Below are 57671 nucleotides of genomic sequence, written 5' to 3' on the forward strand. Positions count from 1 at the left end.
ATGTTTCCCGAACGCTTCGCTTCCCTTGGCGATGCCAGGGCCTTTATCAGCGAGTTTGTGGATTGGTACAACCATCACCACCAGCATTCCGGAATCGGCTTCCACACGCCCGCGAACGTCCACTACAGGCTCGCCGCCGGCATCGCCAAGGAACGCTCCGCAACCCTCGCCACAGCGAGGGTAAAACACCCCAACCGCTTCACCAAAACCACCGACCCCAAAATCCTGGCTCTGCCCGGGCCCTCATGGATCAACCAACCCAAGGAAAACACCGAACAGTCAGCCGCCTAACTCCCGTTGGTACCGTTCAGCTTGAAAAATTCCGCCTCGTTGGAAATGACACTTCTTCGTATCTTGTATCGGTCATATTTTTACCCCCATTAGTAATTGACTGTCCCGAGTGACTATACCGGCGGGGTGGCAGTGAGCCCATGCAAAATAGTTCCGACGCCGAAAAATGTGATTAGGGCATTCGCTTGTTTTTGGATGGGGCCTCGGTACCACGACGAAGCCAATTAGCTGCTCTGCAGACGGGCGAAGTGCGTTTCGATCAATCGTACGGCGATAATCGATCGACATCAGTAGAGTCCGACGGTGACACAGCCAGGTAAAGACCAGTTGTCCTTCGTACTTCGCGAATAGCGCCGAAGGCCCGGCGCCTACCTCATGGCCTAGAACTTCGACAGCGGGCGATTCCAGCCAAGAAACGTCATGCCACGAAGCTTTATTGATTGGGCGCAGACCTAGTCAAAGGTAGGGCCGTCCAGAACAAAAGACTCCCACCATTAGTCGTCAGCCAGGGATTCTGTGATCCCAAGACGGGAGGGCCGTGGCAAGATGGGGTCCATTATGGACAGGCTGTTGCGGCGCGCTCCTGACGCGGAATGGGTGTTAATGTACCGGCTCGGACTGAGCCGTAAACGCATCGCTGCCCTTGTGCGCGTCCCGCCCGCTGCCATCGGCTACCATCTGGCCATCGCCCGCCGCCAGAATCCGGGACTCGAGGCCGAACACCAGGCTGCCGCCGGCGCCGTGCCCGTTCCTCACCCTTCTCCCACGGACCTTGCCCGTATGGAAGAGGTCATCACTTGGCTCTCGGCCGAAGGCCGGCTCCCAGACGGCCGTTCCGGCGACCGGAACGAAAGGTCCATTGCCCGGTGGTTGGCAGTGCGGCGGCGCGAAGCATCCGAAGGCACCTTGGACGCTACCTACCGCCATAGCCTTGCCCAAGTGCCGGTGTGGGCCGAAAATCGCAGGAAAACTGCAGACGAAACGCGATGGCACGACCGCCTCGCCCAGCTTGTGAGCTTCCGGCAGGAAGGCTACGACTGGCCACGCCACCACGACTATGACTCAGAGCGCGAGCACACCCTTGGGGTGTGGATTCACACGCAGCGGTACAAACGGCGCCGCGGCGAACTCGATTCCATCAAGGTAAAGCTCCTGGACGACGCAACTCCCGGATGGTACAAGGGCAGAACCCGGGGCCGCGCTCCCCGGAGGTAAGGGCCGGGACTCTGCCAGGTCCTTGGCCGACCGTGTCCAGGCATATCCAAGGGTCAACCTCACTGGGCAGCCACTTGCTCATTCGCCTAATGCCGTCGCGAGCGCGCTGGAGCCACCTCCAAGGATCCCCCTAGATGCCCCAGCGGGCACATCAATAAAGATCGGGTCCAGCCAAGAACCCAGCTGCCGTTCAGATTCGGGCGAACTGCTCCTCAACGCCGCTGATGACCAAGCATGGAATCGGCAAGAGCACCGCTGAAGCCACCACCGCCGTTGGACATGCAAAGATATGTGTTCTCTCAGGCGACAACCCGGGCCTTGCGTTGGATGCGAGGGACTAGGACCACACGCAAGCTGCACCTAAATGTCCCTGCGACCTGGTAACTTTGAAAGTCAGCATCACCAGAGGAGACGCACTTGATACCCGTAGTCGATGTATTTGCCGGACCCGGCGGCCTGAACGAGGGTTTCTCGTCTGTACGCGACCGCGAGGGGCGTAGCGCCTTTCGGACGGTGGCTTCCATTGAGATGGAGAAGTCGGCCGTCCAGACGCTCAGATTCAGAAGCGCGGTGCGCGCATTGCGCCGCGGTGGTGCTGCATCCAACGAAGCCGTGCAAGATTTTCTCGCTGGTGACCTTTCGGTTGAAGCTCTGCATGTCGATGCAGACTTCCAAGTAGCCTATAAAGAAGCCGTGGAAGAAGTACACGAGTTCGTCCTGTCTGAAGAGAGCAGGGCTGAGTCTGACGCCATCATTCGAAAGGCCTTGGGCGCCGACGCGGATCGGTGGGTCCTCATCGGCGGACCGCCGTGCCAGGCCTACTCGTTAGCCGGCCGGTCAAGACGGACAAACGACTCGTCATTTCAGGACGACCACAAGCACTTCTTATACCGCGAATATCTCCACATCATCAGAACGCACCGGCCCACGGTCTTCGTGATGGAAAATGTCAAGGGGCTGTTGTCTTCGGTCAATAGAGGCCAGAACATGTTCGATTTGATACGGACAGATCTGCAGCAGCCCTCCGACGGAGTTCAATACGATGTGTTCTCCATGGTTGTGGACCATGAGGGTGACGCTCTAGACGCCGGTGATTTCCTCATACGGTCCGAAGACTACGGCGTGCCTCAGAAGCGCCACCGGCTGATAATCGTGGGCGTGAGTAGGGACAGTGGGCTCGAGCGCCCCTTGGTCCTCGAGCCATCTGGCCCAGTTACGGTGGCAGATGCCATTGGCAACCTCCCGGCACTGCGATCCAGAATTTCACGCTTCAAAGCTGACGACACCGAAGCTTGGTATGACGTTCGTCGTACCGTCAAGAAGTACGTTCCAAGCGCACAGATCGATAGCCGCGGCATGAATTCACTTCCCTACGCTTCGAGGGACCAGCCGAAAGCCCTCGATAGTCTGATGACAGAAAGTGCTCGGCGCTATCACGAATTCATCCGATCGGAAGCGTCCGCCGCCCTCCCCACGTGGAACCACGAAGCCCGGGGCCACATGATCCCGGATCTCCTCCGTTACGGAGCCCTTAGCGCACTGGCGGAACAGCGCTTGAACAGCCCGAAAGTGCGGGAACTTCCTCGCAGTCTCTGGCCACTTCATGCGAACATCGAGGCTGACATCGTCCCCTTCGAAGATAGGTTCCGGGTTCAGGTGGCCGGTTCGCCGTCATCCACCGTGGTCTCCCACATCGCAAAGGATGGCCACTACTTCATCCATCCCGACGCCGCACAAATGCGCAGTCTCACCGTCCGGGAAGCCGCGCGCTTGCAAACTTTTCCAGACGACTACATTTTCTTGGGAAACCGAACGCAGCAGTTCACACAAGTGGGTAATGCAGTCCCACCGCTCTTGGCCAGCCAAATCGGGAAGCGAATAGCAGCTATATTTTAGTCTCCGCGGCCTTCATAGCTTGTTCGCTTTCAAGGAAGACGTCCTCGACCAGATCAGCTATCTGATCTTCCGACATGAGGAAGGCGCTGACGACCACAAGTCGACGCGTGAACCTCTTCATGGCATCACGCAGGAGCATCATTCGCTTACCAGTGGAAAATGTTGACAGATGTCTGTTCGCTATGGCCCGCGCCAATGGCGCATACCCACAGATCAGAGGACGTTCTGTTAGCTGAACCGACTCGTCTTCCTTAAGACGCACCGCAATGTCGGGGCCGAGCAGAAACGCTCTCCACCAGAGTCGCCCAAAAATTGTGCGCGTCATGGCAAAGAGCCTTGCTTCCGTAACTTCCCAACGAGCGCCATCGCCAGATCTGTGACCGTATCGCCAAATGGCAACATCCGGCAGGAGACGGATGTTGATGAAGTTCCACACATCCACACTCGCGGCATCAGCCGGTAAAATATTCATCCGCTCGTAAAGGATCCTAGAGACTGCCTGGTCGAATTCAGTTTTCTGCCTAGCCTGATCCATGTCTGGGAAACCGTGTAGCCGTGCTTCTGCAATTACCGCGGCGCGCAGTTCCGCTAGATCCCCGTCAGTGCATCGTGCTGTAGCTACAGGATAGAACTCGGCCCCCGCAGTTGTGATTGAGGATGTCAGGTGACCAATTTCCTCAAAGGATTGGACCCGCAGATCGTTCCAAATGGCGGCTGCCTGAGCCAGCGGTAGCCTCGGAAAGCATACTGGCGTTGCGTTCAACTTCCACTCCCATTTACGACGCCCTGAAGATCAGCTTCAACTCTGCCGGGATCGTCGCCGTACTTGCTGCGAACTTCCTTCAGGGACGATCCCACCAGTTTTACGACACCCAGCAGCAATGCTCCGAGCGACCCTTCAGGATAATTGCGCGACTCGTCCAAGTCCGCGTGACTTAGCGCCTCACGCAGTAGTTGGCGAATAAAGTCCATTTTCAAGACCTGCATCCACAAGTCTCCCGCCTCAGAGTCGACGTGATCGATAAGCGGCTGTAGCTGAGGGTTGTCGGTGTTGAGCCACATCCACAGCGAGGCTCCTGCCGGATCATGAAGGTCCAGAGACAACACTCGGAGCCACCAGAGCGAGGATTTCGGGTTCGTGATGCCGTGATCTGTGAAGGAGACAGGAAGGATGGGCAACTGGCCGCCGTCGCCCTCAAGGACAATCTTGGAGGCCGCGCGGTAAACAGTGTGACCGACCTGGGACGGAGCGAAGTCGCCGGGCGGGTTTTTCGATGGCGAGAGGACGCCCATTTCGAGTTCGAGTGTGAGAGCACCGCCCAATGTAGAAGCAGGTACGGTTATGGCGACCTCCTGGGCCCCGCTTGTGACCGGGAGGGGCACGCTGGTCGTGATTACGGGGGACGAAGTCGAGCGAGCGATTAGGACCCACGCGAGCACAAGGTCGTCCGGAACCTGCAATGCTTGCCGCAGGTCCGCGAGATTCAACGTCATGTTGCAGGAGACATCGAGATCAGAAAAGTAGTTCCAGTCCGGGAGGATGCCTCCCGTCAGGTTGGCAATCTGTCCGTTGACCGAATACTCCCATTCGGGCGGTTCGATGGTCCCGTCCTCAACAACGAGATGGCCCAGACTGATCCTTCTCATTCCCTAACCAACTCCAAGGCCACAGTCGAGGACACGGCCGTATTTTTCGGCTGGGTGAATATGGCCAGGTAATCGTGTTCGGACGGAACATCCACCTTGATCGACTGCGTGCGCACGATCTCACCGTCCACCTGCCATCCAACGAATTGGGGTCCATCTTCGCCCAGAGGAGCGTCCACTTCGATGGCACCAGTTAGTGTCACCACGTGGCCGCGAACGCTGAGCTCAAAGGACTCGCCCACTTTCCCACCAGTAACGGCGTAAGGGAAGCCAACATGGGGCGATCCATCCATGATCATGAGGCGGGGTGGCGCCGCCAGCTTCGCAGACGCACGACGCCCCCCTGCCTTAGCCGGTCCACCTCCACCCGGCACCTTTTCAGGTTGCGAGTTCGCCCCATGCCCACTGATGCCGCCGATCAGGCCTCCTAGCGCCGTGGCGATCCGTGTCGCGCCAGCCGCTTGCTGAGCTACCGTAGCGGGACCTGACGAACCGTGCATCCGCTTAAAGGTTCCTTCGATCCTGCTCAGCGCGATGCGAACGAAATTAAAGCTCCCACGAGTTATCGCATCCTTGACGATCCAGTCGTCATGAGTAACAGGCTCGGAAGACGCGAAGTCCTCATCAACGCCCTCGTCGGCCAAAAAGACCGAGTAGACGGAGTAGTCGTCGGCCGGAGCAGTGACATCCATGTACTTGACGATTATCCTGGGAGCCCGCATGAGAGCCACAGAGTTCTCCAAGCTTCGATCGTCGGAAATGTGGTTGATCGCCTGTCGCATTGCCAAGATTCCGAGACGACGAATGGGCCTCTGAGACATTATTGTTTCGAGCTTTGTCTGAGAAGTGATGGGGGTCTTCTTCGTCGCCGCGAATCGCTCGCTGTCCGCGTAGGCCTGTGCAAAGTGCCTAACGAGCGGTTCCTTCAGGGGGTCGATGTTCGGCAACTCCACACCGTCCAGGCCGAAGACAAAACGAACGTTCGGCCCGTCGCCAGTGTCCACGGCATGTGGCCAAGCCCATTTAACGGCAGCCGCCCGGATGGCCAAAATTCGATCCGACAAAAGGACGTCTTCTCCTTCGCCTTGGAAATGCTGTGGGGCCAGCACCATGATGCTTGTGCCGGTCTGATCGCTGTCGGGCACCGGCATGCCTACCGATTGGGCTATCAGCCGAGCCGTATCCCCCGTCACGGGATCTACAATTCCGTCAGAAGAAATCGCCCCCCACCAATTTCGACCTGTGAACTTGAAACCCTCATGGACGTAGCCCCCATCGCCACCGGAGACGCCAATCAAGCGGTTCTCGATAGTTTGCCCAACGACCGCCTGCGAGTAGACCAGGCATACGCCCACGCTGCTGGCCTGATACAGCACGCCCTTGCCATAGCCGTAGGTGCCGCCTCTAAGACCTTTGCCATCATCTCGACCGAAGTTGCGAACAAAATCGGCGAAATCCGCGCGTTCGCCCTCCGCAGGTTCGATGTTGGCGCGGACGGGGCCTCCCAGGCCCGTCGTTCCGTAGTCGGAGATTGTTAGTACGCGCAGACGTCCGCTGCTCGCTTTCTGAGGGATTTGCCGAGAGGCGCCGTGGGGCGGAAGCTCACAGAACAAGTCGTGAATAAGAACCCCGGTTTGCTCTTCAGAGAGCAGGGTGTCTGCGACGTGAAACTCGATGTGGCCGCCTTGCCGTGCATCCCAGCTGTTCTGCAGTGATTCCCGCAGCAGCACGCTCCAAAGGTCCAGGCTTGTCTTGCCCATGGCCTTCTGAATGGACTTGGCATCTCCGCTACCCGTGGGCTCCCACGGGTGTCGGAACAGTCGGAACGTCCCGTTCACAGAGACATAGCCTCCTTCAGTTCTTCCAGTGGAATGTCGACAGCAGCTAACGGACCCAGATCGACGGAGTACTGGAGCGCGGAGATCCCGTCGAGCATTCCGGGCATGGGCATGGTTTCGCGCGTTATGCGAGGAAAGTCGCTGCCCACGGCCAGGGTCTTGCTGGAAAGGGCTAGGAAACGATGCGCAGCGTAGTGACCGGAATCCGATTCGAAATAGCCGACTTTCTCCAGCAGCCTCAGCATGTCTAGGCGATCGATACCGGAATCGTATAGGCGTTCAAGAACAGTTGGGATGGAATCGCCTTGAGGCGTGCGCTCGATCTGATAGGCGGCAACGTATAGCGGCAGACCGTCCGTGGCCTCGAGTTGGCGCGCCCCGTGGAAGCCAACGATCATGTTGTTGTTGCTCATGGTGGTCTTCACCTCGAAGGAAGCGTTTTCGAACTCAAAGTCGTGCCTGTTTCCCTGCGGGCCAGTCCATGATCGCAGCGCCCAGGGACCATGGTGAAATGCGAGCTGTTCCAGGAAAAGCAGCTCTCCATAAAGACCGGAAAGTTGCGATTGACCTAGAAGGCGCGGCTTGTCATCCCGTAGCAGCTCCTTCCAACGGTCGACCGTTTGCCTCGTGAGCCGATCCGCCTTGCCGGGGTCCGCCGCCACTGCGTCCATAATGTCGTCGGCCAGCAGGCTGAACTGTGATCGAACCCGTTCCGCAAGGCACTGCAGTGCCAAGAACGCTTGCTGCTTGCCTGCGACAGTGATGGTCCGGTAACCGAAAGTGACGAGTTTGTTCTGCCAGTCGATGCTGTTTTCCGGTTGGGAGGCGACGGGGACAAGCAGGGTCGGATGTCCGTTGCCATCTATGGCATGAACGACCGGCCCATGTTCTGTCAGAACGTCCGTGTTCCTGACGGTCAGCTTGTGCGGAGCAGGCACTTGACCCTGAAGGAATGAAAAAATGGAATTGGAGGATTCCTTAGCGTCCATCATTTTGCGGCAGCCTCTTCTTGTATCGCGTGCTTTTCGTCGAGGTCGTCAGCCGCAGCGAGTTCAGCCTCCACATCTTCAACTTCGTCAGGGTCTACCCGCGCGCTGTAGTAATCGACAGTGTCGGACAGGTCACGCGCCTCGGGGAACATCAGTGATATGCCTATCAAGTGATTCGCCGCTTTCAGCGGGACACGTTCGGACTTCGGTTTCGTGGGATCGCTATGGTCCGCGACACTTATCACCTCCGAGCCAGACTCTTCAGTGATGTCCGAGTCTTTGTTGATGGCATAGATCGCCAAGAGGCCGACCTTGTCTAGTCCCCGCTTTCTCCTGAGGTCTCGCAAATGGTAGTCACGGACTTGAGCTTCACTAGACAGTCCGTGGGAGTCGACGATGGATTTCTTGATGTAGTCAAGATCAGCGAACCGATCCCAACGCGATGAGATGGCTTTGAGATTCGCCACGCCACTCTTACTGCTGGCGACCATCTTGCGGCGCTTCAGAAGCTTCAACGGCTCGTCAAGGCCCAGACTCAGGTCGGATACAGGCGCATTCTGGCGCTCAACGAATACAACATTCCAAGAGTCCAAGGCTCCTTTATCCGCTTGGGTGCGAATATATTCGCGGACTGTATCGGTCTGAATAGTCCGCGCATCTTCGTGAACCTTGTAATCCGTCAAGAAGTCGAGAATCAGGTCATTCGATATGCCAGAAAACCCGCGCATACTCTTACTCGGCAATTCATCTTCTGTGTGCCCTGAGGCACGGGCTGCTGCAACGAGCGCGGCGGTGGCCTCAATGTTTGTGTCGAGCCAACTCTTGTCTTCATCGTTGAAGAGGATGGTCTGGACCTTCGTGCCCGAGTAGCTCACGTTAACTTTGATCGCACTGCGCATCTTTGCCGCTGCGGTAATCGTCATCTGAGGATGGGACCTAATCCGCACAGGCAACTGAGATGGTTTCATTCCTTCTTTGGCGTAAGTATCAATCTCTTCTCGAATCTCGGCCTCGACCGTTGCGAGCGCGACGAACCATTCGCGAAGCTCGGTTGTCATCCAGACGCGAACCAGGTCCTCATAGCCCTTTCGGTAACCGAACCACCGGCCCATCTGGAGCAAAGTGTCATAGGCGGATGCGGCTCGAACAAAGTAGCTGGAAATCAACCCTTCGAGAGTCAGACCCCGCGAGAGCGTATTACCCCCCACCACAATTACAGTCTCAGCCTGGTCTTTGGTGTACTTCAATCGCTCGCCAGACAAGTAATTGTCCATGAGCACCCGTGTGGAATCGAGTGTCTTGGGGAGTTCAGCCATGACCTCAGCGACGGAAACCGGCGCGTTGTTGAATGCGTTGGCGCCTACATGCTGCGTCTCCGAAACCCACAATTCCGAGAGCTCCCCTAGGACCGTGGGGTCCTGCGAGGCAACGCTCTTACGCAGGGCTAACAGCTCCGCCTCGACAGCTGTCTTCGTGGCTTGGTGGGCGACAGCCCGCATTGAGGTGTGCACAAGCATCGAGGAGTGACGAATCTCATTCGAACGGAGTCTGCGCGCCGTAGTGGCGAGGGCAAACCAGAGGACTGCCCGCCGGAGAGAGGGCGGTACCGACGCAGTCCATTGTTCAAGTTTGTCCTTGTTCGTCGGCGGTTTGACGATGGCGGCATCTTCAATAGGGACTTCACGAACGACGTCGAGACCATCATCCGGGTCTACTCCTTCTTCGGCTTCCAGCGTGCCGAAGATTCGCTCAGGACCAAAGTAGGCATCGGACCGTGGCAACGTGACGACGAAATTTCGGGGGTAGAGACCCGATTCGTCGAGTGGATCGATCAACAGGTTGGCAAACGGGGTAGCGGTGTAGGCGATGTAAGCGGATTTTGGATGGGACAGCAGCTCTTGAATGAGCTTATTAATTGTCGATTGGCGACTGCCCCCGACGTCGATTGAGGCCTGATCTGCTTCATCATCGATGATAAGAATCGGGCAGTTGGCCAGGGTCGTTGCGGATGCCTTCTTGATCCAAGCGTTTAGCCGCCGCAGCCTGGCCGGATTTTTCTTGACGATGGCGAGAAGTCTCAGATCGTCCTGACTGAACAGCGCCTCTGACGGCGTAATTTCGGAGAAATCTTGCTCCTGAGTAGTCAGAAGGTGCACTCTTGTCTGGCACGGGTCAACGAGATAGTCGTACAGCCGTTCTTGCGTCTGTTGCCGGAGGTTGTCTGTGATTCCGGATAAAACGATGATCAGTCGATAGCCCACGTCAGCGGCCTTCGCGATGACGGAAATGAAGTTGGTCGTCTTGCCACTTTGCACATATCCCAGCACGAGACCACGAGTATCGATGGTCTCCTCGCCTGGCCGCTCCCCCAGATCGATTACGCGGGATGAAGACCTGTCAACGTCCGCGAAAGCCTCTGGCAACTCAGACTTCAATCGATTGCGAAGTGGTGGCCAAAAGAAGTCCCCTTCCTTAGGTCCCCCATACCAGCCTCCCTCACCCCCACCGTGCAGGACGTCGGTGCCATCTACGTCGTCCCATTCTTGGATGATTTTGCGTCGTCGTTCGTATTCCGCCCGGCCTGCATTCAACAGCGAGTCCTCGACCTTGAAGAAGCCATTGGAGAGGGCTGAGACAGCCGCAGCTATGCTCTTGCCGCCTCGGACCAATCCCTCCAAGTGGTCTGCCACTTCCCGCACGGCAGTTTGGTGCTCGTTCAGCTCTCCATCCAGAGCCTCAACATTTGTGGCAGACACCATCGGCCATCCCCCTTGAAATTCTCAAGCCGCCTCATGACGGTCTAGTCAGTAATCCGATATTACATAGCCGGCAGGCCCATCCTGGCCACGCCTTCCGGGTCCCTCGCGCCCGAAATATCATCACGGCTCGGGCACCATCCGTGCGAGGCGTCAATACCTTGCAAGCCGGGGTGCCCGGGCTGCATGGTCAAAGAGCTACGCGATGGCGGCCATTGATTCCCTATGCTCCCGCCAGTGCTCTCGTATCCAGTCGACTTGTACGTCTCTTACTTTGCCGCGCAGAGAGAGCCCCGCCAGTACGCTGTATGTCGGGTAGTTAGCCAGCGTAGGGCTAACGTCCACGGTAAGGGCTTTCGGGTGAACGGCAAGAAGCCCCAGATCGAAAAGCCGGTGCAGGTCCCGTCGCATGAGGAAGCCGCCGTGTTCGTGGTGTACTCCTAGCTCGGCAAAACTGTATAAGTGCGCCGCCTCCAGCGCCGCCGGGGGACATTGACCGGTGAAGATGCAGACGGGGCCGTTGGCATCGAGTAGCGACTTCCGGAATCCAGACTGCCCGAGCCGCACCCGCACGTGCGCCGTCCGGTGACCGCCGGCTGCCATATTGCTAGCAGCTTCGACAACCGTCAGGAGCTCGGGTCCGCCGGCCGCGGTTGCCGCAGCCTTGAACGCTTCCCACACCAGCGGCCGCAAGCTCAGCTGCGACTTCGGACTCTTGCAGACGCTCCTCAGGATGTCACCGGGGATCAACCCACCCAAATCTACATACGCCTCGCTGTGATGCGAGGTGTACTCCGTGACTTCAATGGTTTTTGCGGCAGGGGTCTCGAAGTTAGTCTGGCACGCGAAGCACTTGTATCGGGGCTCTTTATTCTTCCGGGCCTTGATGTGAGCCTTCCCGCAGGACGGGCAACTGTAGATCGTCTTCACCGCAGTCTCACGGTCGATTGAGGCAATGACAGACATGCCTAGGCTAGATTTCTTGTCCCACAAAACGATATGTTGGCCAGCTTCGAGCCTTGCATGATTAGGAACGGTGCTGTCCCACCTGTAATGACTTTCCGGTTCGTCGCGGTAGCCGTCGTTGCTCCCGAATGCTCGGTTCTCCCCGACGGCCAGCACTAGCCATGCAGGTCGGTGGTCAGCTGAAATCATGGCATCACTATTGCATAGCAGATAGCCCGGACGGCGGACGTCCGCCGTCTTGGCTCGAGTCGCCGAGTTCGAGTGCGGGGGACGCACTTCAACATGCACCACCCACTTGAGGGGCAGTCCCGAGCCTTTCGGCGCAGGGGCGTGGACATGGCGACGCACGCGTGGGTGCTGCGGGACCGCCCGTCAGTTCCTTGGCGAGAAGGTTGCCGCAGAACTGCGGTAAGTCAGGGTTGGCAGTGAAACCGATCCGTATGAAACGTAGGCCGTGGACCGACCCAGATGAATCAGGCTCCACGCCCTCTCGACGCTCGCGCCCAGCCCGACTTCCACATCAGCGGTCCGCTGACTGAATGCCCGAACACAAGAGGACGTAAACGTCTGAGGTCCTACGAGCTACATCAATCACCTCAGTTCTTCTGACGTAGCTCGTCCCGGAAGTCTCTAGCCGCTATCCGCGTAGAAGCATTTACTTGGAGACCTGTCGTCGAAGATTGAGTGCAACGGCAAGTTCGTGCGCTCCAAGCGTGCGTCGACTACGACGTCCTTTGCACCGCGCCAGTTCAGACTGGCGCGCCCAGTCATAGGGCTGAGGGTAACCGGGGCCGCCACGGCATATCCGATTCTGGCAGACCATGAGCGAGCGTCCTGCGGTGTTGAGATCCGTGACAGCGGTCTCTCCCGGGAACGGGTCGAGACCGCGGTCAAGAGCCTTTCCTACGAAACGGACTACCTCGCCCGCGGCCTGAAGACCCGGCAGACCTCCGTGATCGGGCTGCTCGCTCCCATGGTCTCAGACGCCCTCGCCTCCCAGGTGATGCAGGGCGTCGAGGAAGAGGCCCAGGAGCGCAGCTACGCCGTGATGCTGGGCCGCACCGGCGCCAAGTCCGCCTACATCGCCGGCTACCTCCGCACGCTGCGCACCTACCGGGACGCCGGCGTCATCCTCATCTCCGCGGTGATCACCCCGGAGACCCGGCAGCTGCTGGGGCCCAACGTGCCCATCATCTCCGTCGCCATCAGCGACAAGTCCGGCTCCCCCAGCGTGGCCATCGACGACGAGCAGGCAGCCTACGACGCGACCCGTCACCTGCTGAAGCTCGGCCACCGCCGCATCGGCCTCCTCACCGGGGACCCGGCGTCGGTCTTCGTGGCCCAGCCCCGGAAGCGCGGCTACCTCCGCGCCATGGCCGAGGCCAAATGCACCCCCGTCACCGCCACCGGCACCTTCTTCTACGAAAGCGGCGCCCCCGGCGTCGACGAACTGCTCCAGCAGGACCCCGGGCTCACCGCCATCTTCGCCGTCAGTGACGAGATGGGTGCCGCCGTCGTCAATGAACTGCAGCGCCGCGGGCTCCGGGTGCCGGAGGACGTCTCCGTCCTGGGCTTCGACAACACCTCCACCTCCCGGCACGTGAACCCGCCGCTGAGCACCATGGCGCAGCCGTTCGAGGAGATGGGACGGATGGCGGTCAAAAAGCTGCTCCGCTCCCGCGACCTGGGGCCGAAGATCATGCCGCACCGGCTGGTGGAGCGCGGCTCCACCGGGCCGCCCACTTCGACACCGACGAACCCGGTCCCGCCCGGCACCCAAGTCCTAGTCAGCTAACCCACCGAAACCACCCATCACAGGCGGCAGCCGGCACTCCCCTGTGCCACAAACCAGCCAGCCGCCGCAGTTCCGCATGCACCAAATCACTCGCACAAATCAGATAACAAGGAGCAACACATGAGGCAGCGCCGCCGCACCTGGCAGACTCTTCTCGCCACCACCGCAACCCTGACCGTCACCGCCGTCGCCCTCACCGGCTGCGGCGGGACCGCCACGGAAGCGAAGAGCACCCCGAAGGCCGCCGCCGCGTCCTTCGAGGGCAAGGGCCCCATCAACTACGTCTCCAACCGTGACGCCTCCGGTGCCGCGAACAAGAGCATCGAGGAATGGAACGCCGCCCACCCGGAGGAGAAGGTCACGTTCATCGAACTGCCCGACTCCGCGGACCAGCAGCGCCAGCAGCTCATCCAGAACGCGCAGATCAAGTCGGACACCTTCAGCGTGCTGAACCTGGACGTCGTCTGGACCTCCGAGTTCGCCGCCAACAAGTGGATCCTGCCGCTGCCCGCGGACGCCGTCCCCACCGACAAGATGATCCCCGCCACGGTGAACGCCGCGACGTACCGGGACTCCCTGGTCGGCGCCCCGTACTACACCGACGGCGCCCTGTTCTACTTCCGCTCGGACCTGCTCAAGGCCGCCGGCATCGCCGCGCCGCCCAAGACCTGGGATGAGATGAAGACCGCCTGCAAGTCCATCCTGGCGCTCCCGGAAGCGGCGGGCATGTCCTGCTACACCGGTCAGTTCGACAAGAACGAGGCCCTCACGGTCAACTTTTCCGAGGCCGTGGCCTCCGCCGGCGGCTCGATCGTCGACGCCGACGGTAAGCCCACCGTCAACACCCCCGAAGCCAAGGAAGGCCTGAACCTGTTGGTGGACGGCTTCAAGGACGGGCTCTTCCCGTCCGACGCCATCACCTACCTCGAAGAGCAGGGCCGCCGCGCGTTCCAGGACGGCAAGCTGGTCTTCATGCGCAACTGGCCCTTCCTCCACGCCTCCCTGAGCGCCACGGACGGCTCCAGCAAGGTGGCCGGCAAGTTCGACATCACCTCCATCCCCGGCACCGACGGCCCCGGCGTCTCCACCCTGGGCGGGCGCAGCCTGGCCATCTCCCCGTTCACCCCGAACAAGGCCACCGCGCTGGAGTTCGTCAAGTTCTTCACCAGCGAGGAGCAGGCCCAGAAGCGCCTCGCCCTGTCCTCCCGCGCCCCGGTCTACGCGACCCTGTTCGCGGATCCCGCCGTCGTCGCCAAGCGCCCGTTCTTCCCCACCCTGCTGACCTCGCTGAACAACGCCCAGCCGCGGCCCAAGGTGGTCCAGTACAGCGCCACCACCAAGGCCATCCAGGAAGAGGCCTACGCAGCCATCACCGGCGCCAAGGACACGGACACGGCCCTGAACGACATGCAGGCCAAGCTCACCGAGCTGTCCAAGCAGTCCGGCAGTATCCCCGCAGTTCAGACCCCACGCCTGGCCGGCCGGTTCACCCCGGCCGGCCAGGCACGCTGCAACCCCAGTGAGGTATCCCCGCATGACGACGACGACCGCCCCGCCCGCCGGCGCGCAGCCCGGCACGCCCCAACCAGGCAGCCCGCGCAAACGCGGCAACCGTTCCCCCGGTGAAGGCCGCATGGCCGCGATGCTGCTCTCCCCCACTCTCCTGGTGCTGGCCCTGGTGATCGCGTACCCGCTGCTCTCAGCGGTGCACCAGTCCCTCTACCGGGCCGAGTCAGGCCTGGACGCGGACGGCTTCGTCTCCGACGTGGACTCCTTCGTGGGCCTGGCCAACTACGAGGACCTCTTCGTCGGTGAATCCGGCCGGCGTTTCCTGAACGCCTTCGCCAACACCACCTTCTTCACCGTCACCACGGTGTTCCTCGAAACCGTCCTGGGCCTCTGCCTGGCCCTGGCCATGAACCGCGCTTTCCGTGGCCGGTCCTTTCTGCGCGCCAGCATCCTGGTGCCGTGGGCCGTTCCCACCGCCGTCTCCGGCCTGCTGTGGCGCTGGATCTTCCAGTCCGACGGCATCGCCAACACCATGCTCGGCAGCGAGATCCTCTGGACCGCCGAAGGCAACGCCTCCAAGGTCGCCGTCATCATCGCCGAAGTCTGGAAAACCGCCCCGTTCATCGGCCTGCTGGTCCTTGCCGGCATGCAGGTCATTCCCGGCGAAGTGTACGAGGCGGCCCGGATCGACGGTGCCGGCTGGTGGCGCCAGCTCGGCTCCATCACCCTCCCGCTGGTCAAGCCCACCCTGCTGGTGGCCGTGCTGTTCCGCATGCTCGACGCGCTGCGGATGTTCGACCTGCCCTTCGTCCTCATCGGCCCCGGCAAGGAATCCGTGGAAACCCTCTCCATGCTGGCCTGGGACGAATCCAACCAGCTCCGCTACGGCTCCGCGTCCGCGTTCGCCGTCATGCTCTTCCTGTACGTCGCCGTCGTCGCGATCGTGTTCGTGAAGGTGCTCGGCGCCGACGTCACCGGCGCCAAGGAACTGAAGCTGCTCACCAAGAAAAGCGCGAAGAAGTCCCGCTCCCTGGCCAACTCCGAACAGAAGAAGGCCGAGGCCACCCGATGACCATCTCCGACCTCCGCAACGCCGCCGCCGACTCCGGCGCGCCCACGGCGAGCACCGCCGCCGTCGTACCCGGCAAACCCAAAGCCAAGCGCACCTGGCGTTCCTACAGCGTCTACGCCGGACTGGCCTTGATCTTCGCCTACTGCCTGGCGCCGTTCTACTGGATGCTGGTCTCCAGCCTCCGCCGCACCGCGGACATCTTCGACAACACCCTGCTGCCGGCGCCGTTTTCGCTGGAGAACTACACCAAGGTCTTCGACGGCTCCACCATGTTCGGCCAGGCTCTGGTCAACTCCCTGATCGTCGCCGGCACCACGACGGCGTTCGCGCTGGTCCTGGGCATCTTCGCCGCCTATGCGATCTCCCGGCTAAACTTCCGCTTCAAGTCCGTGATCCTCGGCATCATCATTGCCACCTCGATGTTCCCCGGCATCTCCGTGGTGGTGCCGCTGCTGCGGCTCTTCACGGACATCGGCTGGATCAACACCTACCAGGCGATGATCGTGCCCAACCTGTCCTTCGCGATCCCGCTGGCGGTCTGGAACCTCACCACCTTTATGAAGGCCCTGCCGTTCGACCTCGAGGAAGCCGCCATGATCGACGGCTGCACCAAGTGGCAGGCGTTCCGCCGGGTCCTGCTGCCGCTCGCCGCGCCGGGCGTCTTCACCACCGCGATCCTGACGTTCATCCACAGCTGGAACGAGTTCATCATCGCCTTGTCCATGATCAACGACCCCAAGATCCAGACCGCCACGGTGGCCATCTCCAAGTTCACCGGCGCCACCGAATTCCAGGCACCCTTCGGCGAGCAGATGGCCGCCGGCGTGATCGTCACCGTACCGTTGGTCATTATGGTGCTGATCTTCCAGCGGCGCATCGTCGAAGGCCTCACCGCGGGCGCCAGCAAATGAGCGCTCCAGTGGCGTTGGTCGAGGAAACTTCCCTCACGCCCGACGTGCCGTGGTGGCAGTCCGCCGTCATCTACGAAATCTATCCGCGCTCCTTTGCCGACGGCGACGGCGACGGCGTGGGCGACCTCGCGGGCCTCACCGCGCGGCTGCCGTACATCGCATCGCTTGGCATCGACGGCATCTGGATGACCCCGTTCCAGCCCTCCCCGCAGGTGGACCAGGGCTATGACGTCACCGATTACTGCGGCGTGGACCCGCTGTTCGGCACCATGGAACAGTTCGATGCCCTGTTGGAGCAGGCCCACACGCTGGGCCTCAAGATCCTGCTCGACGTCGTACCCAACCACTGCTCCTCGGAGCACCCGCTGTTCCAGGCGGCCCTCGCGGCCGGCCCGGGCTCACCGGGACGGGACATGTTCCACTTTGTCGACGGCGGACTCGCTGCTGGGGCCGACACCGCCTATGACGTGCCGCCGAACAACTGGCAGAGCGTTTTCGGCGGCCGCGCGTGGAGCCGCGCCACCCCCGGTTCTGATACCGACCCCGACTGGTACCTGCACCTCTTCTCGCCGGAACAGCCGGACTGGAACTGGCGCAACCCTGCCGTCGGCGACTACTTCTACGATGTGCTGCGCTTCTGGTTCGACAAGGGCGTGGACGGGCTCCGGATCGACGTCGCGCATGCGCTGTTCAAGGCCGACGGCCTGCCGGACTCCCCCTCAGAGGGCGGAGTGGTGGACGGGCTGCGGTCCAACCCGCAGGTCTCGGACCAGGAGGAAGTCCACGAGGTCTACCGCCGCTGGCGCACTCTGGCCGAGAAGTACGAGCCGCACCGCCTGCTGGTGGGCGAGGTCAACTTGGAACCGGCCCGCGCCGCCCGGTACACCCGCGCCGACGAGATGCAGCAGGCCTTTGCCTTCGCGTTCGTAAAGCTCGGCTGGGACCCCGAGGCCTGGGCAGCTGCCGGCAACGAACTCGAAACCGCCCGGCTGCTCCACGGCGCCACCCCCACGTGGGCCCTGGAAAACCACGACATCGTCCGGTCCGTCACCCGCTTCGGCGGCGGCGAGGTCGGCGCCCTGCGTGCCCGGGCCGCGCTGGTGGCGTTGCTGGGTCTGCCCGGCCCGGCGTATCTGTACCAGGGCCAGGAGCTCGGACTGCCTGAGGTCGATGTCCCGCTCGAATTCCGGGTGGATCCGATGTGGGCCCGCGGCGGCGTCTGCCGCGACGGCGCCCGCGTGCCGCTGCCGTGGACAGCGGATGCTGCGCTGAGCCACGGGTTCTCGATTGGCGAAACTATCGCCGAGCCGTGGCTGCCGCTACCCACCGGCTGGGGCGCGCACGCCGTCGAGCGCCAGGAACAAGATCCGGAGTCGTCGCTGACATTGGCCAGGAAGGCGCTGGCACTGCGCCGGCTGCTGTGGAAGAACGAGGTCTTCGGGCCGGACGACGGCGGCACCTGGCGGGTGGAGCCGGGGAACCTGCTGGTCTGCGAACGCAGCGAACACTTCTTCGTCGCCGTCGCGATGGGGACCGAGCCGGTGCGGCTGCCGGCGGGGACCGTTCTGCTCAGCGCGGCGCCGCTCGCGGAGGAGGGCTGGCTGCAGCAGAACAACGCGGCGTGGGTGCTGAAGGGCTAGGACTCCGGACACGCAAGAAGGGCCGTCCACGTAACGTGGACGGCCCTTCTACTTTGCCTAGCGCGCATTCGAATGCCGAAGTCGAAAAAACTACGCCGCTTCGCTCTGCAGTTTAGAAACTCTTCTCGTTGGGCCGCCAACTGCCCCGTGATTGCCAGCTGGCGGACTGCCCGCGATCGCTGGTGCTCGACAAGGATGACACCGCGTCGGCGGTCGACCTGGTCCGGATCGCCATCCAGCCGGAAGGCGGCGGCGCCTCCTCGCTCGCGTCGGCGTTCATGGAACGCAACGTGCTCAACGGAATACTTGAACACGATGGCACCAAGCCGCTGGACCCCAAAATCGTTTGCTCAAGGCGTCGGCAAGCGCGATCCTCTGAAGGACGGGCGGTGATGGGCCCACGGCATCAGGGCCTCGATGGCCGCGCCGACCCGGAACACGCTGCCCTCGGCGAACGAGTGCCCGACCACCTGCACGCTTGTGGGCACGCCGTCGGACGCGAAGCCGCTGGGCACAGCAAGCACCGGGCACCGGTTGGCCACGTTGAACGGGCTGGTCAGGTGCGCCTCCCAGTAGTGCTCCAAGTGCCGCCCGCCAGCGTCGATCCCGGTGAGATAGTCCCCCGCGGCGTCCAGCGACGCGACGCCGGATGTCGGGCACAACAGCGCGTCGAACCCGGACATCGCCGCGGCGAGCTCTGCTTGGATCCGTGCGTCCATCGCCAGGCCCTCCGCCAGCGTGTTCCGCGCCGCGGCGGCCGCTGCGTCGGCGATGAACCGGGTGGTGTAGGCCGCCACCGGGGCGTCCCCGCCGGCGATCTCCGCGGCCATGGCCGGTCCCAGGATGTGGCCGAAGTGCGTGAAGATGGTCTCCCGGACCTGGTCCGTGGTCCACGGCAGCGCGACCTCGACGACGTCGGCGCCGGCGTCGCGCAGGGCGGCGGCCACGGCGCGGGTGTTGGCCTCCACGGCAGGGTCGATCAGGAAGTTGCCGAGGGTCACACTCAGCGCGATCCGCATCCCTGCGACGGGCGCGTGGGCTGACGGGATCGGCTCCCCCGCCGGGACCGTGGAGTGGTCCCCGGCGTCGGGCCCGGACATGACGTTGGCCAGCAACGCGGCGTCGGCGACGGTGCGCGCCATCGGCCCGTCCCCGCGGTACCAGTCCGCGGACAGCGGCGGCGCGCCGGGCACGCGGCCGTAGGGCGCCTTGTACCCGACCGTGCCGGTGAAGCCAGCGGGGATACGTGTGGAGCCAGCGATGTCGCTGGCGGTGGCCAGCGACGCGAACCCCGCAGCCAGCGCCGCGCCGGCACCGCCGGAGGAGCCGCCGGGCGAGCGGTCCAGGTTCCACGGGTTGCGGGTCACGCCCCACAGCGGGCTGTGCGTGACGGTGGCGCAGCTGAACTCGGGGGACGCGGTGCGCGCGTGCACGATCCCGCCCGCGGCCCGGATCCGCGCGACCACCGGGTGGTCCGCGGCGGCGATCCGGCCGCGGTGGGAGCCCAGGCCCTGCTCGATCGTCCGACCGGCGAGCGAGTGCTTCTCCTTCGTCGCCACCGGCAGGCCCAGCAGCGCAGGCGGGGCGCCGGCGTCGTCCGCTGACCGCGCGTAGCGCGCCTCGGCCAGCCGCGCGGCGGTGAGCGCGTCGTCGAAGAGTGTCTCGGTGAGCGCATTGACCTCGCCGTTGACCTCCTCGGTCCGGGCGATGACCGCGTTCATGAGCTCCACGGGCGAGAGCTCGCGGGCCCGGAAGAGGCGCAGCGCGGTTGCGGCGTCGAGGTAGTGGAGCTCCTCCATTACGCGCCGGCCCCGCCCGCGGCCTCGACAGGCTCGCGGTCGCCCGCGAGCGCGCCGAGGACCATTTCCCAGACGACGCCGGTCAGCGCGTCGACGCCGGCGACCATGTCCGCGTCGGTGGTGAATTCCCGCTCGCAGTGTGAGACGCCGTCCACGGACGGACAGAACAACATGACGGTGGGCACGATCCGGTTCAGGGCCACCGAATCGTGGCCGGCCATGGTGCGGATGCGGCGCGCGCGCAGGCCCAGGTCCGCGGCAACCTTCTCCGCAAGCTCGATGCCCTCCTCCGGGTAGCGCTGGATGCCGCGGACATCGAAGTCCTTGACGTTGATGCGGATCTCGTGCTCCGCCGCGAGCGCCGCGATCTGCTCCATCAGCGTCGCACGGGCCGCCCCGACGGTCTCCGGGCTGGCCGAGCGCAGGTCCGCGACGAGGTGCACGCGGCGCGGGACCACGATCGGGGAGTTAGGCTCCAGGGTCAGCTGGCCCACGGACGAGACCAGGGCCTCCTCCTCGAAGTCCCTCGTGACGTCGTGGACCATGAGAACGATCTTCGACGCGGCGACCAGCGCGTCGTGCCGGTCCGCCATGGCGGTGGCGCCGGTGTGCGACTGCTCGCCGAGCACCTCGATGTCCAGCTTCTGCGTGTGCCAGGAGTAATCGACGGCGCCGATCGCGTAGCCTTCGCGCTCCAGGATCCGGCCCTGTTCGATGTGGATCTCTGCGTAGCCGGCGACGTCGGGGCGCTCGTCCGCGCCGAGGTAGCCGATAGCCTCCAGCGCCTCGCGAACGCTGGTGCCCTTGAGGTCCTGGACCGCGAGCATGCGCTCCTGGTCCATCAGCCCGGCGAAGACCGAGCTGCCCATGATCGAGGGGGCGAAGCGGCCGCCCTCCTCGTTGAACCAGTTGACGACGGCGAGGTTGAACGGCGGGCGGGCGCCCTCCGTCCGCACGCGCTCCGCCACACGCTCCGCGGCGTGCAGCCCGGCGATCACGCCGTACGCGCCGTCGAACCGGCCGCCGAGGGGCTGGGAGTCCAGGTGCGAGCCGATGAGGATGTACGGGGCTCCCGGATGGAATTCGATGAGGGCGAACATGTTGCCGATCCCGTCCACCCGGGTCTCCCAGCCGCGCTGCCCGGCGAAGGCGACGAACCAGTCGCGGCTGATCTTGTCCTCGGCGGTGGCCGCCTGGCGGTCGACGCCGTGGTTCTCGGTAGCTCCGAAAGTGGCCACGTGGTGGAAGTCGGTCAGGAATGCTTGGGCGTTCACGGTGGTGCTCCTTGTGCGTGAGGGTGCGTTCGGAAGGGTTCAGGCTTGCCGCCGCTAGTGCAGGTTGCCGCGCGTCTCGGGGACCTTGGTCAGCGTCAGCAGCAGCAGGACGATCACGGCGGCCACGGCCAGGTAGATGCCGGGGGCGAGGTTGTTGCCGGTGGCGCCGATCAGCGCGGTGCCGATGAACGGCGCGGTGCCGCCGAACAGGGCATAGGCCAGGTTGTAGCTCACGGCCGCGGAGGTGAAGCGGGTGCGGGTCGTGAAGATCTCGACGAAGAAGGTGTAGCAGCCGCCGCCGTAGATGCAGAGCGGGACGACGAACAGCAGCTGGCCCAGGATCGCCAGCGTCAGCGAGCCGCTGGTAACGAGCATGAAGCACGGGACCGCGAAGACGGCGATGGCCGCGGCGCCGGCGATCAGCATTGGCTTGCGGCCCACCTTGTCGCCGATCCTGCCGCAGATCGGCAGCAGGATCGCGTAGAAGAGCAGCGCCGCGGCGTTGGCCATGAGCGACTGCTCGCGAGTGAGGTTGCCGCTGGTCTGCACGAACGGGACGAAGTAGCCCACCAGGAAGTAGAAGCCCATGGCGGTCAGGCCCATGACGAACACGACCTGCACCATGCGCAGGCGGTTCTCGCGGAAGGCCTCGCGGACCGGGCTGTACTCCTTGGCCTGCTCTGCTGCGGCGACCTGCTTGAACGCCTGTGACTCCTCGGTGCGGGAGCGGATCCAGAGGCCGAACACTGCCAGTGGCAGGGCCAGCAGGAACGGTAAGCGCCATCCCCAGCTCATGAAGGCGTCGGCGCTCATCGACTGGCTGAGCATCAGGATCAGTATGCCGGCGAACACAGACGGCAGCGCGGTGGCCGCGAGCGTGATGTTCAGCCAGAAGCCGCGGCGGTCGACGGGTGCGTGCTCGAACACGAACGCCGGGGCGCCGACGGACTCGCCGCCGGCGGAGAATCCCTGCAACAGGCGGCAGAGGACCAGCAGGATAGGGGCGAGCGCGCCGACCTGGTCGAACGTCGGGAGCAGGCCAATGCTCGCGGTGGCGACGCCGATCGTCAGCAGCGTGATGTACAGGACCTTGCGTCGCCCGATCTTGTCGCCGAGGGCGCCGAAGAACAGACCGCCGAGCGGGCGGATGAAGAACGCGACGCCGAACGTCGCGAAGACGGAGAGTAGGGCGACGACGGGGCTCTGGCTGGGGAAGAATAGCTGGGAAAGCACCACGGCGGAGAGTCCGTAGAGCGAGAAGTCGTAGAACTCGATGAACTGCCCGACGCTGCCTCCGGCGAGGACGCGCTTCTGCAGACCGGTGGACTTCCGTCCGGTGTTGAACTCGACGGTGGGCGCGGAGCCTGAGCCGGAGCCGGGGGCTGGCTGCTGTGTGGTTGTCATGGCATCAACCGTACGGAGGCGCGGTTACCGGGGGCGCCCACCGTGTTTCGGGACGGTGAATTCGTCGGTGCGTTGTTGTTTCGCGTGCCGGCACCGTGCCGGGGGGTTCGCGAAACATCGTGGAAACGGTGGTCCTGCTCGGGCATCGTGGTCTCCTGGTGGGGTGGTGGCCCTTCCCGGTGCGGGATCCGCGCCGTTGCGGCGTCCGCGCGGTGTCCGGCTGTGCCGGGTCCGGGAAGGGGAGTCGTCGGTCAGGCCAGTCTGCGTGACCCCGGTCACAGGTGTCTAATTGATTCTCTAGCTGTTTCGCATCGAGGAAATCGATGATTGAGCGGGCTCCAGGTCAACCGCGGGTGGCCCCGTAGAGCCGAAGGCATACCTCCTCGAAGGCGAGTGCGCGGCGGGTGGGACGGACGCCTTCGGGCCGGACCAGCACCACGGCGATCGACGGCAGGTCGTCGGCGAGCGTGAGCGGGACGATCCGGTCACCGACGTAGGTCAGCTGGTGGTGGATGCGCTGGTTGAGCACGGAGTAGCCGTGCCCCTTCCCGACGAACGCCCGCACCGTCTCGTACCCCGTGGCCCGGTGGCGGATCAGCGGCTCGACCCCGGCCAGACGGAAGAGGTGCAGGAAGTACTCGCGGGTGTGCGGCAGGTCCAGCAGGATCAGCGGCTCGGCGGCCAGCTCGGAGAGCCACACCAAGCGGTCCGCGGCGGCAGCCAGCGGATGCCCCGCATGGACGATCACGTGCGGCGGGACGCGCTCGACGACGTGCGTGGTGAACCCCGTCTCCAGTCCAATGTCGTACATCATCGCCACGTCGCAACGCCCCTCGGCGAGGGCCCGCTGGACGAACTCCTGGTCGCCCTCGAGGAAGGAGACGTGGACGCGGGGGTGGCGGCGCTCGAACGCGGAGAGGATCACCGGGGCCCGGAACGGCGCCAGCGGGGCGAACAGGCCCACGCGAAGCTCGCCCTCGAGCGCGTCCGCCTCCCCCGCGACCAGCGCGTTGATCCGGTCGGCCTCTTCGAGGAAAGGACCGAGCTCGCGGGCCAGCCGCCGGCCGGCGTCGGTAAGGCGCAGTCCGCGCCGCGGCACCCTCACGAACAGGGACGCGCCGACCTCGCCCTCGAGCTGCGCAATCGCGGAGGACAGCGTGGACTGGGTGACGTTTAGGCGCACGGCCGCCTCGGTCATGTTCTGCGTCTCGGCGACGGCGGCGAAGTAGCGGAGCTGGACGAGCGTGAAGGGCTTGGTCACTCCCCCATTGTGCCCGTCACCGCGCGCCGGCCTGCGCACCGGGGGGCGAGCTGGGGTGCGAGCCGAGCCGCGACACCAGGACGGCGACGTGCAGGGAGGCGCGGGATTCGGCGTCGTTCAGGGGCACGCCCAGTCGGCGCTCCAGCCGGTCCAGACGCGCGTAGAGCGCCGGGCGGCTGACCAGCTCCCCGCGCGCCAGCGCCGTCTTGTTGCCGCCGGCGGCCAGGAACCGCTCGAGCAGCCCCAGCTCGGCCGGGGTCAGGTCGGCGAGCTCCGATTCCGCGAAGGCGCGCACGCGCGGGTCCTCGCGCAGGACGGCCAGCAGCCCGCGCAGCCGCACGTCCGCGGAGCGGTGGTACGGGCGCTGCGCGCGCTCGGCGGCGGGCAAGGAGGCTGCCCCCTGCGCGATGTGCCCCGCCTCGTCGAGCCCGAGTGCCGCGTCCAGCAGCGACGCCTGGGTGCGCCCGACGCCCACGGTCCACCAATGACCGACGCCGGGACCCTCTCCGGCGCGACCCGCGCCGCCCGCTTGCCCCGCGCCGCTTCCCTGCCCCGAACCACCGCTTCCGTCGAGGTCGGTCCGCGCCAGGCCGGCGCAGACGCGGGCCAGCAGGGGGTCTTCGAGCTGACGGGCCGGCAGAGCCAGCAGCAGCCCGACCTGGTCCGAGTGCAGCCGGGCCACCAGCGCCGAGGCCCGCGCGGCGGACACCACCCGGGCGAGCGCGTCCATGACCAGCCGCCCGCGGCGCTGGGCCTCGAGCGGCCCGCCTCGTCCGGCGTCGAGCGCGAGCACCACAGGGACGTACGCGACGCCAGCGTCCAACCCCATGGCGGCGGCACGGTCCAGGGCCTGCTCCTCCGTCAGCGTCCCGGGCTGGCGCAGCTCGTTGACCAGCACGGCCTCGGCCTGGCGGGCCACCTCGCGCTGGTCCCGCTCGGCCATGTGGTGGATGGCCAGGGCTTGGGCGGCGCGCTGGAGGACCATGGCCGCGGCGGCGTCGTCCGGCGGGGTTCCGGGGGCGGTGAGGCGGCCCCAGTCCTGCCCGGCCCCCGCGACCGGGGCGGTCAGCATGTCCTCCGTGGCGGCCCCGGCGCGGTGGCGCGCCCGGTCCGCGGCGAACACGCCGGCGCCCTCCCCCGCGTGCAGCACGGTCCCGTCCGGGGATTCAAACAGCACGGGGCGCCCGGCCAGCTCGGCCGCGGCGGCCACTATCTCCCCGGCCCCGGCGTTCTCCACGCTGAGGGCGGTGAACGCCTCGTGCACGCGGCGCGAGGCCTCCAGCTGCCGCACCTGATCCGCGACGATCATGCGGTGGACGGTCTCGGTGACGCCGACGAACCGGATCCGGCGGCGCAGGAGCACCACGGGCAGCCCCGCCGCCCCCGCGACCCCGCGCAGCAGCGCCGCCGTCGCCGGCCGGTCCCCGAGGATCTCGAAGGCGATGCCCGCCGCGCCGGCCTCGCGGAAGCCGCGCAGGTGCGCGGCCACGGCGTCCGCGTCCAGCGGGCTCCCGCCGTCGAACGCCTGCCCGGTGCTGAGCACGAACTCCCCGCCCTGCAGGAGCACCGACGCCCCGGCCTGCTCGGAGACGTGGACCCAGCGGACGGCGGCGTCGAGGCCCTCGGCCCCGGCGAGGAGCTCGGGGTCCGCCGCCTGGAGCTCTGGGAGGGCGAGGAGGGTCCGGACGCTGAGGTGCATGGACACAGTGTAAGCATTCTCGTCCGATTTCCGACACATTGCCTGTTGTGCGGGGTAGGGGCGGCGGACAAGATGGGTGCAGGGCCGCACGGCCGAACCCCTCACCCGATCCCCCAGGAGTGACGATGACCATCACCCAGCAGTCCGCCCGCCCCGAGGCCACCTCCGGCCCGCCGACCATCCTCCACTGGATCGCCGGCGCCTCCACCGCGGCCGGCTCCGAGCGCACCGCTGCCGTCACCAACCCGGCCACGGGCGAGGTCTCCGGCCGCGTGGCGCTGGCCCGCAAGCAAGATGTGGACGCCGCCGTCGCCGCCGCGTCCGCCGCGTTCCCGGCCTGGCGCGACACCTCCCTGGCCCGCCGCGCGCAGGTCCTCTTCTCCTTCCGCGAACTCCTGAACTCCCGCAAGCACGAACTCGCGGCCATCATCACGGCCGAGCACGGCAAGGTCCTCGACGACGCGCTCGGCGAGGTCACCCGCGGCCAAGAGGTCGTCGAATTCGCCTGCGGCATGCCGCACCTGCTTAAGGGCGGCTTCACTGAGGGTGCGTCCACCAACGTCGACGTGCACTCCCTCCGCCAGCCGCTGGGCCCGGTGGCCATCATCTCCCCGTTCAACTTCCCGGCCATGGTGCCCATGTGGTTCTTCCCGCTCGCGATCGCCGCCGGCAACACGGTCGTCGTCAAGCCCAGCGAGAAGGTCCCCACTGCCACCGTGTGGATGGCCGAGCTGTGGAAAGAGGCCGGGTTGCCGGACGGCGTCTTCAACGTCGTCAACGGCGACAAGGAGGCTGTAGACGCGCTCCTGGACAACACCTCCATCAAGGCGGTCTCCTTCGTCGGGTCCACACCGATCGCCCAGTACGTCTACTCCCGCGGCACCGCCAACGGCAAGCGCGTGCAGGCCCTCGGCGGCGCCAAGAATCACATGGTGGTGCTGCCCGACGCCGACCTGGACCTGGCCGCCGACGCTGCGGTCAACGCCGGCTTCGGCTCCGCGGGAGAGCGCTGCATGGCCGTCTCCGCGCTGGTCGCCGTGGGCGACATCGCCGACGAGTTGGTCTCCAAGATCGCCGAGCGCTCCCGCTCCCTGCGGACCGGCGACGGCCTGCGCGGCTGCGACATGGGGCCCCTGGTCACCGCCGCGCACCGCGACCGCGTGGCCGGCTACATCGATGCCGGCGAAACCGCCGGCGCCACGGTGGTCCTCGACGGCCGCGTCGACGCCGCCGCGACGGACCAGTTCGATGCCGAGTCCACACCCGGGGGCCCCGCCGGCTTCTTCCTGGGCCCCACGCTGTTCGACCACGTCACCACCGAGATGCCGATCTACACGGACGAGATCTTCGGCCCGGTGCTATCGGTGTTGCGTGTGGACGCTTACGACGACGCCGTGCGGCTGGTCAACGACAGCCCGTACGGCAATGGCACCGCGATCTTCACGAACGACGGCGGCGCCGCTCGGCGCTTCCAGAACGAGATCCAGGTGGGCATGGTCGGCATCAACGTCCCCGTGCCGGTGCCCATGGCGTACTACTCCTTCGGGGGCTGGAAGAACTCGCTCTTCGGCGACACCCACGCCCACGGCACCGAGGGCGTGCACTTCTTCACCCGCGGCAAGGTGGTCACCACGCGCTGGCAGGACCCCAGCCACGGCGGACTGAACCTGGGCTTCCCGCAGAACGACTAGCCACCCACCCATACTGCGCCCCGAAGGAGCACCATGACCGAGACACTGACTTCCACCACCACCGGCGCCGGTTCCGTTGGCACCGGGCCCACGGAGGCCGAGCTGGCCGCCGGGCGCCGGGCCCACGAGCTGGACCGCGCGCACGTGTTCCACTCATGGTCCGCCCAGGACAAGATCAATCCCATGACCGTGGTTAAGGCGGAGGGTACCCGTCTCTGGGACGGTGAGGGACGGCGGCTGCTGGACTTCTCGTCGCAGCTGGTCAACACGAATATCGGCCACCAGCATCCGAAGGTCGTCGCCGCGATCCAGGAGCAGGCTGGCAAGCTATGCACCATCGCGCCGCAGCACGCCAACGACGCCCGCTCCGAGGCCGCCCGGCTCATCGCCGGCCTGACCCCCGGGGACCTGGACCACGTATTCTTCACCAACGGCGGGGCGGACGCGGTCGAGCACGCGATCCGCATGGCGCGCCTGCACACCGGGCGCAAGAAGGTGCTCTCGGCGTACCGCAGCTACCACGGCGGCACGCACCTGGCGATCAACGCGACCGGCGACCCGCGGCGGATCGCCAATGACTACGGGGATTCCGGCGTCGTGCACTTCTTCGCGCCTTTCCTTTACCGCTCCACCTTCCACGCGGTCACCGAGGCCGAGGAGACGGAGCGGGCACTGCGCCATCTGGAGGACGTCATCCAGTTCGAGGGAGCGGCCAACATCGCGGCACTGCTCCTCGAGTCGGTGCCGGGCACTGCGGGCATCATGGTCCCGCCCGCCGGGTACATGGCCGGGGTGCGGGAGCTGACCCGCAAGTACGGGATCATGTACATCGCCGACGAGGTCATGGCCGGCTTCGGGCGCACCGGCAAGTGGTTCGCCGTCGACCACTGGGACGTGGTCCCGGACCTGCTGGCCTTCGCGAAGGGCGTGAACTCGGGCTACGTGCCGCTCGGCGGCGTCGCGATCTCCGACGCGGTGTTCGACACTTTCCGCGAGCGGGCGTACCCGGGCGGACTGACCTACTCGGGCCACCCGCTGGCCTGCGCGGCGGCCGTCGCGACCATAAACGCTATGGCCGACGAGCGCATGGTCGAAAACGCCGCCGAGCTCGGCGAACAAGTGGTCCGGCCGGCGCTCGAGGACCTGGCCGCCCGTCACCGGTCCGTCGGCGAGGTCCGCGGGGTCGGGATGTTCTGGGCGATCGAGCTGGTCAAAGACCACACGACGCGCGAGCCGCTGGCCCCATACGGATCCTCCAGCCCGGCGATGGACGCCGTCGTCGCGTTCTGCAAGGACAATGGGCTGCTGCCGTTCGCGAACTTCAACCGCCTCCACGTGGTGCCGGCGCTGAACATCAGCGAGGAGGACCTGCGCGAGGGCCTGGCGATCCTGGACCGTGCGCTGGACGTGGCGGACTGCTTCATCGACGCCCCGTAGGCGCGTCGAGCCTCACCCGCCGGTCGGGCCCGTCGAACCTTAGGGCGCTGCGTCCGCCGTCGACGCGGCCGTGGTGGTGGAAGCCGGCGACCGGATGCTCGCGTTTTTCGCCGAGCAGTATCCCGGCGCGACAGTCACTACGGAACAGTCCGTAGCCTGGCGCAGCGCAGACAACCAGCTGATGGAAGTATGGATCGACCTTCTGCTGGAGACACCGGCCGGATATGTGCTGGTGAATCAACTGATCCTCACCACCAGCGGTGCCGGCACTCCGCGTTCTGGCATGCACATTTCGGTGTGCCGTATTCGAGTTTGCCCGTGGCGGGGTAAATGCGCTTTTCTTCGATGATCACGCAGCCAGCAAACTCAGTCTTCGGCACCTCTTGGCGCGCCGACGGTCGTTGCAACTCCCAAAAATTAGGGTTGTTGCAACGACCGCTAGAACCCAGGCAGTCCGGACGCGCCCTTCAGTGCCCCGAAGCCGCGAGTCGGTTCAGGCAAGTGGACTAGTCGACGAGCGCCGGCTGCTTGTCATCCTCTGAAGCGTCAACAGAAACCGGAACCTTCCGGTTCCGCTGGTGCAACCAGTTCGCCACCGCCAGCAGCGCCACAAGCGAGAAAGTGCTCAGCAACTGGGGGCGTGAGTCCTCGCCGATGAAGCCCACCGTGAAGATCGCCGCGAGGATGAGCAGGCCAAAGCCCGTCAGCCACGGGAAGCCGGGCATCCGCAGGGGAAGCTCCGTCCCCTCGCGGTCGGCGCGGAGCCGCAGCGCGAGCTGGGCCAGGAGCGCGGACGTCCACACCAGCAGGCAGGTCGAGCCCACGATGTTGAGCAGGACGGGAAGGACCTGATCGGGGAAAGCCAGCTCCAGCCCGACCGTGACAACGCCGAAGGCGACGCTGGCCAGGACTGCGATAACCGGGACCCGTGCCTTGGACACCGAGGCGAGCAGGCGCGGCGCGTCGCCCCGCTCGGCGAGGGAGAACGCCATCCGGGAGGCGCCGTAGAGGTTGGCGTTGAGCGCGGAGAGCAGTGCCGCCACGGCCACCAGGGTGATGGCGGTGGCTGCGCCGGGCATGCCGGCGGCGTCCAGTACCGCCGCGAACGGACTCTTCAGCCCCGCCGAACCCACAGGGACCACGGCCGCAATAATGAAGATGGAAGCGATGTAGAAAACCAGGATGCGCCACAGCACCGTGCGGACCGCCTTCTTCACGCTGCGGGCCGGCTCGGCGGTCTCAGCTGCCGCCACGGAGACAATCTCGGTGCCGCCGAACGCGAAGGCCACCACGAACAGTGCTGTGGCAATCCCGGCGAAACCGCTGGGTGCGAATCCGGCACCGCTGAAGTTGGACAAGCCCGGCGACTGCACTCCCGGCAGCCAGCCGAAGAGCAAGGCTGCACCCACTAGGAGGAACCCGACGATTGCTGCCACCTTGAGCAGGGCGAACCAGAACTCGAACTCGCCGAAGTTCTTCACACTGGTGAGGTTCACGGCGGTGAGCAGCACGATGAATACGAAGGCCATCAGCCACACCGGCAGGGCCGGGAAGATGGTGGCCAGCAGGCCTGCCGCGCCGAGCGCTTCGGCGGCGATGACCACCACGAGCTGCAGCCACCAGAGCCAGCCCACCGTGGCACCGGCCACCGGCCCGTAGGCCTTGGCGGTGTAGACGGAGAAGGCTCCGCTGTCCGGGTTTGCTGCGGCCATCTCGCCGAGGGCCCACATCACCAGAATGATGAGGGTGCCGGCCACGAGGTAGGAGATCAGCACGGCCGGGCCGGCGGCCTGGATGCCGGCCCCGGAGCCGATGAAGAGGCCCGCACCGATGGCGCTTCCCAGACCCATCATCGTGAGCTGGCGGGGTTTGAGAGTGGCGCCGAGCGGGCGGCCAGACGTCTTTGTCTGTTGTTCCATGGGGAGTCCTCTGGTTGTGGAACGGATTGATAAGGGGTCGATAAGTTCCTAGGCTGCGTGGGCTTCCAAAACCCGGAGCACGCGGTTGTTGGCGGCGGGGCCGGCAACGGTGATCCGCACCCCGTCACCTTGGTAGGCCCGGACCATGATGCCCGCGCGGTCAAACGCATCCACGAGCCTTGCCTGGAGGCCCTCATCCGCACGGATCCATAGGAAGTTGCCCTGGCTCGGCGGCAGCTTCCAGCCCTGGGCTTCGAGCTGCGCGGCCATCCGGGCGCGCTCCTGCTTGACGGCTGTCACCCGTGATTCCATCTCGTCCCCGGCGTCCAGCGACGCGATGGCAGCGTTCTGGGCCAGCGCACTCACCGAAAAGGGAAGCGCGGTGCGGCGCAGTCCCTCGGCGATGGCCGGCGCCGCCACGGCGTAGCCCACGCGCAGGCCGGCGAGTCCGTAGGCCTTCGAGAAGGTGCGCAGGATGCAGACGTTCGGGAACTGGCGGTAGAGCGACAGGGAATCGGGGCCGCTGCCCGCTTCGGCGTACTCCACGTAGGCCTCGTCGACCACCACGAGGATGTCGGAACGGACGGACTGCAGGAAGGCCTCGATGCGCTCGTGGCTGATCGGCACGCCGGTGGGGTTGTTGGGGGTGCAGAGCAGGATCACCTTCGTGCGGGCGGTGACGGCTGCGGCCATGGCCCCGAGGTCGTGGCCTTCAAAGGTGTCCAGCGGGATGCGGACCGGCCGGGCGCCGGCCAGCTCCACCAGGATGGGGTACGCCTCGAAGGAGCGCCACGCGAAGATCACTTCATCCCCGGCGTCGCACAGGCCGGTGATGATCTGCTGGAGGACGCCCACGCTGCCGGGTCCCACCGCGACCTCTCCGGCGGTGACGCCGAAGTGGCTTGCGATCCGTTCACGGAGTTCGACGGCGGCGCTGTCAGGGTAGCGGTTCATGGTGCCGGCCGCTGCGGCCACCGCGGCGGCGGCAGCGGGCAGCGGCTCGTAGTGGCTTTCGTTGCTGGCAAGGGCAGCAATGTCCATGCCTGCGCTGCGCCGGCCCGGGACATACGGCGGGAGGCCGGACACAGCGCCACGAAGGGCGGGGAGTGCGGTGTCCGGTGCGGTGAGGAGCTGATCACGGGTCATGAGGACTGATCATGGTTGTGACTCCGCCCACAATGCAAGGTACGCTCAACCCATTGGGACTTCTGCTCAACTTCTACTGTCTCCGGTGAAAATATGACCATCCTGCACCCCCGCACCCTGGATTCACTCGACGGCCGGATCATCCTGGCCCTGGATAAGGATCCGGAGGCCAGCGCCCTGGCACTCTCCCGGACACTCGGCGTCGCACGGAACACGGTCCACGCCCGGCTGGCACGGCTCGAGCGCAGCGGCGCCCTCCGCTCCTTCAGCCGGCGACTGGATCCCGCCGCACTCGGCTATGAACTGATGGCCTTCCTCTCCCTGTCCATCAGCCAGACCCGGACAGGTGCGGTGGAGGACGGGCTCGCCGCGATCCCGGAGGTCATCGAGGTGCACGCCACGACCGGCGACGCGGACCTCATGGCCAAGGTGGTGGCACGCGGCACGGCGGATCTCTATCGCATCACCAACCAGATCCTGGAAATCGAGGGGATTCAACGGACCAGCACGGCCATTTCCGTGCTGGAACTCATGCCGCCCCGCTACGACGGACTGCTGAGCCGGCTCTCCGAGCAGGAGCCCCGCGCTGCCGGCTGAGTGCGGGTGACGCAGGCCACAATTGGTCATATTTTCAATTGTGCATCTTGCACCTGCCAAATCGCCTAGCCAACCGTGACCCCCTTGCCTATCTGGGGACCAGCGCACAAGATTCCTGCATGACTACTCTCACCGTGTCCGGCCGCGTGGCGCAGATTCTCAGCAGCTATCTCAGCGATGTCTTCGGCGTCATGGGCAACGGGAACGTCTACTTCCTGGACGCCGCGGAAAAGTTGGGCCTCCGCTTCTCCGCCGTCCGCCATGAAGGCGCCGCCATCGCCGCGGCCGACGCCTACTACCGGACGTCGGGACGTCTCGCCGCGGGCACCACCACCTACGGCCCCGGCTACACCAATGCACTGACCGCCCTCGCCGAGGCGGTCCAGGCGCAGATCCCCGTCGTGCTGGTCACCGGGGACGCCCCCACCACCGGCGCCCGGCCCTGGGACGTGGACCAGGCGGCCATCGCGGCAGGCCTCGGCGCCGCCACGTTCACCGTCACCCGCGACGCTGCGGGTTCCATCACCCGGCAGGCGGTGGAGTACGCACTCACCAAGCGCACCGCCGTCGTGATTGCCATCCCCTACGACCTCGCGGCCCTCGAGGCTGCGGACGAGGAACTTCCGGCACCCCCGGCACGAACGGTGACGGACGACGTCGACGGCGGCCTTGGGCAGGTAGCCCGCCTGCTCGCCGGGGCGAAGCGGCCGTTGATCCTCGCCGGCCGTGGCGCGCACCTCGCCGGAGCCAGTCCGGAGCTCCGGGAGCTCGCCGACCGGCTCGGCGCCGTGACCGCCGGAACCGCCCTGGCGCTCAACCTCCTCGAAGGCGAGGGATACCTCGGCGTGGCGGGCGGCTTCGGCACGGACACCGCAGCCGGGATTATGGGTGAGGCTGATGTGGTCCTCGTGGCCGGGGCAAGCCTGAGCGCCTTCACCATGCGGTTCGGGCACCTGCTCGGCCCGGACAGCACCGTCATCCAGATCGACACTGCCCTGCAGCCGACGCACCCGCGGGTGGATACGTTCGTCAGCGCGGACGCGAAGTCCGCGGCCGGACACCTCCTGCGGATGCTGGAGGGCGCGGCCTCGCCGGACGCTGGGCGCGGCGGAGCGTGGCGCGCGGAAGCCCGCAAGCGGCTGGCTGAAGGACCGGCCCACCACCCGGGCTCCGAGGAGACTGCGGACGGCCGGCTGGACCCGCGTTCCCTGGCCACCGCGTTGGACGCCGTGCTGCCGGAGCGCCGCACGGTGGTTCAGGACGGCGGGCACTTCCTCGGCTGGGCACCGATGTACTGGAACATCCCGCGGCCGCAGGACCTGGTGATGGTGGGGACCGCCTACCAGACCATCGGGCTGGGCCTCGCCAGCGCCGTCGGGGCAGCCCGCGCGGTGGAGGAGGGCCGCACCCTGGTGCTGGCCTCCGGCGACGGCGGTTTCCTGATGGGCCTGTCCGACCTCGAATCGCTGATTGGCGCGGCGAGCAGCGCCGTCGTCGTGATCTACAACGATGCCGCCTATGGGGCCGAAATCCACCAGTACGGCTCCCAGGGCCTGACCGTCAAGCCCATGCTGATCCCCGAGGTGGACTTCAGCGGCGTCGCTCGGGCGCTTGGTGCCGAATCGGCGATCATCCGCTCGCTGGCGGACCTTTCCGCGTTGCAGGACTGGATCGATGCCGGCGCGAAGGGAACCTTCGTGGCCGACTGTCGCATCACCTCCAGCGTCCGGGCCCCGTGGCTGAGCGAGTGGATGGAGGCCTCGCGGGCGGCGAAGGCGGCGGTGGCTGGCTAGTCACCCCGGCGGGCCGGGAAGGAATCAGGCACGCCGGGCGGGTCCACTTCCCGGCAGGAGTCTGCAGCCACCCCAGACACCTCGGCGGTTCCGTCCAGACCGCGGCGGCCCCGGAGGTTGGATGTCGGTCACCCAGCGTAAGGTCGCGACCATGATCAGAGACGACGATGACCTGGACTTCATAATGATCCAAGAGGCGATCCTCCAAAAGGAGGAGGACATGAAGGCGTGGTGCCCGTCGAGCGGTGAGAACGTGGGCGAGATGATCGAGTTTCCCGGAACCGACGAGTGGCACATCAAGTGCCCGGCCTGCGGCGCGTGGTGGGCTGGCGGCAGCACTGTGCTGGCCGATCACACCAAACCGGATTACCGATGAACGCGGGGGCTCACCTCGGATGACTCCGGCTCCTGGGTTCCTTCGGCTGGAACCCACGCACCGCCGTGGTGATCAACGCCGGATTCCGCCGAGGGCGAGCACACGAACCCGCAGTGGACACGATGCGAAAGGCAGGCCTGCCCATCTCCGCCGTGCACCCCCGTGCTGTCCGGGGCGGACCACTGCTCTGATCGCGATGGTTGCGGTGGCGGAGTGGCGGATGTCCGTGCTCTAGGGCAGGGACGATAGTAGCTTCGCAAAAACTACGTAGTTGTCATCAAAGAGTCCGGTTGCGGGGTCGTAGCCGTCGCACGTAATTACGCGGAGCTCTGACCCTTCCGTGTCCCCGTAGACAGTTTCCGAAGGAAAAGCATCCTTTGCAAAAGGTTCTCCACGGTAGAACTCGAAGACCGCCGTCGACCCGTCTGCACGTGCAACTTCCAATGTGTCCCCGCCTTTTAAGCGGCGCAAGTTGGCGAAGACCCCCGGTCCGCCGCCGACTGCGTTTACGTGTCCCAGCAGAACTGCCGGTCCACGTTCTCCCGGCGTTGGGGAACCGTTGTACCAACCGGCCGGCGCGGTCGGTCCGTCGGGCGGGACTTCCAGAGATCCATCGGCCCGTAAGCCGAGCTGTAGAAGCGTGGACTGCTGACGAACGGACGGAATGTTTAGTGAAACCGGCGCCGAGGCTGCCAACACGGGCGACTGTGTCGTTGCTACATCGGAGAGCCCCGCCGCGGACGGCTCGACCGGCCCCGCTGTCGCAGTGGCGGAGAACGCAACTGAAGACGGCACTTCCGGGCCGGACGATTGCATCGGCGTGGCAGTAGAGCAGCCCGTGAGAATTAAAAGGGCAATCCCCGCAGAGACCAAGCGGCCTCTGCGGGAACTCCTTCTGGAACTAATCATTCGAGAAAGCATGTCCGATCAGTTCGTAGGTGAAATTACGCGTTGCGGCGTCGAACGACAAAGGTGCCGGCCGCTGCGGCAGCCAAGACCAGGCCACCCCCGAGCGCAAGGACGGCGGAGTTGTCGGTGCTCTTGACTGCTACACCTGTGTCCGCACCTCCAACGGGAACCCGTACGATCTGCTTTGCAGCTACCGGAGCCTTCGTGGCCACGGGGGCCTTCGGAGCCACCGGAGCCTTGGGAGCCACCGTGGCTACGGGCTTGGGAGCCACCGTGGCGACGGGCTTGGCAACGAGCCCGGCCACGATGGAAGCATCGTAGGCCGGCGTGCCCGGCGCGTCGCATCCGAAGCCGTCGTTGTTGCGGTCGAGCTTAGGTGCGTAACCGGGTGTGCCCTTGGGAATGTTGTAGACACCCACCGCTGCTGCTGCGTCACAGTTCTGGAATGGCAATGTCACTGCCATGGCGGGCGTAGCAGACAGGGCCGAAAGCCCAACGACTGCTGCGAAGGTGAGACCTGCTGTGGTTTTTTTCATGATTCCCCATATTCATGCGGTGCGATAGTTAACGTTCGAAGTGTATGTGATAGATCACACTCGGAAGGTCATGGTCTCCACGGAGCCGGCACAATCCTGTCTCCATGACGTTTATGTGACTGGTTGCGGCTCAGGGCTGGACAGCCAGTGCCGCCGTCAGAACGCGAATTGCCTGGGTGTAGAAGCAATGAGGTCATGGGTCGCGCCAACGGCCGGCATTCGACGCCATGCGACCGATGCCGGCGGAACACCAAGCTCTTGACCAGCGTTCGCCCGAGCACGACACTGGGACCCAGTTGAAGGTCGGCACAATTGACGCCACGGCCAAACAACTGGGCGGGCAATCGCTCGCCGGCCATTGCGCCACCAACGGAAGGCATTCCGGTGACTTCAACGAGGAAGACCGCACTCGTGGCAGGTATCTTCTACCTGATTACCTTTGTTTCGATTCCCACGCTCACACTGTACGGTCCCGTGAAGGGCGCGGACTTTGTCATCAGCTCCACCACCAACACGGGCGCGCTCTGGGGAGGCTTGCTCGAGGTAATCGTCGGTCTCGCTGGAATCGGCACCGCCGTCGCGCTGTTCCCGGTCGTCAAACGGCAAAACGAAAGCATGGCGCTGGGCTTCGTCGCCAGTCGCACAATTGAAGCCGCCATGATCTTCGCCGGCGTCGCGAGCATCCTTTCGCTCGTTGCCCTGCAGCAACCCGGTGTCTCCGGAGCGGGCGCGACCTCGTTGACCACTATGGGCTCCGGACTCGTCGCCTTCTATAACGGCACATTCCTGCTCGGACAGAGCCTCATGCCAGCAGTGAACGCTGTGTTGTTGGGAACCTTGCTGTACCGCTCGCGCCTCGTACCGCGTGTCCTCCCCTTGCTTGGGCTCATCGGAGCTCCCCTGCAGTTCACGGCCGTCATCCTCACGATGTTCGGCCTCCTCGACCGAATCTCCCCCGTGACCCTGGTCGCCGCGCTCCCGATCGCTCTCTGGGAGTTCTCGCTGGGCCTTTGGCTGGTCTTCAAGGGCTTTAAGCCGGCACCCATTACAAACGCAATGATCGGCACCGTCGACGTCGACAGGCCTGCCAGCCGAACCGACTCCCACTAGCTCGCCGCGGACAGACCGGTAAAAGTTCCGGGTTCATCCCTTAGCCAAAAATCAGCGATCACAGGACAAAGCGACGTAGGGTGCGGATAGGATAGACCCACGAAGTCTTGGGGGATAACTTCCGGGATGTTGCTCGCCGTCCTGCCGTTACTAACGGGTAGGACCTGTCGTTCCAGGAGTGGTTCAAGCTTGATCCTCAAGACATTCGGATGGTCGTTCGCGGTCACCATCATCGCGCTGATTATCGCCTTTCTTTATGGCGGGCCCGAGGCGCTGGTCCTCTGCCTCATCCTGGGCATCCTTGAAATCAGCCTGAGCTTCGACAACGCCGTCGTGAACGCACGCATCCTTGAAAAGATGAACCCGTTCTGGCAGAAGATGTTCCTCACCGTCGGCATCATCATCGCCGTCTTCGGCATGCGCATCGTCTTCCCGCTCCTGATCGTGTCTGTCACCGCCGGCTTGAACCCTGTGCAAGCGATCACGCTGGCAATGGAAAAGGGCGACCCCAACACCCCGGGTTCCTACGGGTACCTGCTCCACGAAGCGCACCCGCAAATTGCCGCGTTCGGCGGATTGTTCCTCCTGATGCTGTTCCTGGACTTCATCCTGGCCCACCGTGACATCAAGTGGATCAAGTTCCTTGAAATCCCGCTGGCCCGGCTCGGCAAGCTTGAGGGCGCATCCGTGATCATTGGCATGGCGGCACTGGCCATCGCCGGAGCCGTATCCGGTGAAAAGCAGGCCATCGTTCTCCTCTCGGGTTTGCTGGGCATGATCACCTACTTCCTGGTGAACGGCCTCGGAAACCTCTTCGACGTGGACCAGGACGGCGACGTCGACGCGGATGACGCCGCGCTGATGGCCCACACCGGCCCCTCCGGCACCGCCAAGCTGGCCGGCAAAGCTGCCTTCATGCTCTTCCTCTACCTGGAAGTCATCGACGCGTCCTTCTCGTTCGACGGCGTGATCGGCGCCTTCGCCATCACCTCCGACCCCATCATCATTGCGCTGGGCCTCGGCTTCATCGGCGCAATGTTCGTCCGCTCCCTGACGGTCTTCCTGGTCAGGGAAGGAACCCTGGACGAATACGAGTACCTCGACCACGGCGCCCACTGGGCCATCGGCGCACTGGCAGTCATCCTGCTCATCACCATCGTGACGCCCATCAACGAAATCATCACCGGCCTCATCGGCGTGGTCTTCATCGGCGCCGCCTTCACCGGATCGGTCATGCGCAACCGGCGCGCCAGCGCCGCCGAACAGGACAAAACTCTTGAGCCAGCAGACGTGAACAGCTAGCTCGCCAGCAGTAAGTACGACAAAAGCCACGACTAGGAAAGCGAGTAAATCAATGGGTTTGAGTTTGCAAAAAGGCCAGTCACTGTCACTCACCAAGCAGAACGGCGAGTCCCTGACGAACGTCCGCCTGGGTCTTGGGTGGGACTCCGCCGTCCCGGCCAAGAAGGGCTTCTTCGGCGGCTCGAAAACCGTGGAGATCGACCTGGATGCCTCGGCCCTGATGTTCGACGCCGAAGGCAAGCACCTGGACACGGTCTTCTTTAACCAGCTCACCAGCAAGGACGGCGCCGTCCGCCACACGGGCGACAACCTTACCGGCGAAGGCGACGGCGACGATGAGACCATGATGGTCAACCTGCCCGCCGTCTCACCGGCCGTCCAGAACATCGTGTTCGTCATCACCAGCTACAGCCAGCAGACATTCGACATGGTCAAGAATGCGTTCTGCCGGGTCATCGACGACTCGGTTGCCGGCAGCCCGGAGGTCGCCCGCTATTCGCTCACCGAGTCAGGCCAGAACACTGCCATGGTGATGTCGAAGCTGTCCCGGACCGGCAACGCCTGGACCTTCCAGGCGATCGGCACGCCGGCCAACGGCCGCACGGCCGGGGAAGTCCTCGGCGCCGCGGCCTCCGCCCTGTAACCCCGCCGGACCCAGCCCCTCTCCAGCCCTGTCGAACGCACCCACACTGAAGGAGCACCTCTTGTCCAGCCTGACTCTGAGTAAGGGCAGCAATCTGTCCCTGACAAAAGCCGACCCCGGACTCCGGAAGGCCATGATTGGCCTCGGCTGGGACCCGCGAACAACTGCCGGCGAGCAGTTTGACCTGGACGCCTCGGCGATCCTTGTCCGCGCGAACGGCAAAGTGCGCTCGAACGACGACTTCATTTTTTACAACCAGCTGTCCTCTCCGGACGGCTCTGTGGTCCACCAGGGAGACAACCGCACCGGCGAAGGTGAGGGAGATGACGAACAGGTCCTCATCGACCTCGACACCGTGGCCCGGGACATCGAAAAGATCGTCATCGTCGTGTCGATCGATCAGGCGGAGGCCCGGCGGCAGAACTTCGGCCAGATCCGTGACGCGTTCTGCCGGGTTGTGAACCAGGAGACGGACAACGAAATCGTCCGCTACGACCTGACCGAGGATGCAGCCGCGGAAACGTGCATGATTTTCGCGGAAATCTACCGCAACAACGGCGAGTGGAAGTTCCGTGCCGTTGGCCAGGGCTACGCCTCAGGCCTCCGCGGCGTAGCCACGGACTTCGGCATAGCACTGGATTAGGAGCTGGGCGGTCCGGGAAGCCCGGACCGCCCCATCACCCATCCACCCAGACTTTACAAGGAGATTAATCATGGCAGGACTGACCCTCACCAAAGGCAGCAACCTCTCCCTGACCAAGACCGATCCGGGGCTGAACAAGGTCCTCGTCGGGCTGGGCTGGGATCCCCGCACCACCACCGGCGACGCCTTCGACCTGGATGCCTCGGCACTCCTGCTGGGCGCGGACGGCAAGGTCCGCAGCTCCGCGGACTTCATTTTCTATAACCAGCCGGCCGCCGCCGACGGTTCTGTCGTCCACAAGGGGGACAACCGCTCCGGTGATGGCGACGGCGATGACGAAGTGATCGCCGTCGAGCTCTCCGCTGTTGGTGCGGACGTGGAGCGGATCGTCTTCGTAGTTTCGATCGATCAGGCGGAGGCCCGCCGGCAGAACTTCGGCCAGGTGCGTGCCGCGTACTGCCGTGTGGTCAACCAGGAAAGCGAAGCGGAAGTAGTCCGCTACGACCTCAGCGAAGACGCGGCGCCGGAAACCTGCATGATCTTCTCCGAGCTTTACCGGCACAACGGCGAGTGGAAGTTCAAGGCCGTCGGCCAGGGCTACGCCACCGGCCTCGCGGGAATTGCCGCGGACTTCGGCGTCCAGCTCGGCTAAGAGCCCGAGACCTAAGAAAGAGAGAAGCAATAATGAGCATGCAACTCACCCCGCCTGAAGCGTCGGCCTCGAACCCCCTCGTGCTGGACGCACCGGCCTCCGTCGAGATCGTCAAAGCGGACGACGCCCCGGGCATGGTCCCGGTTCCGGCCGAACGACAGCAGGAGATCAACGCCCAGGCGCGGGCCTTCGTGAGCGAAGTGTCGGCGATGAGCCCGTTCAGCCCCGAGTACTCCAGCAAGATCGACGGCATCAACCGGATCGCTGGCCAGCAGCTCGTGGCATCCGCCAGCACCTCAAGCCGGCTCCTGGAGCGGTCATCCACGTCGCTGGCCGGTGCGAAGAAGTCCGGCAGCAGCGCCCAGGTGCAGGTTGCCTCAACGCTCGGCGAACTCCGCTCCACCGTGGAGGACCTGACGCCGAGCAACGCCGACCTGAGCGTGGGCCGGAAGATTCTGGGCATCATTCCGGGCGGCAACAAGCTCGCGAAGTATTTCCAAAAGTACGAGAGCGCGCAGACCCAGCTCGACAAGATCATCAAGTCCCTGATGGCGGGCCAGGACGCCCTCCTCAAGGACAACGCCTCCCTTGCGCAGGAAAAGACCCAGCTGTGGGAGACCATGCAGGCGCTGAGCGAGTACGCGGTCTTTGCCAAGGCCCTGGATACAGCGACGGCCAGCAAAATCGATGAAATGAAGATGCAGGGCCAGATCGAGGAGGCGGGCAAACTCGACGCTGACGTGCTCTACCCGATCCGCCAGCGACACCAGGACATTCTGACCCAGCTGGCCGTCTCGGTTCAGGGCTACCTGGCCATCGACATGATCCGCAAGAACAACACCGAGCTGATCAAGGGTGTTGAACGAGCACGCACGACGACGATCTCCGCGCTGCGGACCGCCGTCATCGTGGCCCAGGCACTGGCGAACCAGAAGATGGTGCTGGATCAGATCGACGCCATCAACACGACGACGAACAACATGATCCTCAAGACGTCCGAGATGCTCAAGGATCAGACCGCACGGATCCACCAGCAGGCGGCGAGTTCCGGTGTCAGCGTGGAAACGCTGCAGAAGGCGTTCGACAACGTGTTCCAGACCATGGATGCAATCGACACCTTCCGCTCCCAGGCAAACAAGAACATGGAAGGCACCGTGCAGGCCCTCGAAACCGGGCTGGAACGGGCCCGTCCCTACCTGGACAGGGTACGGCAGCAGGAAGGGAATTAGTGGTCATCAGCCCTGAGCAATAGGCTTACGGGCTATGGTCGCAAAATTCTTAGGTTCGCTGTTCGGCGGCGGAGCGGTACCCCGCTCCGCCGCCGTCGCCGGCGCCGAATCTCCTCCCACCGATCCGGCAGCAGACGAGCTGGCAGCCACTGCTGGCGCGCTCGAGGAGCTCCGCCGGATGGTACTGGCCAACGGCGCCGAGCTGCCTCCGCTCGTGGGGTCCCAGGTGCTGCAGTTGGCCGATATCCTGCGCGCCCTCATCGGCTACATTGACCGGTCGGGGGCGTCCACCGAGCAGCGGGTCCTGCTGAACGCCGTCATCACGGACTACCTGCCGTCCCCGCTGCGGGCATACCTCATGCTGTCCGCCGGGTCGCGGCGGGACGACTCCGCCGAGACGTCCGTGCTGCTGGAACAGATCGACATGCTCTACTCCACCGTCAAAAACCTGGACAACCAGGTGCGAACGGGTGCCATTACGGAACTGGCAGTCCACGGCCAGTTCCTCCGGGACAAGTTTAATGTTGATGGTCTTCATCTGGAAGGAAGCTGATGGCTTCTATGGTCGCCGGCAGCAACGCCGCCCTCACTGCTGAGAACCCCGGTCTGGCGACGGTCCTGCTGGGAATCGGCTGGGACATGGTTCCCAGCCGTGGTCCGCAAGCCGAACTGGTCCCCATGGTGATCATGTGCGGCGCCGACGGCCGCGCCGTTTCGGATGACCACCTGGTGTTCTTCAACCAGATCGCCAGCCCGGAAGGCAGCATTTCCTTCGCCGGAACAGAAGACCACGAACAGATCGACGTCGACCTCACCCGGGTGCCCGAGACGGTGCACAAGATCGTCGTGCTGCTTTATGTGGATCCGGAGGTGCGGGGGCCCGGGACCTTCGGACCGGTCAAGAACGCCTATTTGCGGGTCGCGACCGACCAAAACCGGGAGCTCCTTCGTTTCACGGTGCCGCGGGGAAACCTCGACAAAATCAACGCGATGATCCTCGGCGAGCTTTACCGGCACTCCGGGGGCTGGAAGTTCCGGGCCCTCGGCCAAGGCTATGAGGCCGGGCTCGCCGCTGTTGCCGCCGACTTCAAGTTGAAACTCTGACTATGGCGTTGAACAGAACCGCGGTGCGGACCGACATCGGATACCTCACCCGGCGCCGTAAGCCCGTTGCTCAGCCCGGGCCCGAGCAGCTTCCTGCCCAGAGCGCGGCCACCCCGCCTGCCTCCGGGTTGACGCTCGGCGGCAGCACGCCTGCTTCCACCGGCTTGTCTCTCGGCGGCCGCGCACCAGCGGCAGACTCCCCCAGCCCCACGGGGCTGACCCCTGGCGCCAGCACGCCTGCTTCCACCGGCTTGTCCCTCGGCGGCCGCGCACCAGCGGCAAACTCCCCCAGTCACACCGGGCTGACGCTCGGCGCCACCCCGGCGCCCGCGCCGTCCACAAGCCGCCCCGCAACAGCGGCTACCCGCCCCCGGGCCGCCGCGTCGGCGTCGGAACGGTTGTTCCCTGCCCCGGAGTTCGGCAGCCTGCGCGAGCTGGATGCAGAGAACCCGGTGGTCCGACTGAACTCCCGGCAATCCGCGATTGGTTCCCTTCTGGTGGCCGGGGTCCGCTCCGTGGCCTGGGAGGACGCCCAGCTCACCACGGGCGCCCACCACGCAGAGGGGCACCTGGCCGGCACCGCCGTCCGCACTCCCGGGAACCGGCCCCTCGCCGGCGTTCAGGACGGGGCCGGCATCGTGTCCCTGCGCCACGTCCGGTTGCTGCGCCGCGCCCTGTTTATCGCGGGCGAGGCTCCGCTGACGGTTGGAGTCTTCGACGGCGCTGCCGCCGCGGTGGCTGCCCGGAACCCTGCGGGGCTGCGGAGCGTTTTGTATGCAGTGCGGGTGGGCGCGGTCCTCGAGCTTCGCGCCGAGTTCGTGCCCGCAGACGCCTCCGACGCAGCCATCTGGGCCATGTTCGGTTTCACCATGACCATTCCGCTGGACCAACGGGTCCACCAGCGCTAGTACGGACGCTCACTACTGCCACCTAGGGGACGATGCAGCACTTCAAAGCCTTGACCGAATCCGTCAAGGATCGGCTTTTCCACCTGCGCCCTGAACACCTCCACCGCACCTCGGACCCCGGTATGCTCGCCGTCGCCCTCGGTGCCACCCTGTACTCGCCGGCCACAAGGAGTGCATTGGCAGCCGGAATCCGGAAACAGGCCGACGCCGGCTGCCTCAGCACTGTGATCTGCCTCGAAGACGCCGTTCCGGACGAGGAAGTGCCCGCCGCGGAGCAGAACCTGCTCGCCGCCCTGGCCGACCTGGCTCTGGAGGATCCTGCTGCGCTCCCGCTGATCTTTATCCGGTGCCGCACTCCCGAACAGCTGCTCGACGTCGGCCGCCGGGCAGGTGCCAACCTCAGCGTGGTCTACGGCTTTGTCCTGCCCAAGTTTGAGAACGAAACAGGCCGCGGGCGAGCCTTTCTGGATGCGCTGAGGCTGCTGAACGAAGAAGCCGGACGCACCGGGGCGCCACAGCACCAGCCGCTGATGGCGATGCCGATCATCGAGGACCTGTCCACCACGCACCTGGAATCACGGGTCCGGGTGCTGACAGACAACCTGGCCCTGATCGAAGAGTTCCGGGACGTGGTGCTGTGCGTCCGGATCGGTGCCACGGACATGTCCAGTGCTTTCGGCCTGCGGCGTTCCCGCGACTTGACCATCTACAACGTCAAGGTCGTGGCGAACATCATCGGCGACGTCGTGAACATCTTTGGCCGCCCCAGCAACGGCTGGGTCATCACCGGTCCGGTCTGGGAACACTTCGTCAACACCGAACGGGTCCTGCGGCCGCAACTGCGCTCCACGCCGTTCGAGGCCGCCAACGAGGGCGCACTCCGCAAGCGCATCCTGATGGCCAATCTGGACGGCCTGATCCGCGAGATTGAGCTGGACCTGGCCAACGGGCTGCTGGGCAAGACCGTCATTCATCCCACCCATGTACCCGTGGTGCACGCCATGTGCGTGGTGAGCCACGAGGAATACCTCGACGCCCTGGACATCACCGGGGACGCACGGGGCGGGGTGAAGGCATCGTCCTACGGGAACAAGATGAACGAGGTGAAGCCGCATCGGGCCTGGGCGGAGCGCACGCTGCTGCGGGCCAGGGCGTTCGGGGTCGCCCGGCCAGGAGTCAACTTTGTCGAACTACTGGAAGCGAGCATGCGGTGAAGCAACTCTCGACGGCTGCCCCCTGGAGCGGCGGCTACGTGCGCGAAGCCCTCGGCGTCGACATCGCCTCTGACCCCGGCACCAGCCTGCTGCCGGTACAGGCACTCGTCGGGCTGGCACTGCGGCGCAATCCTAAGCGGGCCCACCTGCTGGTCTCCCGGGTCCTGGCCAAGCACGTCCCCACCGAACCCGGCATCGTCACGTCAGCGGGGCAGCTGCTGGGACTCCTGGTCCGCCGCGAACTCGATCCTCCCGCCGACGCCGGGCGCCTGACCGACGTTATCGAGGAGGCAGCGGCCATGCTGGAGCGGCTGCTGGACCCCGTGGCCCCGACAGCCCCCGGAACCGTGCCCGACGTCGACAGCCGTACCGCCCGGCTGGCGGACCTTGCGGCGCTGGGTGAATTCCTGGTTGGAGAACAGACGGAACGTCCCGGCGTCGTGACCCTCGGTTACGCGGAGACCGCCACCGGGCTGGGCCACCTGGTGGCCGGACAGCTGGGCACGTACTACCTCCACTCCACCCGGCAAGACAGCTGCGGAATCGAGCCGTATGGCGCCTTTGAGGAGACGCATTCCCACGCAACCTCCCACCAGCTGCTCCCGACCAGCCGCGCGGCCCTGAATCAGGCCGGCACCGTGGTCTTGGTGGACGACGAGCTCAGCACCGGCGCCACCATCATCAACACCATCCGCGATTTGCACGCAACCGCCCCGCACGGCCACTACGTCGTCGCGTCCCTGGTGGACCTGCGCACCGCGGCCGACCGGGACCGCTTCGAAGAACTGGCCCGCGAACTCGGCACCCGGATCAGCGACGTGGCGCTGGCACAGGGAAGCATCGAGTTGCCGGAGACTCTCGCCGCGGACGCGGCGGAACTGATCACCGCTCTCCTCCTCCCGCCCGCAGCGGCCCCCTCCCCGGCTGAGGTGCAGCTCATGGACCTCACCGGCATCGTGCCGCCGATCCGCAGCGCCCGGTTCGGCGTCGCCGGCTGTCCGGACCCGGACCAGGCAGCACTCATCGCGGACATCTTCGCCGCCGACCTCGGCAGCAGCACCGGCCGCCGGGTGCTGGTCCTGGCTACGGAGGAATTCATGGCCCTGCCGCTGGCGGTGGCCACCCGGCTCCAGGACCTGCGCCCCGACGCCGACATCCGCTATTCCACCAGCACCCGCTCGCCGATCGCCGCGGTGGATGACCCGGGTTATGCTATCCGGTCCGCGGTTTCCTTCGGCAGTGCCGGCGACTCCGCTGACGGTCCCGGGCCGCGGTTTGCGTACAACCTCGCGCACCCTGACGGACGCTTCGACTCAGTGCTGATTCTGGCCGAACCCGGCACCGCCGCGGCCGGATTGCTGGGCCCCGGCAACATCGCCGAGGCCGTCGCCGGCGTCGCCGCCGACGTCCGGCTGGTCGCGCTGCCCGCGCAACCGCCCTTCCCGACGCCGCTGCGCGGCCCCGCGTTCGGCTCCTATCCGCCGGAGGACGTGCAGTGGCTGCTGAAGGACCTGAGTGCCGCGCAGCTGGAAGCTCCCAAGGAAGAACGTGAGGCTGCGATCCAGTCCGGCAAGGCCAGCTACGCAGAGTCTTTGCCGCAGGAATTTGAACCGTCACCCGAGTACGGCGCCTTGTTCCAGTCCGCCCTGGAGGGCTCCGCCGTCCGGATCGCACACGCCGTCGGAACGCTCACCGAGCAGGTCCTGAAACTGCGCGGCAACGTACCGGTCCTGGTGTCCCTCGCCCGCGCCGGAACCCCCGTCGGCATCCTGATGAAGCGGTGGGCGCAGGAATTCCACGGCCTGGACCTGCCGCACTATGCCCTCAGCATCGTCCGCGGACTTGGCATCGACCAGACCGCGCTCAGCTACCTCGCCTCCCGGCACCGTCCGGAGGACATCATGTTCGTGGACGGCTGGACCGGCAAGGGGGCCATCGCACGCGAGCTCGCCGCCGCCGTCGACCTCTTCCGGGAAACGGACGGGGCCAATTTCCGGCCGGACCTGGCCGTGCTGGCGGATCCCGGGCACTGCGTCCGGATTTTCGGCACGCGGGAGGACTATCTGGTGCCGTCGGCCTGCCTGAACTCGACCGTCTCCGGCTTGGTCTCCCGCACGGTTTTCAACAAGGCGCTGATCGGACCGGGCGATTTCCACGGGGCCAAGTTCTACTCCGAGCTCTCCGGCAGCGACGTGTCCGGCGACTTCCTGGCCGCCGTCACGGCCCGGTTTGCCGACGTCCGCGACGACGTCCTGCAGGCCGCAACCCACGCGCCGTCGGACATTTCAGCGCTGCCGGAAGCAGATTGGTCCGGGTGGGCCGCCGTCGAGGACATCAGCCGCAGCTTCGGCATCAACAACGTGAACCTGGTCAAACCGGGTGTTGGCGAAACCACCAGGGTGCTGCTCCGCCGCGTGCCATGGAAGGTGCTGGTGCGCCCGGATGCCGTATCCGAGCTCGCCCACGTGCTGCATTTGGCCGAACAGCGCGGCGTCGAGGTCCTCAGCGTTCCGGACCTGGCCTACAGCTGCGTGGGACTGATCCATCCGCTGCACACGCCGGGAGCTACCGGCGCCGATGGCAAGGCGGTGGTGGACGTATGAGTAACACTTCAACCGCTGCCCCGGTGATGGTGGCCAGCGACCTGGACCGGACGCTGATCTACTCGGCGAACTCGATGGCGCTCGAGGGCAGTGACCACCAGGCACCGCGGATGGTGGTCGCCGAGGTTTACGACGCAGCACCGTTGTCCTTCATGACCCGGGCCGCCGAGGACATGCTGGAAGACATCGTGGAGCGGAGTGTCTTCGTGCCTGTCACCACCCGCACGCAGGCCCAGTTCTCCCGGGTGCGGGTACCAGGCTTCGGGCAAGGGTACGCCGTGACGACCAATGGCGCCGTCCTGCTGCACGACGGCGAGCCGGACGCCGACTGGTCACGGCACATCCAGCGGTCACTGGGCTCCGATTGCGCTCCGCTGAGCGAAGTGCTGGAGCACCTCACCGGCAACACAGCGGACCCCGCCATCCTGCGGGTCCGGACCGCTGAGGACTTCTTCGCCTACTCGATCGTGGACCGACAGGCGTTGCGGCCCGGTTATCTGGACGAGCTCGACGCTTGGTGCGAGGACCGCGGGTGGACGACATCCTTGCAGGGGCGAAAGCTCTACTGCGTGCCGGCTCCGATCACCAAGGAAGCCGCCGTGGCCGAGGTCCGGCGCCGAAGCGGGGCGGGATTGCTCGTTGCCGCCGGTGACTCCAGGCTGGATGCAGGGTTTCTCGACTTGGCAGACATCGCTATCCGTCCCGCGCACGGCGAACTCGAAAGCGACGGCTTTTCCCGGCACCATTTGACCGTGACGTCGGCATCCGGGGTGCTGGCAGGCGAGGAAATACTCCGCTTTGTCAGCGGCCTCCTGGCGGATTCGGAAAGTTCCGCCCGCATTGCCGCAGCCAGTGCAACTTCGCCTGCTATTCCTGGGTAAGAACTCGAGGAATGACCATATACTCCAGGAGACGCCACCTAGCGTCAAAGGTCTGGCCTCCAGCGATGGTGCTGATGGGCCGAGAAACTTGGGGATACAAATGAATAGCAACCGATGGTCTAAAGGCAAGCCGGATTCGTACTACGCGCCGCAGTCCCAGAAGCCGAAAGTCTCAACATTCATTGTCGGAGCTCTGGCTTTGGCTTCCGCAGCATTGGGTGCTGCCAACGGCGGAGTGGGCGGAGCGTTGATTTTCTTGGCCATCTTTGCCGCGCTCACCGGCCTCTACGTCGCAGCCACGGGACGTCGGTCATGGTCACGATTGCCGGGCAGCCGGAAAGTTGGCGGCGTCGTTCTTGCTGGCTCTCTAGTGCTCTTCGTCATCGGCGGCATAACGCTGCCGCCCCGGTCGGCGGAGAGCTTCGCTGCCCACGCGGCATCCGAGAACGAAAAACGAGCAGCAGCAGAAGCGTCCCGCGCCGCCTCCTCGTCACCGTCCCCCTCCGCCGTTCCCTCCCCCACGCCGTCGCCCTCGCCCTCGCCCTCGGCGAAAAATACGGGCGAACCGCTGGACCCTGAGAACGTCACGGAACTTGCCGAGGGCATCAGCTACACCGCTCCGAAGAAACAACCGGGCTACGCCACCAAAGCACTGGACCTTCTGGCCGTCCTATCCGTCAAGGAAGCATCGTCTTCATCCGGATACGGCGCCCGGGTCAGCTTCGGTCAGGCGTGGGCAGATGTGGACCGGAACGGGTGCGACACCCGGAACGATATCCTCAAACGCGACCTGACCGACGTCGTTTTCACCGCCAACTCGACCTGCAGGGTGGCGAGCGGTACCCTTGCCGACCCTTACACCGCTACGACCATCCGCTTCCAAAGAGGCCCCGAAACCGGCAGCGCTGTTCAGGTGGACCATGTGGTCGCGCTGGGTGACGCATGGAAGAAGGGTGCCCAGCAGCTCACCGGCGTGCAGCGCATGGCCTTCGCCAATGATCCCCTGAATCTGCAGGCGACGGACGGGCCGATTGACGTGCAGAAAGGTGACAGCGACGCCGCCACATGGCTGCCGCCAAACAAGGACTACCGCTGCGAGTACGTGGCCCGTCAGATTTCCGTCAAGGCCACCTATGACCTGTGGGTGACTCAGGCCGAGCACGATGCCATGGCAACCGTCCTGCTGGGTTGCGCCGGTCAGTTGGTTCCGACCAACGAGAAGGAGGTCGCGGTGGTCGCGTCCGCCGACCAGGCCGCAAACGACGCGGCTAAAGCAGTCGTCGTGGTCCCCGAACCCGCGGCACCCGCGCCAGCACCCACCTACGTCGCACCGGCTCCCGCACCGTTCGTAGCGCCTGCCCCTGCTCCAGCGCCAGCGCCGGCGCCGGCTCCGTACGTGCCCCCGGCACCGGCTGCTGCCCACTACGCCAACTGCGCCGCGGTCAGGGCTGCCGGGGCAGCGCCGATTCGGATCGGCCAGCCAGGCTACAGCCGTTCACTCGACCGCGACGGCGACGGCGTGGGCTGCGAGAAGTAGAGGCCAGCGAGGGCTCCCGCCGCGCCCTGGACTGCGGGTTTCCCCTGTTCGTCGCCGGGCCCGGGGCGGTTTTGTCATCGGGCCCCGGGTGCCGCCCATAGGATGAGGCATGGACTTTGAGGACACGCTCTGGACGGTTTTAGGGGCCGGGCTGGTTCTGCTGATGCTCGTTGACGTCTTTCGTACGCTGCTTTATCCGCACGGTTCCGGTCCTGTGGGCCGGGCGATCATGCGTGCGTTCTGGCTGGTGTCGAGAAAGCTGCGGGGCCGCGGCTCCATCATCGCAGCGCCCTTGGCCATGGCCGCTGTCATCGGCGCCTGGGCGGGCCTCGCGGCCATCGGCTGGGCCCTGCTGTATCTGCCCCATCTGACGACCGGATTCGTCCACGGAGCGGGGGTGCCGCAGCAGCGCGACTTCGCCGAAGCGCTCTACATCTCCCTGGTCACGCTTTCGACCGTGGGGTTTGGCGAAATTGTGCCGGCGCATCCGCTGCTCAGGCTGGTTGTGGCCCTCCAGGCCGTCACGGGTTTCGGGTTGCTGACAGCAACGGTCACCTGGATCCTGCAAATGTACCCAGCCCTCAACCGCCGCCGGGCCCTCGCCCACGAGCTAAACCTGTTCAGGGAGGCTGCCGGTCCTGCGGGTCTCTTGTCCCTGGAACCGCGGCATGCTGCCGGGCTGCTGGAGTCCATGGCCGGCAACGTGGCTCTGGTGAGCATAGATCTGCTGGCGTTCCATGAAACCTATTACTTCCGTGAAGTCGAGCAGCGCGGCTCCCTCCCGGACACAGTCGCCTACGCCCAGGAGCTGGCATCCCAGGCCCAGCTCAGCGAGAACCCTGAACTCCAGTTCGCCGGGCGGATGCTTCACGCGGCGCTGGACGGACTCGCAGACGTTCTTCGCGGCAAATTCGGGCATTCAGGAACGACCTCTTCAGATGTCTTCGACAGCTACGAACTGCACCACCGGCACCTGCCGGGCGGGGAACCGGACACGCGCTAGCGTCCTGGCCATCGCCGAATCTACCATTTGGCTCTCTCCATGAGCTGGGTAAACAAGGCCATCAGTGGCGGACCGGCAATTACCAGAAGTACCGCAATCCCAACGACCGAAAGCAGGACGAAGATCACCCACCCCTTCGCGTTCCCGCGTTCTCGATGGTCGTCGCCGGAAAAGTTCTTCTGCCGCCGCAACGACAAGACGACGGGCCGCCTCGGCATCCTGCTGAACGCCAAGGCCAGCAGAGTTCGTGTGATTTTGCTGCTCTTCACGATGCAGTCCTTTCACGTACCTCGTAGCCCTCGGGCCCATGCGAAGCCCGGGGCTCGCATTCTCGTCCTACGTGCTTTGGGTTTCCTTGAGTCCAAGGAACGTGGCACAGTGCTGCCATGGCAGCCTTCAGTCACTCCGATGACCTTCAGGGCGCAGAATTCACCGACGTGAACCTGCGGGGAGCCCGGTTCGTCCGGTCCGATCTTTCCAGCGCCGTAATGCGCGGGGTGGACGTGACGGGAGCCGATATCGACGCTCCGTGGCTGTTCGACGGCGGAGGCTTCTTGCGCATCAACGGCGTCGACGTTGCGCCTTTCGTCGACGCCGAACTCAACCGCCGCTTTCCCGGCCGAGCCGAGCGGCGCGCTCCACATCCGGAGGGTCTACGTGCGGCATGGGAGATGCTGGAGCGTTCCTGGCAGGCCACACTTGAGCGCGCCGCCGCTATGCCGGCCGGAACGGTCGACATCTCGGTAGACGGCGAGTGGTCCTTCGCCCAGACGTTGCGGCACCTGGTCATGGCCACCGACACGTGGCTTCGCAAAGCGGTCCTGCAGATCGAGCAGCCCTACCACCCGATCGGTCAGCCGAATGCGGAGTATGGGACGGACGGATACGACACGTCGGTCTTCGCGACGGTTGCACCGTCGTATGCCGAAGTACTCGAGGTCCGGGCAGGCCGGCAGGCCATGGTGCGCGACTACCTCGCCGCCGCGACCCAGGACCGGCTGTCCCAAAAGCGCCGGAACCCCTGGGCCCCGGAAATGCCGGTGACAGTCCTCTCCTGCCTGCACACGATTCTCAACGAGGAGTGGGAGCATCTTCGCTACGCCATCCGTGACCTCGACGCGATCGGGGCGGGGCCGCGCACCTGAACACCGGGTCGACGAGACGGGTGACGATGAAGTGTTCACCCGGGGTCCAGTTCCCCGAACACGGCAGTCCATGTCGCCTCTCTAGGGTTGTCGGGTCGCCGGCGCTGCGCCGGCAATGATCACACCCAGGAGGAACCATCCCCATGCGCACAGTCCTGACTGCCGCGGCCGCCGCCGCGCTCATCGCTGCCCTGGCGGGCCCCGCCGTCGCCGCCCCATCCGCCGAAGCCGGCTCCGCGCCGTCGTCGCACGCTGCCGGAAAGACTGACGAAAAGACAGCCACCGGCGTCAAGACCAACGAGCGTAACGGTTCCTTCGACTTGCAGGCACACCGCGGAGGCCGCGGCGAGTGGACCGAGGAGTCCCTGTCCGCGTTCGCCAACGCGCTGAAGCTGGGCGTGACCACTCTGGAGCTGGACACCCACCTGACCAGCGACGGCAAGGTCATCGTCTGGCATGACGACACCATCCAGGCCGACAAGTGCAAGGACACCGCACCGGCATCGCCGGGGGACGCCGCGTTCCCGTATGTCGGGGACCGGGTTGCCGAGCTCTCGCTCGCCCAGGTCAAGACGCTGGACTGCGGGTTCACCCAGCTGACGGGCTTCCCGGAGCAGGACGTGATCGAGGGCAACCGGATCGCCGAACTCAAGGACGTGTTCCGGCTGGTGCGGAAAGCCGATGCCGGGAAAGTCCGCTTTAACGTCGAGACGAAGGTGGAGGACGGGAAGTCCGGCGGCGAGGGCATGGTGGCCCTGACCAAGGCAGTGGTCGCGGAGATCCAGGGCTCCGGCATGGCGGACCGCACCACGGTGCAGTCGTTTGACTGGTCGTCGCTGAACCTGACGAAGAAGCTCGCCCCCACGCTGCCGCTCGTCGCCCTGTCCAGCGGCGACGCTTGGCTCGAAGTGGGTAAGCCCGGCGCCAGCCCCAACCTCGGCGGCATCGACATCGACACCTATGGCGGTTCCCTCGCCAAGGCCGCAGCGGCCCAGGGCTACGACGCCGTCTCCCCCGCCTTCCGCTCCGTCACCCCGGCGATGATCGCCGAGGCCCACGGGCTCGGGCTGCCGGTGATCCCGTGGACCGTCAACACCGTGGCGGACATGAACCGGCTGATGGACCTCGGCGTGGACGGCATCATCACCGACTACCCCACCCGCCTGCGCACCGTGACGGAAGAGCGCGGACTGAAGCTGCCCAAGGCTTACGCACCGAAGGCCTGACAACAATTCGATGACGGTAGCAGTCAGGCGTATAGGTGTGATCCCGCACGGGCGCCTGACTGCTATCGTGGGCATCACAGAGTGTTTGGCCGTTCATCGAGGAGCACCCATGGCGCGCACACCCAGGACTGCCGATGACAGCATTCGCCGTCTTCGCCCGTATAACCTCGTAGCCGGCTCTCTGCACCTCGTCCAGGCCATCGGCTTTGCCATCATCCTCACCATGCTGAGCACGCAGGTGACTTTCGGTGTGACGGCGGACTACCTGGCGGGCCCTCCCGGCTTCCCCGTTCCACCTGAGCGCGTGGAGCTCTTTGCCGTCAATGTGGGTGCCGGTGTTGTCGTGTTCCTCGCCCTCTCAGCGCTCTTCCACTTCGCCGTCGCGTCGCCCCTTTTCTTCCCGCGCTACGGTGCCGGGCTCAGAGCGAACCACAACTACTTCCGCTGGGTCGAGTACGCGCTGAGTTCCTCTGTAATGATCTGGCTCATCGCCCAGACAACAGGCATCACCGATATCGCCGCCCTGATCTCACTCTTCGCCGCCAACGCCGCGATGATTGGCTTCGGGGCACTGCAGGAAAAGTACGAGAAGCCCGGCAGCGGCAATTTCCTGCCCTTCGTCCTGGGGTCAATGGCCGGGGTGGTGCCCTGGATCGTGATCCTGATCTATTTCCTTTCCCCCGGATCGACGAGCACGGTGGGGCCGCCAGCCTTCGTCTACGGCATCATCATCTCGCTGTTCCTGTTCTTCAACACTTTCGCGATTAACCAGTGGCTCCAATACCGCCAGGTGGGGCCATGGCGTGACTACCTCTATGGCGAACGGGTGTACATCACTCTTAGCCTCATCGCCAAGACCGCCCTCGCATGGCAGGTGTTCTCGGGCGCCATCATCCCGGCGCTGACCAACTGAGGGCACTGCGGCACAGTTTTCGTAAAACGCCGGCATTCCGGCACTGGACGGGCATGACACTCGTTTGCAGGGTGACCAGCCCCCGCCGACCATACCGGCCGACACCAAATGAGGCAGCATGCAAGTCCCCACCATTGTCTGGATATTCACGATCATCGGAATAGTGGGCCTGCTGGCCTTCGATTTCTTTTTCCACGTCCGCAAGGCCCATACCCCCAGCCTTCGCGAATCAGCCATCTGGTCTTCGATCTACGTCGGCGCGGCCCTCCTGTTCGGCGTCGGGGTCTTGATTTTCGGCGGCGTGGACATGGGCACGGAGTACTTCGCCGGCTACGTCACGGAGAAGGCCCTCTCCGTTGACAACCTCTTCGTCTTCCTCATCATCATGGCCAGCTTCCGGGTCCCCCGCGCCGACCAGCAGAAGGTGCTGCTCTTCGGAATCGTCTTCTCCCTGATCGCCCGGACGGCGTTCATCTTCCTCGGCGCCGCCCTGATCAACAGCTTCTCCTGGGTGTTCTACATCTTCGGCCTCATCCTGCTGCTCACCGCCGGCAACCTGCTCCGGCCCCACTCGCACGACGACGACTCCGACCCTTTGGTGGTCCGCCTCGCCAAGAAGTTCCTCCCCGCCTCCTCGCACTACGACGGCGACAAGCTTTTCACGGTCGAAAACGGCAAACGCGTCCTCACCCCGATGCTCCTGGTGATGGTGGCCATCGGCGGAACAGACATCCTGTTCGCGCTGGACTCCATTCCGGCGATCTTCGGCCTGACCCAGAACGTCTATGTGGTCTTCACAGCCACCGCGTTCTCCCTGATGGGACTGCGGCAGCTGTTCTTCCTCATCGACGGCCTGCTGGACCGGCTCATCTACCTTTCCTACGGCCTCGCCGCCGTGCTGGGCTTCATCGGCGTCAAACTCGTCCTGCACGCCCTCCACGAGAACACCCTGCCGTTCATCAACGACGGCGAACACGTCAAAGTCCTCGAGATCAGCACCGGCGCCTCACTCCTGGTGATTCTCGGAGTCCTCACGTTCACCGTCCTGGCGTCTATCTTCAGCCCGAAGGGCAAGGCGAAGAACGCCGTCTCGGGCGCCAAGCGGCACGCCACGGACTACCTCGACCTCACCTACGAGACCGACATAACGGAGCGGGAACGCATCTTCGCCAAGATGGTCAGCGAAGAAGCTCAGCTCCGGGCCCTGCCGGAGAAATACAAGCGGCTTATCCACCACGAAACCGAGTTCAAGGACCTGATCCGCCGCGCCCACGCCCAGCACGACGACGCCCTGCAGCGGGAGGCCCAGCGCTAGGCCGCGGCCGACACATAACTACAGGGTGTCCCGCAGGGCCCGCTTCCCTTCCACCAACGTCCGCCGGGTGCCACAGTTGGAGAATGAACGAAGGAACCGGTGGGCTGGTTTTGAACCTGGAATTCACGCTCGAAGCCCGCCCGGAAGAGGTCTTCCAGAAGCTGACCGAACCAACCGAACTGGTGGCGTGGTGGGGCCCGCACGGCTTCACCATCCCCGCAGCGGAGGTAAACCTCGCGGTAGGAGGCCGGTACCGGTTCAGCATGACGCCGCCGGACGGCGAACCGTTCCACCTCTCGGGCGAGTTCCAGGAGATCGATGCCCCGTGGCGGCTGGCCTACACCTTCCGCTGGGAGGAACCCGCGCCCGACGATCAGGAAACCCTCGTTGAAATTTCCCTCCTAAACGCCGGCGACGGCACGCGGTTAGTACTCTTACAGGGACCGTTCCGCACAGAGGAGCGGCTGGACCTGCACCGCAACGGGTGGACCGAATCTCTCGAGAAACTGCGGGCAGTCCTTGGTGGCCGCAAGTGAGGCAGCGGGGCATAATTTCACCATGGCTGACCCGAGAGTTGACCAGTACATCAGCGGCCTGCCGCCGTGGCAGCAGGACATTTGCCAGCAGGTACGCGAGCTGGTCCACGCCGCCGACCCCGCCGTCGAGGAAACCATCAAGCGCTCGGTCCAGCCGTATTTCGTCCTGGACGGGAACATCTGCGCCCTCCTCGCCGCGAAAGACCACGTCAACGTCTTCCTTTACGACGGCGGCATCGTGCCGGATCCGGACCACATCATCACCGCCGGTCACGCCAACAAAACAGCCCGCACGGTTGCTTTCCATGAGGGCGAGGCTGTGAACAAAGAAGCTCTTGTCACAATGTTCAAGGCCATCATTGCCAACAACCGGGCGGGCGGCTGGCGCAAGATCAAGCTCGGCGAGTAGGCGTGCTGCTGACAGAGCAGCTTCAAGCTCGGCGAGTAGGCGTGCTGCTGACAGAGCAGCTTCCACGCCCCCAGGCTGTTCCCTCGCCGGCGGGAAACCTGCAGACTGGAACAAGCGCGCCGCCTAAACCCCTGGGAGAACCATGAGCACCGCCCCGCCCGTTGTGGTCTTTGACGTCAACGAGACCCTTTCCGACATGTCGGCCCTTGGGCAGCGGTTCAGCGACGTCGGGGTGCCTGCCGAACTGGCCAAGCTCTGGTTCGCTACTCTGCTGCGCGACGGTTTCGCCCTCACAGCCAGCGGCGATAATGCATCGTTTGCGGACATCGGAGCCGACGTGCTGCGCCGGCTTCTTACCGGCACGGAGCTTGACCGCCCCCTCGACGCCGCTGTGGACCACGTTCTGAACGGCATGGCCGGGCTGGCGGTGCATCCGGACGTTCCTGACGGAATCCGGGCACTCTCCGCAGCCGGTTTCCGGCTGATCACCCTGAGCAACGGATCGGCCCGCATCGCCGAGAAGCTGTTCAGCGAGGCGGGAATTCGGGATCGGTTCGATTTGCTCCTCTCCGTCGAAGATGCGCCCTGTTGGAAGCCTGCCCGGGCCTCCTACGACTACGCTGCTGCAGCCGCCGGGACGGAGCCCACCGGGATGCTGCTGGTGGCCGTCCATCCGTGGGACATCCACGGCGCAGCCCGCGCGGGGTTGCGCACGGCCTGGCTGAACAGGAACGGTGAACCCTACCCCCAGCACTTCCGGGCCCCGGATATCACCGTGACCGCCCTGACCGACCTTCCGGCGGCCCTGGCCGCAGAGCTCTGAGTCGTTCAGCAGCGAAAATGCTGAGGTGCGGGACCATCAGCTCCTCTGCTCCCGCCACAGCAGCGACACGATAAACACCACCGACCCGAGCCCCAGCATCACCAGCACC

The 57671-nt window shown here is 65.1% G+C and carries 52 protein-coding genes (1 of these 52 running past the window's edge); 35 read left to right on the forward strand and 17 right to left on the reverse strand.

The features are described 5' to 3' along the window. From RCH15_RS09965 to RCH15_RS09975, 3 genes are all read left to right on the forward strand, one after another. Positions 1-291 (forward strand): integrase core domain-containing protein (locus tag RCH15_RS09965; protein ID WP_326960466.1); only part of this gene is annotated, 291 nt, incomplete at its 5' end. 558 nt (positions 292-849) lie between these two features. Then, positions 850-1506 carry a helicase associated domain-containing protein gene (locus RCH15_RS09970; protein WP_326960467.1) on the forward strand — a complete coding sequence of 219 codons (657 nt, stop codon included), beginning with the start codon at positions 850-852 and terminating at the stop codon, positions 1504-1506. 417 nt (positions 1507-1923) lie between these two features. Further along, positions 1924-3402 carry a DNA cytosine methyltransferase gene (locus tag RCH15_RS09975; protein ID WP_326960468.1) on the forward strand — a complete coding sequence of 493 codons (1479 nt, stop codon included), beginning with the start codon at positions 1924-1926 and terminating at the stop codon, positions 3400-3402. Here the strand turns inward: RCH15_RS09975 and RCH15_RS09980 are convergent. From RCH15_RS09980 to RCH15_RS10005, 6 genes are all read right to left on the reverse strand, one after another. Continuing rightward, positions 3392-4165, reverse strand: a complete 774-nt coding sequence (locus tag RCH15_RS09980; protein WP_326960469.1) for a hypothetical protein — start codon at positions 4163-4165, stop codon at positions 3392-3394. The two genes, RCH15_RS09975 and RCH15_RS09980, sit on opposite strands and share 11 nt — an antisense overlap. Continuing rightward, positions 4162-5049, reverse strand: a complete 888-nt coding sequence (locus tag RCH15_RS09985; protein ID WP_326960470.1) for a hypothetical protein — start codon at positions 5047-5049, stop codon at positions 4162-4164. Before RCH15_RS09985 ends, RCH15_RS09980 begins: the two co-directional genes overlap by 4 nt. After that, positions 5046-6809 (reverse strand): hypothetical protein, encoded by a 1764-nt coding sequence (locus RCH15_RS09990; RefSeq protein ID WP_326960471.1) that lies wholly within the window; start codon positions 6807-6809, stop codon positions 5046-5048. The genes RCH15_RS09985 and RCH15_RS09990 overlap by 4 nt, the downstream gene beginning before the upstream one ends. 74 nt (positions 6810-6883) lie before the next feature. Next, on the reverse strand, positions 6884-7879 hold the full coding sequence (locus RCH15_RS09995) for a PD-(D/E)XK motif protein (protein WP_326960472.1): 996 nt from the start codon (positions 7877-7879) through the stop codon (positions 6884-6886). Beyond that, the gene (locus RCH15_RS10000; protein ID WP_326960473.1) at positions 7876-10635 is read right to left on the reverse strand and encodes a Z1 domain-containing protein; all 2760 of its coding nucleotides are present in this window, start codon (positions 10633-10635) and stop codon (positions 7876-7878) included. Before RCH15_RS10000 ends, RCH15_RS09995 begins: the two co-directional genes overlap by 4 nt. A gap of 195 nt (positions 10636-10830) precedes the next feature. Beyond that, positions 10831-11787, reverse strand: a complete 957-nt coding sequence (locus RCH15_RS10005) for an HNH endonuclease (protein ID WP_326960474.1) — start codon at positions 11785-11787, stop codon at positions 10831-10833. A gap of 511 nt (positions 11788-12298) precedes the next feature. On the opposite strand from RCH15_RS10005, the gene RCH15_RS10010 reads away from it, so the two are divergent. From RCH15_RS10010 to RCH15_RS10030, 5 genes are all read left to right on the forward strand, one after another. Continuing rightward, positions 12299-13393 (forward strand): substrate-binding domain-containing protein, encoded by a 1095-nt coding sequence (locus RCH15_RS10010; protein ID WP_326960475.1) that lies wholly within the window; start codon positions 12299-12301, stop codon positions 13391-13393. 120 nt (positions 13394-13513) lie between these two features. Further along, complete coding sequence (locus RCH15_RS10015) at positions 13514-15019, forward strand: ABC transporter substrate-binding protein (protein ID WP_326960476.1); 1506 nt, start codon at positions 13514-13516, stop codon at positions 15017-15019. Next, positions 14928-15974 (forward strand): carbohydrate ABC transporter permease, encoded by a 1047-nt coding sequence (locus RCH15_RS10020; RefSeq protein WP_326960477.1) that lies wholly within the window; start codon positions 14928-14930, stop codon positions 15972-15974. Before RCH15_RS10015 ends, RCH15_RS10020 begins: the two co-directional genes overlap by 92 nt. Further along, positions 15971-16885 (forward strand): carbohydrate ABC transporter permease, encoded by a 915-nt coding sequence (locus RCH15_RS10025; protein ID WP_326960478.1) that lies wholly within the window; start codon positions 15971-15973, stop codon positions 16883-16885. The genes RCH15_RS10020 and RCH15_RS10025 overlap by 4 nt, the downstream gene beginning before the upstream one ends. Continuing rightward, entirely contained in the window at positions 16882-18525 is a 1644-nt protein-coding gene (locus RCH15_RS10030; protein WP_326960479.1) for an alpha-amylase family glycosyl hydrolase, read from the forward strand. Before RCH15_RS10025 ends, RCH15_RS10030 begins: the two co-directional genes overlap by 4 nt. Before the next feature lie 350 nt (positions 18526-18875). Here RCH15_RS10030 and RCH15_RS10035 read toward each other — a convergent pair whose 3' ends face one another. The 5 genes from RCH15_RS10035 to RCH15_RS10055 all read right to left on the reverse strand — a co-directional run bounded on the left by RCH15_RS10035 (position 18876) and on the right by RCH15_RS10055 (position 25962). Next, positions 18876-20324 (reverse strand): amidase, encoded by a 1449-nt coding sequence (locus RCH15_RS10035; protein WP_326960480.1) that lies wholly within the window; start codon positions 20322-20324, stop codon positions 18876-18878. Beyond that, positions 20324-21598, reverse strand: coding sequence for a M20 family metallo-hydrolase (locus RCH15_RS10040; protein WP_326960481.1), 1275 nt, complete (start codon positions 21596-21598; stop codon positions 20324-20326). Before RCH15_RS10040 ends, RCH15_RS10035 begins: the two co-directional genes overlap by 1 nt. A 54-nt stretch (positions 21599-21652) precedes the next feature. Further along, positions 21653-23002, reverse strand: coding sequence for an MFS transporter (locus RCH15_RS10045; protein ID WP_326960482.1), 1350 nt, complete (start codon positions 23000-23002; stop codon positions 21653-21655). A gap of 343 nt (positions 23003-23345) precedes the next feature. Next, entirely contained in the window at positions 23346-24263 is a 918-nt protein-coding gene (locus tag RCH15_RS10050; RefSeq protein WP_326960483.1) for a LysR family transcriptional regulator, read from the reverse strand. A gap of 16 nt (positions 24264-24279) precedes the next feature. Then, a complete protein-coding gene (locus RCH15_RS10055; protein ID WP_326960485.1) occupies positions 24280-25962 on the reverse strand; it encodes a PucR family transcriptional regulator in 1683 nt (560 codons plus the stop codon). 125 nt (positions 25963-26087) lie between these two features. On the opposite strand from RCH15_RS10055, the gene RCH15_RS10060 reads away from it, so the two are divergent. The 3 genes from RCH15_RS10060 to RCH15_RS10070 all read left to right on the forward strand — a co-directional run bounded on the left by RCH15_RS10060 (position 26088) and on the right by RCH15_RS10070 (position 29439). Continuing rightward, positions 26088-27653 (forward strand): CoA-acylating methylmalonate-semialdehyde dehydrogenase, encoded by a 1566-nt coding sequence (locus RCH15_RS10060; RefSeq protein ID WP_326960487.1) that lies wholly within the window; start codon positions 26088-26090, stop codon positions 27651-27653. A 33-nt stretch (positions 27654-27686) separates the two neighbouring features. Continuing rightward, positions 27687-29090 carry an aspartate aminotransferase family protein gene (locus tag RCH15_RS10065; RefSeq protein ID WP_326960489.1) on the forward strand — a complete coding sequence of 468 codons (1404 nt, stop codon included), beginning with the start codon at positions 27687-27689 and terminating at the stop codon, positions 29088-29090. A gap of 70 nt (positions 29091-29160) precedes the next feature. Beyond that, on the forward strand, positions 29161-29439 hold the full coding sequence (locus tag RCH15_RS10070; RefSeq protein ID WP_326960491.1) for a hypothetical protein: 279 nt from the start codon (positions 29161-29163) through the stop codon (positions 29437-29439). 157 nt (positions 29440-29596) lie between these two features. Here the strand turns inward: RCH15_RS10070 and RCH15_RS10075 are convergent, their stop codons facing one another. Both RCH15_RS10075 and hisC read right to left on the reverse strand, forming a co-directional pair. Further along, on the reverse strand, positions 29597-31009 hold the full coding sequence (locus tag RCH15_RS10075) for an amino acid permease (protein WP_326960493.1): 1413 nt from the start codon (positions 31007-31009) through the stop codon (positions 29597-29599). Positions 31010-31057: 48 nt separating this feature from the next. Next, a complete protein-coding gene (hisC, locus tag RCH15_RS10080; protein WP_326960495.1) occupies positions 31058-32155 on the reverse strand; it encodes a histidinol-phosphate transaminase in 1098 nt (365 codons plus the stop codon). 93 nt (positions 32156-32248) lie between these two features. Between hisC and RCH15_RS10085 the strand changes: the two genes are divergently transcribed. The 3 genes from RCH15_RS10085 (at position 32249) to RCH15_RS10095 (ending at position 34921) form a co-directional block, all read left to right on the forward strand. Then, entirely contained in the window at positions 32249-32752 is a 504-nt protein-coding gene (locus RCH15_RS10085) for an Lrp/AsnC family transcriptional regulator (RefSeq protein WP_282360157.1), read from the forward strand. Positions 32753-32871: 119 nt separating this feature from the next. Then, positions 32872-34545: a thiamine pyrophosphate-binding protein gene (locus tag RCH15_RS10090; protein WP_326960500.1), complete on the forward strand. Its 1674-nt coding sequence runs from the start codon at positions 32872-32874 to the stop codon at positions 34543-34545. 151 nt (positions 34546-34696) lie between these two features. Then, positions 34697-34921, forward strand: a complete 225-nt coding sequence (locus RCH15_RS10095) for a hypothetical protein (RefSeq protein ID WP_326960502.1) — start codon at positions 34697-34699, stop codon at positions 34919-34921. Between the two features lie 231 nt (positions 34922-35152). On the opposite strand, the gene RCH15_RS10100 is transcribed toward RCH15_RS10095, so the two are convergent. Together RCH15_RS10100 and RCH15_RS10105 are read right to left on the reverse strand one after the other, a co-directional pair. Continuing rightward, positions 35153-35842, reverse strand: coding sequence for a class F sortase (locus tag RCH15_RS10100; RefSeq protein WP_326960504.1), 690 nt, complete (start codon positions 35840-35842; stop codon positions 35153-35155). A gap of 23 nt (positions 35843-35865) precedes the next feature. Beyond that, positions 35866-36366 (reverse strand): excalibur calcium-binding domain-containing protein, encoded by a 501-nt coding sequence (locus RCH15_RS10105; protein ID WP_326960506.1) that lies wholly within the window; start codon positions 36364-36366, stop codon positions 35866-35868. Between the two features lie 384 nt (positions 36367-36750). Between RCH15_RS10105 and RCH15_RS10110 the strand changes: the two genes are divergently transcribed. From RCH15_RS10110 to RCH15_RS10175, 14 genes are all read left to right on the forward strand, one after another. After that, positions 36751-37476: a DUF4386 domain-containing protein gene (locus RCH15_RS10110; protein ID WP_326960507.1), complete on the forward strand. Its 726-nt coding sequence runs from the start codon at positions 36751-36753 to the stop codon at positions 37474-37476. Positions 37477-37665: 189 nt separating this feature from the next. Next, the gene (locus tag RCH15_RS10115; RefSeq protein WP_326960509.1) at positions 37666-38778 is read left to right on the forward strand and encodes a DUF475 domain-containing protein; all 1113 of its coding nucleotides are present in this window, start codon (positions 37666-37668) and stop codon (positions 38776-38778) included. A 52-nt stretch (positions 38779-38830) separates the two neighbouring features. Next, on the forward strand, positions 38831-39421 hold the full coding sequence (locus RCH15_RS10120; protein ID WP_326960511.1) for a TerD family protein: 591 nt from the start codon (positions 38831-38833) through the stop codon (positions 39419-39421). A gap of 61 nt (positions 39422-39482) precedes the next feature. Continuing rightward, positions 39483-40064 carry a TerD family protein gene (locus tag RCH15_RS10125; protein WP_326960513.1) on the forward strand — a complete coding sequence of 194 codons (582 nt, stop codon included), beginning with the start codon at positions 39483-39485 and terminating at the stop codon, positions 40062-40064. Positions 40065-40134: 70 nt separating this feature from the next. After that, a complete protein-coding gene (locus RCH15_RS10130) occupies positions 40135-40716 on the forward strand; it encodes a TerD family protein (RefSeq protein ID WP_326960515.1) in 582 nt (193 codons plus the stop codon). A 32-nt stretch (positions 40717-40748) separates the two neighbouring features. Further along, positions 40749-41945 (forward strand): toxic anion resistance protein, encoded by a 1197-nt coding sequence (locus tag RCH15_RS10135; RefSeq protein ID WP_326960517.1) that lies wholly within the window; start codon positions 40749-40751, stop codon positions 41943-41945. Positions 41946-41979: 34 nt separating this feature from the next. Beyond that, positions 41980-42498 carry a hypothetical protein gene (locus RCH15_RS10140; protein ID WP_326960519.1) on the forward strand — a complete coding sequence of 173 codons (519 nt, stop codon included), beginning with the start codon at positions 41980-41982 and terminating at the stop codon, positions 42496-42498. After that, positions 42498-43049 carry a TerD family protein gene (locus tag RCH15_RS10145; protein WP_326960521.1) on the forward strand — a complete coding sequence of 184 codons (552 nt, stop codon included), beginning with the start codon at positions 42498-42500 and terminating at the stop codon, positions 43047-43049. The genes RCH15_RS10140 and RCH15_RS10145 overlap by 1 nt, the downstream gene beginning before the upstream one ends. A gap of 2 nt (positions 43050-43051) precedes the next feature. Then, on the forward strand, positions 43052-43957 hold the full coding sequence (locus RCH15_RS10150; RefSeq protein ID WP_326960523.1) for a hypothetical protein: 906 nt from the start codon (positions 43052-43054) through the stop codon (positions 43955-43957). A gap of 32 nt (positions 43958-43989) precedes the next feature. After that, positions 43990-45171, forward strand: a complete 1182-nt coding sequence (locus RCH15_RS10155; RefSeq protein ID WP_326960525.1) for an HpcH/HpaI aldolase/citrate lyase family protein — start codon at positions 43990-43992, stop codon at positions 45169-45171. Beyond that, entirely contained in the window at positions 45168-47774 is a 2607-nt protein-coding gene (locus RCH15_RS10160; RefSeq protein ID WP_326960527.1) for a phosphoribosyltransferase domain-containing protein, read from the forward strand. Before RCH15_RS10155 ends, RCH15_RS10160 begins: the two co-directional genes overlap by 4 nt. Continuing rightward, positions 47771-48655, forward strand: coding sequence for an HAD family hydrolase (locus RCH15_RS10165; protein ID WP_326960529.1), 885 nt, complete (start codon positions 47771-47773; stop codon positions 48653-48655). Before RCH15_RS10160 ends, RCH15_RS10165 begins: the two co-directional genes overlap by 4 nt. Positions 48656-48755: 100 nt before the next feature. Continuing rightward, a complete protein-coding gene (locus tag RCH15_RS10170) occupies positions 48756-50192 on the forward strand; it encodes a GmrSD restriction endonuclease domain-containing protein (RefSeq protein ID WP_326960531.1) in 1437 nt (478 codons plus the stop codon). Positions 50193-50301: 109 nt separating this feature from the next. Next, positions 50302-51195: a potassium channel family protein gene (locus RCH15_RS10175; RefSeq protein ID WP_326960533.1), complete on the forward strand. Its 894-nt coding sequence runs from the start codon at positions 50302-50304 to the stop codon at positions 51193-51195. Positions 51196-51215: 20 nt separating this feature from the next. On the opposite strand, the gene RCH15_RS10180 is transcribed toward RCH15_RS10175, so the two are convergent. After that, positions 51216-51464, reverse strand: a complete 249-nt coding sequence (locus RCH15_RS10180; RefSeq protein ID WP_326960535.1) for a hypothetical protein — start codon at positions 51462-51464, stop codon at positions 51216-51218. 117 nt (positions 51465-51581) lie between these two features. Here RCH15_RS10180 and RCH15_RS10185 point away from each other — a divergent pair, with 117 nt between their 5' ends. The 7 genes from RCH15_RS10185 to RCH15_RS10215 all read left to right on the forward strand — a co-directional run bounded on the left by RCH15_RS10185 (position 51582) and on the right by RCH15_RS10215 (position 57562). Then, positions 51582-52340 (forward strand): DinB family protein, encoded by a 759-nt coding sequence (locus tag RCH15_RS10185; RefSeq protein WP_326960537.1) that lies wholly within the window; start codon positions 51582-51584, stop codon positions 52338-52340. A gap of 143 nt (positions 52341-52483) precedes the next feature. Then, positions 52484-53566, forward strand: a complete 1083-nt coding sequence (locus tag RCH15_RS10190; protein ID WP_326960539.1) for a glycerophosphodiester phosphodiesterase family protein — start codon at positions 52484-52486, stop codon at positions 53564-53566. Positions 53567-53675: 109 nt separating this feature from the next. Then, positions 53676-54479, forward strand: coding sequence for a heliorhodopsin HeR (gene heR, locus RCH15_RS10195; RefSeq protein WP_326960541.1), 804 nt, complete (start codon positions 53676-53678; stop codon positions 54477-54479). A 118-nt stretch (positions 54480-54597) separates the two neighbouring features. After that, positions 54598-55794 carry a TerC family protein gene (locus RCH15_RS10200; protein WP_326960543.1) on the forward strand — a complete coding sequence of 399 codons (1197 nt, stop codon included), beginning with the start codon at positions 54598-54600 and terminating at the stop codon, positions 55792-55794. A gap of 83 nt (positions 55795-55877) precedes the next feature. Then, complete coding sequence (locus RCH15_RS10205; RefSeq protein WP_326960546.1) at positions 55878-56330, forward strand: SRPBCC family protein; 453 nt, start codon at positions 55878-55880, stop codon at positions 56328-56330. A gap of 22 nt (positions 56331-56352) precedes the next feature. Continuing rightward, the gene (locus RCH15_RS10210; protein ID WP_326960548.1) at positions 56353-56739 is read left to right on the forward strand and encodes a DUF1801 domain-containing protein; all 387 of its coding nucleotides are present in this window, start codon (positions 56353-56355) and stop codon (positions 56737-56739) included. A gap of 142 nt (positions 56740-56881) precedes the next feature. Beyond that, positions 56882-57562 carry a haloacid dehalogenase type II gene (locus RCH15_RS10215; protein WP_326960550.1) on the forward strand — a complete coding sequence of 227 codons (681 nt, stop codon included), beginning with the start codon at positions 56882-56884 and terminating at the stop codon, positions 57560-57562. Between the two features lie 36 nt (positions 57563-57598). Here the strand turns inward: RCH15_RS10215 and RCH15_RS10220 are convergent, their stop codons facing one another. Further along, positions 57599-57671: the 3' end of an MFS transporter gene (locus tag RCH15_RS10220; RefSeq protein WP_326960552.1), read on the reverse strand. The gene runs 1289 nt beyond the window's last position; the window shows 73 of its 1362 coding nt (coding positions 1290-1362); the start codon falls outside the window, past its right edge; the stop codon is at positions 57599-57601.

The sequence above is a fragment of the Arthrobacter sp. MP_M4 genome (assembly GCF_035984855.1).
Taxonomy (GTDB): Bacteria; Actinomycetota; Actinomycetes; order Actinomycetales; family Micrococcaceae; genus Arthrobacter.

Coding starts and splice junctions, on each gene's coding strand:
- RCH15_RS09970 (WP_326960467.1), top strand. CDS start 850: ATGGACAGGCTGTTGCGGCGCGCTCCTGACGCGGAATGGGTGTTAATG.
- RCH15_RS09985 (WP_326960470.1), bottom strand. CDS start 5,049: ATGAGAAGGATCAGTCTGGGCCATCTCGTTGTTGAGGACGGGACCATC.
- RCH15_RS09990 (WP_326960471.1), bottom strand. CDS start 6,809: ATGGGCAAGACAAGCCTGGACCTTTGGAGCGTGCTGCTGCGGGAATCA.
- RCH15_RS09995 (WP_326960472.1), bottom strand. CDS start 7,879: ATGATGGACGCTAAGGAATCCTCCAATTCCATTTTTTCATTCCTTCAG.
- RCH15_RS10000 (WP_326960473.1), bottom strand. CDS start 10,635: ATGGTGTCTGCCACAAATGTTGAGGCTCTGGATGGAGAGCTGAACGAG.
- RCH15_RS10005 (WP_326960474.1), bottom strand. CDS start 11,787: ATGATTTCAGCTGACCACCGACCTGCATGGCTAGTGCTGGCCGTCGGG.
- RCH15_RS10015 (WP_326960476.1), top strand. CDS start 13,514: ATGAGGCAGCGCCGCCGCACCTGGCAGACTCTTCTCGCCACCACCGCA.
- RCH15_RS10020 (WP_326960477.1), top strand. CDS start 14,928: ATGACGACGACGACCGCCCCGCCCGCCGGCGCGCAGCCCGGCACGCCC.
- RCH15_RS10025 (WP_326960478.1), top strand. CDS start 15,971: ATGACCATCTCCGACCTCCGCAACGCCGCCGCCGACTCCGGCGCGCCC.
- RCH15_RS10030 (WP_326960479.1), top strand. CDS start 16,882: ATGAGCGCTCCAGTGGCGTTGGTCGAGGAAACTTCCCTCACGCCCGAC.
- RCH15_RS10035 (WP_326960480.1), bottom strand. CDS start 20,324: ATGGAGGAGCTCCACTACCTCGACGCCGCAACCGCGCTGCGCCTCTTC.
- RCH15_RS10045 (WP_326960482.1), bottom strand. CDS start 23,002: ATGACAACCACACAGCAGCCAGCCCCCGGCTCCGGCTCAGGCTCCGCG.
- RCH15_RS10055 (WP_326960485.1), bottom strand. CDS start 25,962: ATGCACCTCAGCGTCCGGACCCTCCTCGCCCTCCCAGAGCTCCAGGCG.
- RCH15_RS10060 (WP_326960487.1), top strand. CDS start 26,088: ATGACCATCACCCAGCAGTCCGCCCGCCCCGAGGCCACCTCCGGCCCG.
- RCH15_RS10065 (WP_326960489.1), top strand. CDS start 27,687: ATGACCGAGACACTGACTTCCACCACCACCGGCGCCGGTTCCGTTGGC.
- RCH15_RS10075 (WP_326960493.1), bottom strand. CDS start 31,009: ATGGAACAACAGACAAAGACGTCTGGCCGCCCGCTCGGCGCCACTCTC.
- hisC (WP_326960495.1), bottom strand. CDS start 32,155: ATGACCCGTGATCAGCTCCTCACCGCACCGGACACCGCACTCCCCGCC.
- RCH15_RS10085 (WP_282360157.1), top strand. CDS start 32,249: ATGACCATCCTGCACCCCCGCACCCTGGATTCACTCGACGGCCGGATC.
- RCH15_RS10090 (WP_326960500.1), top strand. CDS start 32,872: ATGACTACTCTCACCGTGTCCGGCCGCGTGGCGCAGATTCTCAGCAGC.
- RCH15_RS10095 (WP_326960502.1), top strand. CDS start 34,697: ATGATCAGAGACGACGATGACCTGGACTTCATAATGATCCAAGAGGCG.
- RCH15_RS10100 (WP_326960504.1), bottom strand. CDS start 35,842: ATGCTTTCTCGAATGATTAGTTCCAGAAGGAGTTCCCGCAGAGGCCGC.
- RCH15_RS10105 (WP_326960506.1), bottom strand. CDS start 36,366: ATGAAAAAAACCACAGCAGGTCTCACCTTCGCAGCAGTCGTTGGGCTT.
- RCH15_RS10120 (WP_326960511.1), top strand. CDS start 38,831: ATGGGTTTGAGTTTGCAAAAAGGCCAGTCACTGTCACTCACCAAGCAG.
- RCH15_RS10130 (WP_326960515.1), top strand. CDS start 40,135: ATGGCAGGACTGACCCTCACCAAAGGCAGCAACCTCTCCCTGACCAAG.
- RCH15_RS10135 (WP_326960517.1), top strand. CDS start 40,749: ATGAGCATGCAACTCACCCCGCCTGAAGCGTCGGCCTCGAACCCCCTC.
- RCH15_RS10140 (WP_326960519.1), top strand. CDS start 41,980: ATGGTCGCAAAATTCTTAGGTTCGCTGTTCGGCGGCGGAGCGGTACCC.
- RCH15_RS10145 (WP_326960521.1), top strand. CDS start 42,498: ATGGCTTCTATGGTCGCCGGCAGCAACGCCGCCCTCACTGCTGAGAAC.
- RCH15_RS10150 (WP_326960523.1), top strand. CDS start 43,052: ATGGCGTTGAACAGAACCGCGGTGCGGACCGACATCGGATACCTCACC.
- RCH15_RS10155 (WP_326960525.1), top strand. CDS start 43,990: ATGCAGCACTTCAAAGCCTTGACCGAATCCGTCAAGGATCGGCTTTTC.
- RCH15_RS10165 (WP_326960529.1), top strand. CDS start 47,771: ATGAGTAACACTTCAACCGCTGCCCCGGTGATGGTGGCCAGCGACCTG.
- RCH15_RS10170 (WP_326960531.1), top strand. CDS start 48,756: ATGAATAGCAACCGATGGTCTAAAGGCAAGCCGGATTCGTACTACGCG.
- RCH15_RS10175 (WP_326960533.1), top strand. CDS start 50,302: ATGGACTTTGAGGACACGCTCTGGACGGTTTTAGGGGCCGGGCTGGTT.
- RCH15_RS10185 (WP_326960537.1), top strand. CDS start 51,582: ATGGCAGCCTTCAGTCACTCCGATGACCTTCAGGGCGCAGAATTCACC.
- RCH15_RS10190 (WP_326960539.1), top strand. CDS start 52,484: ATGCGCACAGTCCTGACTGCCGCGGCCGCCGCCGCGCTCATCGCTGCC.
- heR (WP_326960541.1), top strand. CDS start 53,676: ATGGCGCGCACACCCAGGACTGCCGATGACAGCATTCGCCGTCTTCGC.
- RCH15_RS10200 (WP_326960543.1), top strand. CDS start 54,598: ATGCAAGTCCCCACCATTGTCTGGATATTCACGATCATCGGAATAGTG.
- RCH15_RS10205 (WP_326960546.1), top strand. CDS start 55,878: ATGAACGAAGGAACCGGTGGGCTGGTTTTGAACCTGGAATTCACGCTC.
- RCH15_RS10210 (WP_326960548.1), top strand. CDS start 56,353: ATGGCTGACCCGAGAGTTGACCAGTACATCAGCGGCCTGCCGCCGTGG.
- RCH15_RS10215 (WP_326960550.1), top strand. CDS start 56,882: ATGAGCACCGCCCCGCCCGTTGTGGTCTTTGACGTCAACGAGACCCTT.